Consider the following 57,671-nt stretch of genomic DNA (forward strand, 5'->3'; position numbering starts at 1 on the left):
ACGAAGTCGAGCACGTCTTTCTCGACGACTACGTCGACCGCATGCTGGGCAACTGCCGGCGGTGCCGGCTGGCGGACGGCAGCTGCTCGCTGGACGACCGCTACTCCGAGCTGCTGATCGACCACATCCTGCCCGCCGACGGCATCATCTTCGCGATGCCGCTGTACTTCTACGGCATGCCCGCCCGGCTGAAGACGGTGTTCGACAGGCTGTTCTGCTACACCGCGAACAGCTCGCCGCTGCAGGATCAAGTCGTCAGCGAGATCATGGACAAGCGCGTCGGCGTGCTGATCTCATGCGAGGAGAGTTACGTCGGTGCCACGCAGGGCGTCGTCGCGCAGTTTCAGGAGCTGACCCGATATCTGCGTCAGGATCTCGTCGGCGTCGTCGTCGGCAACGCGAACAGCCGCGGCGAAATCGTGCGCGACCCCAGCGATCCGCTGTCGTGCGCGCGCGATCTCGGCGCGCGGCTGTTCGATATCCGCGTCACCGACTACCGGCTGGACACCGCGCGGTCCAACCGCGTGTGGGACGAGCCAGCCTGACTCAGTCGAACGTCGGCGCCTCGGTGCGGGTGCGCTTGAGCTCCCAGAAGTGCGGGTAGGACGCGAACGTCACCGAGGCGTCCCAGAGCTTGCCGGCTTCCTCGCCGCGCGGGATCTTCGAAAGCACCGGGCCGAAGAACGCGACACCGTTGACGTGGATGGTGGGAGTGCCGACGTCCTCGCCCACGGCGTCCATGCCTTCGTGATGGCTCTTGCGCAGCGCCTCGTCGTACTTGTCGGTGCTCGCCGCCTCAGCCAGTTCGGCCGGCAGGCCGACCTCTTCGAGGGCCTCTTTGATCACGACGTCGAAATCCTTGTTGTCCTGATTGTGGATCCGCGTGCCCATCGCGGCGTACAGCGGCGCCAGGATCTCCGAGCCCTTGGCCTGTTCGGCTGCGATGGCCACCCGCACCGGCTTCCAGGCCTGCTTGAGGCCTTCGCGGTACTGCTCTGGCAGGTCCTCTTTGTTCTCGTTGAGCACAGCCAGGCTCATCACGTGGAAGTTGACCTCGATATCGCGGACCTTCTCGACCTCCAGGATCCAGCGCGACGTGATCCAGCACCACGGGCACAGCGGGTCGAACCAGAAATCCGCAACCGACTTTTCAGCCATGACTGTTTGGTCCTCTCGGTAGTTGGACAGAAATCCGTTCAGCACAACCCTGCAGCCAATCAACGTGTTCCCGCTGCCACCCGGTTCAACGACCAGCGCCACAATCGGCCCGCCGGCTTCTTCGGTGACGGGCCGATTGTGTCGGTCGAGTGGTCAGCACTCAATCGCACGGCGAACTCAGAAGTACGTCGTGGCCTTGGTGCTGGTGCCGTTGTCGCACGTGATGGTCACATTCCAGTTCCGGAACTGCGGGATGGCCGGAACGATTTTGAGGTTGTACGTCGAGTTGGCCGCCAACGCGAAGCTGCGGTTCACGTTGTCTGTCACGTACGTGCACTGCGAGGAGACACCGCTGCGGTCGGTGATGCGCGCCTGCAGGCCGCCCAGGATCGGATTGAAGGTGACGGTGGGTCCAAGCTTGGGCGGTGGTGGCTGGTTCGGTGGCGGCGGAGCGGCTTGCCCATTCGAACAACCCGACACGACGATGTGCGCGCCTTGCTGGTTCTGCAGTTTGTTGCGTGCACCTTGTTGGGCGACTTGAAGCGACGCGTCCGACGCCGCCTCGATTTCCCCGTAATCATTCGCCGCAGCGGCGGCGCACGCATTCTTCGCGCTGATCTCGAACACGCACTGACCCCCACCGTTGTCCACGCAGTTGGAAAGCGATGCGTGGGCGGCCTGATCGTTGTCCGGTCCGATTGACATGCCGCCAACCGTCTGGACAGGAGGAGCGTCGTTGAGGTACCCGACGGACAGCGCTACATAGGCGTCCGCCGCTGCGTTGGCCGGGGTCGCCGCGCCGAGCAGGCCGGCGACGGCTCCCGCGGTCGCGAGCATCACGCTCGATTTGATGCGCACTTGACGTCGTGAGGCTTTGCTGATGGTCATGATCGATTCCTTTGGCGGTCGTGCGGCCCGGTTGGCCGCATTCACCCGATAAGGGCCGCCAATGGGGCGAGAGGGGACGCTTTTTTGAAGGGTCCCTAGCTGCCACGCGACTCAAAGACTCGGCGCAAAGGACACGCATAGTGTGCAAACGGTGACCTAACCGTGTTGTCTATGTGACTGCTGTCAACCAGTGTTGTTTCCGTGAATAAAGCGAAACGATATTCGACCGTGACTTTGGTCGGGGTCGCGACGGCACTGAGCCTCGCGGCACCGGCGTCCGCCGACCCCGTCACCAACAACAACTTCCTCAGCGCGCTGACCGACGCCGGCATCGGCTACGGCGATCCAACCAACACCGAGCAACTCGGCCAGTCGATCTGCCCGATGCTGGTCGAGCCGGGTAAGAACATGGCTTCGATCTACTCGACCGTCTCCAACAACGGCATCAACCCCGCGATGGCGTCGTTCTTCACCGGAATCGCGATCTCGATGTACTGCCCGCAGATGATGTCCTCGATCGGCAACGGCACGTTCCTCAACTCGCTATCCGGGTTGCAGGGAATCCCTGGCCTGTCCGGAATACCGGGAATCTAGTCACACGTCGGCTCGGGCCGCCGCCAAGCCAGGGCGGCCACTAGGTTGGATGCGTGGCACTTCCTAATCTGACCCGCGAGCAGGCCGTCGAACGCGCCGCCCTCGTCACCGTCGACAGCTATCGGATCACCCTCGACCTCACCGACGGCGACGGGAAACCAGGCGAGCGGACGTTCCGCTCGGTGACGACGGTCGAGTTCGACGCGCTGGCCGGCGCCGACACCTACATCGACATCGCAGCCGACACGGTCCGCAGCGCCACCCTCAACGGGCGCAGCATCGACGTGTCGGGTTATGACGAGTCCACCGGCGTCCGACTGGAAGGGCTCGCCGAACGCAACGTGCTGGTGATCGACGCCGACTGCCGCTACTCGAACACCGGTGAGGGCCTGCACCGTTTCGTCGACCCGGTCGACGGCGAGGTGTATCTGTACTCCCAGTTCGAAACCGCCGACGCCAAGCGGATGTTCGCGTGCTTCGACCAGCCCGACTTGAAGGCCACGTTCGACGTCATGGTGACCGCGCCCAAGCATTGGCGAGTCATCTCGAACGGCGCCAGCGGACACGTTCATGGCGTGGGCGATGCGCACGAGCACACCTTCGTCACCACACCGCGAATGAGCACCTACCTCGTCGCGCTGATCGCCGGGCCCTACGCGCACTGGACCGACACCTACAGCGACGACCACGGCGACATTCCGCTCGGCCTGTACTGCCGCAAGTCGCTTGCCGAATTCATGGATGCCGACCGGCTTTTCAAGCAGACGAAGCTGGGTTTCGGCTTCTATCACAACAACTTCGGCGTTCCCTACGCATTCGGCAAGTATGACCAGCTGTTCGTGCCCGAATTCAACGCTGGCGCAATGGAAAACGCAGGCGCGGTCACGTTCCTGGAGGACTATGTCTTCCGCAGCAAGGTGACTCGCGCGTCATACGAGCGGCGCGCCGAGACCGTACTGCACGAGATGGCGCACATGTGGTTCGGCGACCTCGTCACGATGCAGTGGTGGGACGACCTGTGGCTCAACGAGTCTTTCGCGACGTTCGCCTCGGTGTTGTGCCAGGCCGAGGCCACCGAATTCACCGAGGCGTGGACGACTTTCGCGAATGTGGAGAAGTCGTGGGCCTACCGGCAGGACCAGCTGCCGTCGACGCATCCGGTGGCCGCCGACATCCCCGACCTGGCCGCGGTCGAGGTGAACTTCGACGGCATCACCTACGCCAAGGGCGCCAGCGTGCTCAAGCAGCTCGTCGCCTACGTCGGGCTGGAGGAGTTCCTGTCGGGTCTGCGGGACTACTTCCGCGACCACGCCTTCGCCAACGCGACATTCGGGGATCTGCTTGGCGCGCTGGAGAAGGCGTCGGGCCGGGACCTCTCCGGCTGGGGGCAGCAGTGGCTCAAGACCACCGGGCTCAACACGCTGCGGCCCGAGTTCGACCTCGACGCCGACGGGCGGTTCACCCGCTTTGCGATCACGCAGAGTGGGGCGCAACCGGGCGCCGGTGAGACCAGGGTGCACCGCCTCGCCGTCGGGATCTATGACGACGACGGCAGCGGCAAGCTGGTCCGTATCCACCGCGAAGAACTCGACGTCGAAGGCTCAGTGACCGATGTTCCTGCGCTGCAAGGAGTTTCACGCGGTAAGCTGATTCTGGTCAACGACGACGATCTGACGTACTGCTCGCTGCGTCTCGATCCGGAGTCGTTGCACACCGCACTCACCCGCATCGCCGACATCGCAGACCCGCTCCCCCGCACGCTGGCCTGGTCAGCGGCGTGGGAGATGACGCGCGAAGCCGAGCTCAAGGCTCGCGACTTCGTGGCGCTGGTGATCAGCGGCGTGCACGCCGAAACCGAAGTGGGCGTTGCCCAGCGGCTGCTGTTGCAGGCGCAGACGGCGCTGAGCGCCTACGCGGACCGGCAGTGGGCGACCGAAAACGGTTGGCCTGCATTCGGGGATGCACTGCTGGATCTGGCTCGCGAGGCGGCGCCGGGCTCCGATCATCAGCTGGCGTTCGTCAACGCGCTGTGCGCATCGGTGCTGTCGCCCAACCACGTCGCCGTGCTGTCGACACTGTTGGACAACGAGCCTGCGGCGGTGAACATGCCGGGTCTGGTGATCGACACGGATCTGCGCTGGCGCATCGTCACGGCGCTGGCCGCGGCGGGCGTCATCGACGCCGACGGCCGAGACACCCCGTTCATCGATGCAGAAGCCGAGCGCGACCCGACCGCGGCAGGCAGGCGGCATGCAGCGGCGGCAGTGGCGGCGCGGCCACAGGCTGCGGTGAAGGCCGCGGCGTGGGAGCAGGTGATCGAGGACGACACGTTGCCCAACATCACCGCGCGCGCGATCATCGGTGGTTTCGTCCGCCCCGGACAGGAAGAGGTGCTGAAGCCGTTCAGCGCCAAGTACTTCGATGCCATTTCCGGTGTGTGGGCGCGGCGGTCCAGCGAGGTCGCGCAGACGGTGGTGATCGGGTTGTATCCGGCGTGGGATGTCAGCCAAGGCGGTCTGGACGCCGCTACGCGGTTCTTGGACGACTCTGACGTGCCCCCGGCGCTGCGGCGCCTGGTGCTCGAAGGCCGCGCCGGTGTGGAGCGCGCACTGCGGGCCCGCGCGTTCGACGTCAGCTGACGCCCCCAACTACGGCGAGCGTGCGCGTCTGTACGCCGACACGCCGTGTCTGGCGTACATTTCGCGCACGCTCGTCACCCATACGCTTTATGAATGGCAGTCAGTCGCAGTCGTCGGGCCAGGGCTGCGCGCAAGCGGAAGCGTCGGCTCGGCGCCGTGGTCAACGATCTCACTGCCGACCAGTGGGCAGCAATCCAGGCCGCCTGGAACGGCTGCGCCTACTGCGGCGCGACCGACACTCCACTGCAACGCGACTGCGTCATGGCGATCTCGCGCGGCGGCCGGTACACGATCGACAACGTCGTACCTGCCTGCGCGTCCTGCAACACCAGCAAGTGCAATGAAGAAGTCACCACGTGGCTACGCCGCAAGCGCCTCGACGAGCGCATGTTCTTGACGCGCTACGTCGAAATCCGCACGGCGCTAACCGGGTGAACGTTCACCGCGAGCGACCGCGTTTGCACATCCACTCGCGGCGTTTCGCCGTACAGACACGGTCGCTCGGCCGAAAGGGTCAGGCCTTGGAGACGCCGGCGCTCAGCACGCGGACGGCGCTGATCAGGCCGTCCATCAGGTTGCCCTCTTTGAACGACGCAGCGGCCGCCGAGACGCCGAGCGGAGCGGACTCCTCGATGCCGCGACCCTGCACATCGGCGCCGTAGACCACCTCGATCGCACGCTGGTTCGGCGAAACGGCAAGCAGCACGGCGTTATTCGGTGTCGGCACCTTGGCGAGGATCTCGCGTGCCGTGGCTGCGGTGTCCGCGCCGAGATCGCCAAGGTAGACAGCGAAGCGTGCGCCGGCATAGCGCGAGCCGTACTGCAGCGCGTCGTCGAGAACGACCAAGTCCTTCACCGGGAAGGGGTAGCTCACCGACACCTCGCCGGGCTCGGTGACACCCGAGATCCGGCCGCTGGTGGTTACGACGTATCCGCGCGGCAGTTCTGCCGGAAGCGCAGAGTCGACGACCGCGACTTCACCACTTGCCACTTGCGCCGCCTCCTACCGTCAGGTGCGAGCCATGGCCACCGTGGCCGTGCTCGGCTGGCTCGTCGGACGCCCACAGAATCGGCTCGTGCGTCCACGTCTCAGTCAACTTGTAGGTCTCCGGGTGCGGACCCTTGCGCTTCTTGCCGACACCCCAGATGAGCGCGATCAACACCAGCAGTACAACCAGCGGAACGCCACCGAGCAGGGAATGAGTCAATGCGATGCTCACGTCGCAAACCGTACAACAACGAGCGACTAGGCCGCGCCCTCACCCAGGTATCGCACCCATGCCGGGTCGAGTTCCTTCACCGACGACAGCAACCGCCAGTGCTGACCCTTCGGCGGCACCGGCGTGGCGCGCAGCGTCCAGCCCAGCTCGGCGAGCAGCCGGTCGGCCTTGCGGTGGTTGCACGTCGAGCAGGCCGCCACGCAGTTCTCCCACGAGTGGTCGCCGCCGCGGCTGCGAGGCACCACGTGGTCGACGGTGTCGGCCTTGCCGCCGCAGTAGGCGCAGCGAAACCGGTCGCGGTGCATCAGCGCGGCCCGCGTCATCGGGATGCGCGCCCGGTACGGGACCCGGACGTAGGAATGCAGCCGGATCACCGACGGCACCACGATCGACCTGGTCGCCGAGTGGATCACCGGGCCGTTCGGGTCGTCGTGCACCACGCTGGCTTTGCCGCACATCAGCATGATGACCGCCCGCCGCATGGGCAGAGCGGTCAACGGTTCGTAGGTGGAATTCAGTAGTAGTACTCGCCGGCGGCCCCAGATCGAAGCCTCGTTCGTACTCGGTGGATGGGTGTCGACGCTGTGCAAGACGCGCGACTGCGCGTGGGCTATCGCGGGCCCGGATAAGCCCGCCGCGGCCGGGTGGTGCCGGTGGCCGCGACTCTTCTTGCGCTGCGCCATACGTCCTCCGAGAAGACAGTCCACCACGGATTGCGGACAATCGCACGACAATTCTGCCCGTGTTCGCTGGTCGCTCCAGTGAACAGTCGGTGACCTCACCCGTTGGCGGCCCGCAACCTGGGAACTGGACAATGGAGCGCGTGACCCAGGCTCAGCGCTCGTTCTACGACGAAGTCGGTGGCCACGACACCTTCCACAAGCTCGTGTCGCGGTTCTATCAGCTGGTCCGCGAGGACGAGATCCTGCTTCCGCTGTATCCCGCCGACGAGCTCGACGCCGCCGAGGTGCGGTTGCGGATGTTTCTCGAGCAATACTGGGGCGGCCCGCGGACGTACTCGGATCAGCGCGGCCATCCCCGGCTGCGGATGCGGCACGCCCCGTTCAAGATCGGCTACATTGAGCGCGACGCGTGGCTGCGCTGCATGCACACCGCCGTTGCGGAGATCGATTCACAGACGCTCGACGACGAGCATCGACAGGAACTGCTCAGCTACCTGGAAATGGCCGCGCATTCGATGGTGAACTCCCCCTTCTGATGACTGACCCGTCCCCAAGGCCGTGGTGGTCGCACGCGCTGTTCTATCAGGTGTATCCCCGGTCCTTTCAGGACAGCGACGGGGACGGCGTCGGCGACCTCGACGGCGTGACAGCCAGGCTGGACTACCTCAAGGCGCTGGGCGTCGACGCGATCTGGCTCAACCCGGTGATGGTCTCGCCGATGGCAGACAACGGCTACGACGTCGCGGACCCACGTGATGTCGACCCGCTGTTCGGCGGCATCGATGCGCTGGACCGGTTGACCGATGCCGCGCACCGGTTGGGCATCAAGGTGACGATGGACCTGGTGCCCAACCACACCAGTTCGGCGCATCCGTGGTTTCAGGCGGCGCTGGCCGCGAGTCCGGGCAGCGACCAACGCGAGCGCTACATCTTCCGCGACGGCACCGGGTCCGGCGGTGTTCATCCGCCGAACAACTGGGTGTCGATTTTCGGCGGCCCGGCATGGACGCGCGTGGTCGAAGCCGACGGTAATCCCGACCAGTGGTACCTGCATCTGTTCGACGCCGAGCAGCCGGACTTGAACTGGGACAACCCCGAGGTGTTCGACGACCTGGAGAAGACGCTGCGGTTCTGGCTGGAGCGCGGCATCGACGGTTTCCGCATCGACGTCGCACACGGCATGGCCAAGCCACCGGGCCTACCGGACATGGAGGTCATCAAGGCCGAGGTGCTGCTGGCCGACATGGACGACGACCCGCGGTTCAACAACGACGGCGTGCACGAGATCCACCGCCAGATCCGCCGGGTGTTCAACGACTATCCCGACGCCGTCGCGATCGGCGAGGTGTGGGTCTACGACAACGAGCAGTTCTCCCGATATGTACGCGAGGACGAGTTGCATCTCGGTTTCAACTTCCGGCTGTTGCGCGCAAAATACGAGGCAGCCGATATCCGCAGTGCGATCGAGAATTCGCTTGCCGCAGCGGCTTTGGCGGATGCGGTGCCGACCTGGACGCTGGCCAACCACGATGTCGACCGCGAGCCGACGCGCTACGGCGACGGTGAGATCGGCTTGGCCCGCGCGCGTGCGATGGCGCTGGTGATGCTCGCGCTGCCGGGGGCGGTGTTCATCTACAACGGCGAGGAACTCGGACTGCCGAACGTCGACCTGCCCGACGGGGCGCTGCGAGACCCGGTCTGGGAGCGGTCCGGACACACTCGTCGCGGCCGCGACGCCTCGCGGGTGCCGATGCCGTGGGACGGCGAGGTGCCACCGTTCGGCTTCTCGTCGAATGCCGACACGTGGCTGCCCCTTCCGGCGGCATGGGCCGCGTTGACGGTGGAGAAGCAGCTGCCCGACGAGGGCTCGACACTGTCGTTCTTCCGGCGGGCGATCGAATTGCGCCGCAGCCGAGCCGAATTCAACGGCACGGCCGTCGAGTCGCTGGACACCCCCGCCGACAGTGTGGCCTTCCGCAACAGCGGCGGGTTGGTCTGCGTCGTCAACACCGGCCGTCGGTTGATTCCACTGCCCGCTGGCAAACTGCTGCTCGCCAGCGGCCCGTTGACTGACGGGCTGCCGCCGAACACCGCCGCCTGGCTCGTCTAACTAACGCGAGCGTGCGCAAAATGTACGGGTTTAGCGGCGTGTCGACGTGCAGACACGCACGCTCGCGGCAGGGAAGTCAGCGCAATACCAACGCGGGGTCGCCGCGCCTGCGGTACACCGATCCGAAGCGGGCGTCGATGCGCAACCACGACGGCAACGTGCGCACCCGGACGATCTCGTCGGCGGCGACGGTACCCGGATCGAGTTGCTCTGCCGACTGTGGCAGGAAACCCATTGCGGTCAAGGCGAATACGCAGCGCATCGGAACTCCGACGCTCTCGTCGCCCGAACTGACCGCGACCACCTCCTGATCCAGCAGCGACGCCGGGGGTCCGTGCGAGCTCGAGTGTTCCTTCGCCAAGGCGACGCCTCGCTGCGCGAGGTCAAGCACCACGCGCGCCGGCACGTCGTCGAGATGGACGAAGCCGGTCTCTGGCGGGAGCACACCACGCCACGCTGAATCCATCGGAAACCCGGGATCGACGTAACCGTCGCGTTCCATCGCCGTCAAACCGCTGGCCAGCGCGTCGGCCCCGGCGCTCAGGTCGTTCGGCTTGAGCCGCCCATGCACGACACGGCTGGCCAACACGTCGAAACCCGTTGCCACCCAAGCGACCACCAGGCCCCCTGCCCGCTCCCGCAACCGGATCACGGCGGCATCGTCGAGGCGCAACGCCCGTTCGGTGAACGTCTGCAAATCCTCGCGGTGTGTGGCATCGTCGAGCCAGATTCCGCGTTCGGGTGAGCTCATCGAAGATAGCGCTGTAGATACTCGCGCTGCACGGGCGAAAGCCGTTCCAGTCGTTGCTCTTTGATGTGCACGGCGGCCAGCTGGGTCTCGGCGATCACCGCGGGTTTGGAGTCTGCGCCCTTCCGAACCGAGCGCACCTCGTAGCCGATCGTGAAGTCCACGGCGCGCACCCGCTTCGAAAACATCGTCACTTGCAGCGGCGAATCCCTGAGCCGAAGCTGACCCTTGTACAGGATCTTGACCTCGTGAATCAGCAGCCCGATTTCCTCGATCACAGCCTCGAACGGCTCACGCAGAAAAGGAATTCGGGCCTCTTCGAGGATGGTGACCATCGTGGCGTGGTTGATGTGCTGATACATGTCGATGTCCGACCACCGCACATGCACCGGCGCTACAAAACCATTCACCCAGCCCGTCCTGTTCCACTCGTCCTTGTCATGCTGCGCAGCTGGCGCGCAGCCACCGAAAGCGTCGCCAAATCGAGTTCGCCGCTTTCGTAGATCTCGGTCAGCGTGCGCTGAGCGCGGCTGACCCGGTTGCTGTTGGTGGCCTCCCACTCGACGATCTTCTCCTCGCCGGTCTCCCCCGGCTCACCCACTGCCAGCACATCGAAGCACAGTGCCCTGATCGAGCCGTAGATGTCGTCACGAATCGCCAAGCGAGCCAACGAATGCCAGCGATCGTCGCGCACCAGCCGGGAGACCGCGGTCAGCAGGCCGTCGGTGCCGAGACGCTCCATCAGCGCGAAATAGGTGTCGGCGACCTCTGCCGGATCGCGGTCGACGATGTCGGCGATGTCGATCACGTCGAGCAGGCTGTACTGGTACAGCCCCGTCGACACCATGTACGCCAGGTCGGCCGACACACCCTGCTCGTTGAACTCGCGCGCTTCCTTTTCGCAGATGATCTTGTCGTCGCCGCGCAGCCACTCCGACATCTGCGGTGTCAGCGCACGGACTTTCTCGGCGAACCGGTTGATCTCGGCACCAACCGCCAGCGGCTGGGGCCGGTAGTTGAGCAGCCAGCGGCCCGCGCGGTCGATGAGCCGACGCAGATCCAACGTCATCCGGTCGGTGACGGCGACCGACACTCCGCTTTCACCGGCAGCGCGGATCTGCCGCCACACCTCACCGACCTGGAAGATCGCATTCGTGGCCACATAGGACCGCACCGCGTCGACCGGCCCGACGCCGACGTCCTCGGAAATCCGGTAGGCGTAGCTGATTCCGCTGGTGTCGACGAGATCGTTGACCAGCATCGTGGTGACGATCTCCCGGCGCAGCTGATGTTGCCTGATTTCACTGGCGAACTTGTCGCGCAGGTTGGACGGAAAGTACCTCGGCAGCCGGGACGCGAACACCTCCTGATCAGGCAGGTCGCTCTTGAGGAGCTCGTCCTTCAGCGCCAGCTTGACGTGAGCCATCAGCGTCGCGAGTTCTGGTGAGGTCAGGCCGATTCCGGCTTCGGTGCGGCGGGCGATCTCCTTTTCCGACGGCAGCGCCTCGAGCTCCCGGTTGAGGCCGTGTTCGGCGACGAAGTCCTTGATCATCCGGGCGTGCACCGACAGCAGGCTGGCCGCGTTGGCGCGGCTGGTGCCCATCAGATCGTTCTGGTCCTCGTTGTCTGTCAGGACAAGCCGGCCCACTTCGTCCGTCATCGACACCAGCAATTGGGTGCGGTCCTCGGCGCGCACCTCGCCCGCAGTCACCAACGAGTCGACGAGGATCTTGATGTTGACCTCGTGGTCGGAGCAGTCGACGCCGGCCGAGTTGTCCAGCGCGTCCGTGTTGCAGCGGCCGCCGGCCAGGCAGAACTCGATGCGCCCGCGCGAGGTCACACCCAAGTTGCCGCCCTCGCCAATCACCTTGGCGCGCACCTGGCTTCCGTTGACCCGCACCGGATCGTTGGCGCGGTCGCCGACGTCGGCGTCAGACTCCGTCTCGGCTTTGATGTAGGTGCCGATGCCGCCGTTGAACAGCAGGTCGGCCGACGCCTTCAGGATCGTCTTCATCAGCGCGGGCGGTGTCAGTTCCTCGATGCCGTCGGCGATGCCGAGCGCGGCCCTGACTTGCGGGCTGATCGGGATGGACTTCTGCTCGCGGCTGTAGACACCGCCGCCTTCGCTGATCAGCGACGGGTTGTAGTCCTGCCACGAGGACCTGGGCAGGTCGAAGAGGCGCTTGCGCTCATCCCATGACGACGCGCTGTCGGGATTGGGGTCGAGGAAGATGTGCCGGTGATCGAACGCGGCCAGCAGCCGGATGTGCTTGGACAGCAGCATGCCGTTGCCGAACACGTCGCCGCTCATGTCCCCGATGCCGACGACGGTGAAGTCCTCGGTTTGGGTGTCGACGCCCATCTCCCGGAAGTGTCGCTTGACCGCCTCCCACGCGCCCTTGGCGGTGATGCCCATCGCCTTGTGGTCGTAGCCGACCGAACCGCCGGACGCGAATGCGTCGCCGAGCCAGAAGCCGTACGACGCGGCGACCTCGTTGGCGATGTCGGAGAACGTGGCCGTGCCCTTGTCGGCGGCCACCACGAGGTAAGCGTCGTCGCCGTCGCGACGCACCACATCGGTGGGGACGACGACATCGCCGGTGGCTTTGTCGACGTTGTCGGTCAGATCGAGCAGCCCGGCGATGAACAGCTTGTAACAGGCCACGCCCTCGTTGCGGAACGCGTCCCGATCGTCTGCAGGAGGCGGGTTCTTCACGACAAAGCCGCCCTTGGCTCCGACCGGCACGATGACGGCGTTCTTCACCGCCTGCGCCTTGACGAGGCCGAGGATCTCGGTGCGGAAGTCCTCCTTACGATCCGACCACCGCAGTCCGCCGCGGGCCACAAAGCCGAATCGCAGGTGCACACCCTCCACCCGCGGGGAGTACACGAAGATCTCGAACCGCGGCCGCGGCAGCGGCAGCTCGTCGATAAGGCCGGGGTTCAGCTTTACCGAGAGCACGTTCTGCTGTCTGGCCGAATCCGGCCTGCTGACAAAGTAATTCGTGCGCAGGGTGGCTTGAATCATCGACGCGAATGCGCGCAGCACGCGGTCGGTGTCGAGGCTGACCAGTGCGTCGATGTCGGCTGCCACAGCGGCTGCGGCCGTCTGCGCGTCGCGGCGCCGCGTCTCCTCCGACGGCTTCGGGTCGAACAGCGCCTCGAACAGCTGGACCAGCGACCGCGCGGTGCCCGCGTTGCCGTTGATCACGCCCTCGATGTGGGACTGGCTGTACGGAAAACCGGCCTGCCGCAGGTATTTCGCATAGGTGCGCAGCACCGCCACCTGCTGCCAGGTCAACCCCGCGCGCAGCACCAGCTCGTTGAAGCGGTCGATCTCGGCGCGGCCGTGCCAGATGGCGCTGACCGCGTCGGCGAACCGGTCGGCCATCGCAACGCGCTCCGGACCAGCAGGCGGCGTCGGGATGTCGGGGTGCGGTGAAATCTTGAACTGGTAGATCCACACGGGCAATCCGTCGGGCCGCGTCACCGTGAAGGGTCGCTCCTCGAGGACGACGACGCCCATCGACTGCAGCATCGGCAGCAGGTGGCTCAGTGACGCCGACCGGCCGCCGAGGTACCAGGTGAGCTGTGCGACGCCGTCCTGACCGCGGTCGCCGAGCACGAGCCTGACCGAATTGTCCTGCAGCCCTCCGATGATCGCGATGTCCTTGATCGCGTCGAGCGGCGCGACGGCCTGCTTGTAGACCTCGGGGAAGGCCGCCGAGTAGTGCTCGGCCATGGCCTGCGTGATCGAGCCGCCCTTCACCGCGCCCATCAACCGGTCGCCCCACGTCCTGGCGGCCTCGGTGAGCAGGTCCTGGATTCGCGATTCGTTGTCGAGCGAGACGTCGATGTCCTGCGGGCGACGGCCTTCGGGCAGCCGAACGGTGAAATGTACGACGGCCCAAGGAGATTCACTGACACGCGCGGCGTAGTCGATGCTGACGCCGCCGAGTTCGCGGACCAGGATGTCCTGCATCGTCAGCCGCACGGCGGTGGTGTATCGGTCGCGCGGCAGATACACCAGGCACGACACAAAGTGCGCGAGTTGGTCCGCACGTAGGAACAGCAGGGTGCGGCGCCGCGACCCGAGATCGACCACCGCCATCGCCATGTCGAGCAGTTCCCTGGCGGACAGCGCAAAGAGTTCCGAACGCGGGATGGTCTGGATGATGTCGAGCAGCAACTGGCCGGGATGGCTGGGGTCGCGGTGCGCCATTGCCAGCGCGTCGTTGACTCGCCGTGAAATCAGCGGTATTTCAAGCACATTGGCGTTCATCGCGGCGACGGTGAACAGCCCGACGAACCGGTGTTCGATTGCGCCTGCGGGTGCGTTCTCGCGGACCACGACGATGTAGGGGTAGGCACCGTAGCGCAGGAAACTCTGCATGGTGGCCTGCGCCAACACCAGCAGATCGTCGCTCGAACTGAGTTGCGGGAGCACGTCGGTGCGCAACCGAAGCACACCTAGACGACTGGCCGGATCGACCGCGGCCTGACCATTGCTGACCTGGCAGCGCTGGTAGCCAAGCAGCACGAAGTGACCGTCGGCCAGCCACCGCAGCAGCGCCGCGACGTCCTTGCGGTCGGAGCCCGGGAATCGGCCCTGGTAGTCGGAGTCCAGTTCGGCTGCCAGGCTGACCAGCATCGCCGCCATCGACGTCGAGTCCAGCGCCACCTGACGGGCGTCGGCCAGCACGCTCGGCAGCAGCCGCTTGACCTCGGCGACCGCCTTGGGGTCACACGATTCGGCCAGCTGGACGTGGATCCACGTCTCGTCGATTCCGTCGCCGAACGGGGCACCCGATGCCGGCTCGAGGGCCAGCAGATCGCCGTTCGGCCCCCGACGCGCGCGCAGCACCGGATTCATGATGGCCTTGTAGGCCACCCCGAGCCGATGCAGCAGCACGGTGACGGAGTCCATCAGCATCGACGCGTTGTCCGTGACGATCTGCAGCGCGGGGCCGAACCCGCCAGGGTCGTCCTCGGTGTAGACCGCGACCCGGGTGTCGCCGAACGCGCGGTGCGAACCGAGTCGGTAGTGCGCCTCGATCAGAGGCGGTGAAAGCAGCATCTTCACCGCACTGCGGTCGACAGGCGCGGTGACCGCGGAATCGGCACCCGGTGCGTCACCGTGCGGCCCGCGGTAGGTAGCCATGTAGGCCCGCGCGAGCCGGGTGATGTTGTCCTGGCTCAGCGGCGGCGCGGTCGATCCGCCGACGCCTGTGCCAGTCCCCGGATTGACCGTCATCGCCGCTCCTAGTTACATCCGCATACCGACGCTGGTACGCAAAACGACACTAGTCGCGCGTGAGCCGGCGGTGGGTCACCCTGTGCGGACGGGCCGCATCGATACCAAGTCGTTCCACCTTGTTTTCCTCGTACGCGGCGAAGTTGCCCTCGAACCAGAACCACTTGGCCTCGTTGTCGTCGTCGCCCTCCCACGCCAGGATGTGCGTGCAGGTGCGGTCGAGGAACCACCGGTCGTGAGAAATCACGACCGCGCAGCCGGGGAAGTTCTCCAGCGCGTTCTCCAACGAACTCAGTGTTTCGACGTCGAGGTCGTTGGTGGGCTCGTCGAGCAGGATCAGGTTGCCGCCCTCTTTGAGGGTGAGCGCCAGGTTCAGCCGGTTGCGTTCACCGCCGGACAGCACGCCCGCCGGCTTCTGCTGGTCGGGTCCTTTGAAGCCGAAGGCCGACACGTAGGCGCGCGACGGGATTTCGTTCTGACCGACCTCGATGTAGTCGAGCTTGTCGGAGACGACCTCCCAGACGGTCTTCTTCGGATCGATGCCGGCCCTGCTCTGATCGACGTAGGACAGCTTCACGGTGTCGCCGATTCGAACGGTGCCGCTGTCTGGCTGCTCAAGGCCGACGATGGTCTTGAACAGTGTCGTCTTACCGACACCGTTCGGGCCGATGACGCCGACGATGCCGTTGCGCGGCAGCGTGAAGGACAAGTCCTTGATCAGTTGCCTGCCCTCGAAGCCCTTGTCGAGATGCTCGACCTCGACCACGACATTGCCCAGCCGCGGACCGGTCGGAATCTGGATCTCCTCGAAGTCCAACTTCCGGGTCTTCTCGGCCTCTGCGGCCATCTCCTCATACCGCGACAGGCGCGCCTTGCTCTTGGCCTGCCGTGCCTTGACGCCGGAGCGGACCCACGCCAGTTCGTCCTTCAGCCGCTTCTGCAGTTTGGCGTCCTTGCGCCCCTGCACCGCGATGCGCTCGGCCTTCTTCTCCAGATACGTCGAGTAATTGCCCTCGTACGGGTAGGCACGTCCCCGGTCGAGTTCGAGGATCCATTCGGCGACGTTGTCCAGGAAGTACCGGTCGTGTGTCACGGCCAGGATCGCGCCCTTGTACTCGGCCAGGTGCTGCTCGAGCCACTGCACACTCTCCGCGTCCAGGTGGTTGGTCGGCTCGTCGAGCAGCAGCAGGTCGGGCTTGGACAGCAGCAGCTTGCAGAGCGCGACGCGGCGGCGTTCGCCACCGGACAGGTTGGTGACAGGCTCGTCGGGCGGCGGACAGCGCAGGGCATCCATCGCCTGCTCCAGCTGGGAGTCGAGGTCCCACGCGTCAGCGTGATCCAGGTCCTCCTGCAGCCGGCCCATCTCCTCCATCAGCTCGTCGGAGTAGTCGGTTGCCATCAGCTCGGCCACCTCGTTGAAGCGGTCGAGCTTGACCTTGATGTCGCCGAGGCCCTCCTCGACGTTGCCGCGCACGGTCTTCTCCTCGTTGAGCGGCGGCTCCTGCTGCAGGATGCCGACCGTTGCGCCCGGCGCCAGCAGCGCGTCGCCGTTGTTGGGAGTGTCCAGCCCGGCCATGATCCGCAAGACGCTCGACTTGCCGGCCCCGTTCGGGCCGACGACACCGATCTTCGCCCCTGGAAGGAAGTTCAGACTGACGTCGTCAAGGATCACCTTGTCGCCGTGCGCCTTGCGGACCTTCCGCATCGAATAGATGAATTCGGCCATTGCCGTTGTGTTGCCTTTCGTAATTCGCGATTACCCGGGCCCATCCTAGGCGTGGCCGAACCTGCTAAGCCGACAGAGGCAGCGCCTTGCCGTCAACGGCCGAGACTTCGGGATCATCGATCGGCTCGTCGGCGTCGGCGACAGCCGGCTCGGCCGCGTCGTCGCTGGTGGCGCTGGATTGTCTGCGGCTTTCGATGCGAGCGACGCACCGTGCCAGATCGGGACCCACCGAGGTGGCCCGCACTTCCACCGACGAGCGACGGTTGCCTTCTTTGTCGTCGTACTCGCTGGTGTACACATAGCCAACAACGACGACCGGGTCGCCCTTCCCGAGGGCCGCCCCGACACCGGTGACCAGCTTTCCCCAGCAGTTCACCGTCACGAAGAAGGAGTTCCCCGGCTCCCAGTTACCGTCGGCGCTGCGGCGCCGCGAGTTGCTGGCCACCCGGAACTTGATGAGCTCCTGCTCGCCGACTCGCCTGCGGTCCGGTTTGGTGACGATGTTGCCGACGACGGTGATGGGTGTCTCGAACATTGCTATTCCTCTCATTCATCTGGGTGCGACGCGCGTCGCACCCCCATTTCCCCTCCCAAGTCCGACAGCAGGGTCCGACCGAGTTCCTGAGTCGGTGGCCCTGTGGATGAGTCGCGCGCTGTGGATGAATCGGCCCTAGGTTGATCGGCATGACGGTGTGGATCACGCGTAGACCCGAGGCGGAGGTGGCGGCCGAGCTCGCACGAAGCCAAGGCCCGCTGGCGGGAGTACGGCTCGCAGTCAAGGACAACGTCGACGCCGCCGGGCTGCCCACGACCGCCGCCTGCCCGGAGTTCGCGTTTCAACCCGAACGCGATGCGGCTGCGGTCGCGGCGCTGCGGGCCGCGGGTGCGGTGGTCGTCGGCAAGACGAATCTCGACCAGTTCGCCACCGGTCTGGTCGGCACCCGTTCGCCGTATGGCGCGGTGCCCGACAGCCGCCGACCCGACTACATCAGCGGCGGTTCCAGTTCGGGATCGGCCGTCGCGGTCGCTACCGGCGAGGCCGACATCGCGATCGGCACCGACACCGCGGGCTCTGGCCGCGTGCCCGCCGGGTTGCAGGGCATCGTCGGAATCAAACCCACCCTGGGAGTGGTCTCCACCGATGGCGTCGTGCCGGCGTGCGAATCCTATGACTGCGTAACGATTTTCGCTGCAGATCTCGCTTTGGCGAACCGTGCGATGGGTGTGATGGCAGCTGCTGCCGGCCGGCCGTGGCCCGCCGACGTGCGGTTGGCGGCGCCGCCGAATCCTGTCGTCGCGGTCCCCGGCGAGTTGCCCCAGTTGGACGCCGAGTGGCGTGCCGCGTTCGATGCGGCCGTCGGCAGGCTGTCCGAAACCGGCGCGCGCGTCGTCACGGTGGACATCGCGCCGTTCCTGGCGGCGGCCAAGCTGCTGTACGACGGCGCGTTGGTCAGCGAAAGATATGCCGCTGTAGGCGAATTCATCGATGCGCAGCCCGAGGCCGCGTTGGATCCGACGGTGCGGCGCATCATCACGGCGGCGCGCGACATCCCCTCCCATCGACTGGTGCGCGACCGTCGCGAGGTCGACCGGTTGCGCGCGGTGGCGATGGCCGCACTGGACGGTGTCGACGCGCTGATGGTGCCCACTGCGCCTATGCATCCACGCATCGACGAGGTGGCCGCTGACCCCGTCGGCGTCAACTCCTCGATGGGCACCTACACGAACTTCTGCAATCTGTTCGACATGTGCGCAGTGGCCGTGCCTGCAGGTACAGCGGGGCAGGCACAGTTCGGTGTGACCGTGCTGGCGCGGGCATTCGAGGACGCGGTGGCACTGGATATCGCTGCGTTGGCGTCGGAAGACGAAGCACCAGTGGATGTTTGGCCGCTGAGCGCTGCGGACTCTGTCGAGTTGGTGGTGTTCGGCGCGCACCTTCGAGGCGGAGCGCTGGTGCACCAGCTGACGGACCTCGGCGCGCGGTGGGCCGGCGAACTGACGACGGCGCCGCGGTATCGGATGTCAGTGCTGCCGACTGTGCCTGCCAAGCCGGCGGTGACGCGGGTTCCCGACGGCGCATCCGGTGCTGCGCTCCTTGGGCATCGCTGGCTGTTGTCGCCCGCGGCATTGGGTCGGTTCCTCGCGGCGTTGCCTGCGCCCATGCAGCTCGGGAAGGTCGAATTCGACGACGGCACATGGCGAACCGCGTTCGGCTGTGACGGCGCCGCGGCGACTGGGCGCGATATCAGCGAGTACGGCAGCTGGCCGACGGCGATCGCGGCGGGCGCTGTCTAGCGCTTCTGCCACACGGAGACGTGCCGCGTGCTTTCGTGGGTGAACGGTCTGTGGTCCCAGTCCTCCCAGCGCTCGACGAGCGACAATCCGGCGATGCGCGCCATGAGATCCAGTTCGGCAGGCCAAACGTAGCGAAATGAGATCGACCGCAGCCGCGCCCTGCCGTCGATGTCGTCGACGTAGTTGGAGCTCATCTCCTGTGTGGCGCAGTCGTATAGGTCATAAGCCCAACATTGCTCGCCGACGTCGAACGGGACGGCGCGTTGACCTGGCGGCAGTGACCGTAGCGCAGGGACACTGACCTCGATGACGAAACTCCCGCCGGGCTGCAGGTGCTCGGCGGCGTTGATGAAACACGCGACCTGGGCGTCTTGCGTCGTCAGGTTGACGATCGTGTTGAACACGAGGTAAGTCAGCGTGAACGATCCCGGCACGCGCGCATCGGCGAAGTCGCCGATTGTCACGCCGATCTCCGCTCCACCCGGCTTCTCCCGCAGTCGAGCGACCATTGCTTTCGACATGTCGATGCCGTGCACCTCGACGCCACGCTGAGCCAGCGGAATGGCGATGCGGCCGGTACCGATACCGAACTCCAGCGCCCGGCCGTCACCGGCGAGGTCGGCGAGAACGTCCACGACGCAGTCGATCACGCTCTGGTCATGCATGCCAGAGGTCGCGGCGTCGTATGTAGCGGCGACCTCCTCGTCGAAGAATCCGTCGTCGGCGGTCACGACGGACGCGCGTCCCGCTTGGCCAGCTCGGCAAGCATCGCGTTGTACGCATTCAGATCCGCGTCGTCGTCGCGGTCGGCTGCCCTGTCGAGTCGTTTCGCATCCCGCTGATCGCTGCGCCGCCACTGGATCAGCAACGCGATCATCACCACCACGAGCGGGACTTCGCCTGCTGCCCAGGCAATTCCACCGCCCAGCCGCTGGTCGCCGAGTAAGTCGGTGTGCCAGCTGAGCGCCAGCGACCGGTAGAACGTCAACCCCAGAACCGTCTGCATGCCCATCAGCACGACACCGAAGAACGCGTGCAGTGGCAGCGACGCGAACACCATCGCGACCTTGCCCAGTTGCGGTATCGGCCGAGGTGTCGGATCGACGCCGATCACCACCCAGTAAAAGAGATAACCGCTGAGCAGGAAGTGCACGTTCATCAGCAGGTGCGCGGCATGGTTGCTCACCGCGGCGTCGAAAAGCCCGCCGAAATACAGGCCGTAGAAGCCCGCGACGAACACCACGGTGGCCACGATCGGATGGGTGAGAAACCGCGATACCCGCGAATGCAGCGCCGCCAGCAGCCATTCCCGCGGTCCTGGCGGCTCGGCCCGCCCCGCGGTCGGCAACGCCCGTAGCGCCAGCGTCACAGGCGCACCCAACACCAACAGGATCGGCACCAACATGGACAGCAACATGTGCGCCACCATGTGCATCGAAAACATCGCAGGCATATAGCGACCCAGACCTGACGACGTCGCGAACAACAGTGCCGCGCAACCACATAGCCACGCCGCCGTGCGGCCCACCGGCCACGCGTCGCCGCGACGGCGCAAGCGGCGCACCCCGAACACGTACAGCCCAGTCATGACGATCGCCGCTGTGCCGAAGATCAGGTCGAACCGCCAGTCGAACAGCACGCGCGCGACTGTCGGCGGTCCGTCGAAGCCGTAGCCGATCGCCACCTCGACGGGACTCGGCTCCGTCAGCAGCGGCGGCGGCGGTGTGCGACCCAACCCGACCGCGATGCCGAATGTCGCTGCGAAGACGGCCGCCTCGACCAGCGTCAGCCGCAACAGTGGCCCGCGCGCCTCCGGATCGGCCGCCAGCGCGACGAGCCCGCTGCGTCGCTGACGCCATCCGATGAGGCCGAGTACGCCAAGCGCAATGACCTTGCCGATCACCAACCAGCCGTACTCACTGCGGAACAGGTCCGACAGCTGGATCCGCACCAGTGCGTTGACGACGCCGCTGGCGGCCATCGCCACATAACACCACAGGGCCAGCGCGGAAAACCGTCGGGCCGCGAGGCCCGCATACTGCCCGGACCGCAACACGTGAGCCAGCAGTGCGAACAGTCCGCCCGCCCACAGCGCGCCCGCGATCAGGTGGATCAGCAGGCTGTTGGTCGCCAGATCGTGCGCACCGCCGGCCGACGAGTGACCCGTCAGCCCCAGCGGCACGAGGCTGGCCACCGCACCCGCCAGCAGCACCGGCGTCCAGCCCCACCGCAGCACCGGCAGGCTGGCCAGCGTCACGGCCGCGGCGATGAAGGCAGTCCAGCGCCAGGCTGTCGCGGTGTCGACGACGCTCGCCGCCGACCAGATGTCGAGCGGGTTGAGGTTCTCGCGCAACGGGTGGCCCGAGACGTCCGACACAGTGAGCGGCACCAGCAGCGCGGCACACACCGTCCACACCGCCGACGCCGCCGTCCCGAGCCGCAGCGCGCGGTAGCCGGCCGCGTCGAGCACGCCGTTGGACTGCGGCGGCACCAGAAACGCCGCGAACAGGAACGACCCCGCCGCCACCACCGCGGCGATCTCCCCCGCGGCCCGTAGGAACGGCAAGCCGTATGTGGTCGCAGGCCCCGGGTTGGGCAGCCCCGTGGCGGTCAGTGCGTCGGCCAGCGACAGCGCGCCGATGCCTGCGGCCACGACACCTGCCAGCGCGGCGACACCAAGCAGCACCGGCCACACAGCACTGTTGCGCACAGTCGGGGGCGCCGTGGTGGTCATACGACCAGCGTATGGCGTCGGGCTAGGCGCCCTCGCTGCGCAGTGCCCGCCGCTTCATCTCGCGAGCGTAGAACTGCTCGCGGGCGACCTGCTCGACCTTGTCCATGTCGCCGAGGATGCCCCGCAGTTCGTCGCGGAACGCGGTCCGCCGGTCGCTGAGGTCGGCGGCGGGTGCCAGCAGGCCCTGGTCGGCGATCACCTGCCGCGCGGTCGCGAACAGCAGCGCCGATACGGCTTCGTTGCTGCGCACCCGGTTCTGTGCGACGAACTGCCTGCCGACGCCAAGCGCCATCTTGGTCAGTTCCTTCTCGCCGATCTCGGCGGGGGCGTCGAGCAACACGTCGGCCACGATTTCGTACGCCTCGAAGAACGGCCGCAGCATCGCGCTGGCGATCAACGGCTTCTTCGCGCGCAACAGCACGTCGATCTCGGCGCCACCGGCGGCCACCTGGCTCTCCCATTCCTCATGCCAGGACATCTCCTCGGCCACATGTCCGCGGAATGCGGCGGAGTCCGCGAAGTAGAAGTCGAACTTCAGCAGATCGCGCAGCCGCATCGCCTGCGACCAAAACGCTTCCAGCCGATCGGATTCCGCGCGGGCCGCAAACACGAGCGCCAACTCGACGATCGACGTTTCGAGGAAAGCGTCGATGAGGGTGTTGCGGTAGAACGCTGCCTCATGCTCGTTCTCGGGCGCGATCCGCCACACCGGCTCCCTGCCGCCCTCGACACAGGTGACGGGGTGACCGTTGGACAAGGCGTCGAGGGCTGCGCGAACGCCGTCGGCCGTGCGAAGCCGCAACGCGCTGTTGGTCATTGGCGTCTGCTTGCGTTCCAGGTAGTCCAGCGAGTCCTGCAACGTGTGATGAAGCTGGTCCAGCGTCAGTGCCACCCCGCGGGTGGTCAGCAGCAGCGCCGACACCAGCGCCGTCGCGTTGACGGGGGTGGCGCGCAGAATCCGCCACGACACCTCAAACGCCATCTTTTGCAGCGCAAGGCGTTTGGCGGCTTCGTCGGTGGTCATCGGGCCGTGCGGTTCGCCGAGGTATTCACGCATCGACACTGCTTCGGGGAAGCGCACGTAGATCTTGCCGTAATTGCGCTCGCCCTGGGCCTTGATGAAGTTGTACATCCAGGACAGGCTTTCGGGCGTCTTCTCGCCACCACGGGCGTACGCGGCGTATTCAGCGGTCTCGTGTAACTGATCGAAACTGATCGACACCGGTTGCAACAGGATGTCCTCGCTGCGTCCGTCGAGGTAGGCATCGGCGACATATGCGAGCAGACCGAGCTTGGGCGGCAACATCTTTCCGGTGCGCGACCGGGTGCCCTCGATCGACCAGCTCAGGTTGAACCGCTTCTCGACGATGTAGCCGACGAATTGCCGCAGCACGTACTTGTACAGCGGATCGTCGAGTTTGCGCCGCAGGAAGATGACCCCGGAGTGGCGCATCAACGGGCCCATGAATCCGAACGACAGGTTGATGCCCGCGAAGGTGTGGACGGGTGGCAGCCGGTTCTCCTGCATCGCCACGGGCACGATCACACCGTCGAGGTAGGACCGGTGCGAGAACAGGAGCACCGCGGGATGATGTTCCAAACCGCGCCGCATTGCCTCGACTTCGGCGCGGTCGTAGTCGATGTTGGGATCGAAGCCGCGGCTGAAGATGGCGCGGCCCAGCGACGGAATCAGGTCAACCGAGAACCGACTCCATCCGGTGGACAGTTCGTCGAGCATCTCACCGGCTTTGTCGACTGTCGCACCGGGAATCTTTTCCAGACCCTCACGAAACCGTGCCGATGCCAGCAGTTCGGGCTTGATCAGCCGTGGCGACTTGTACTCGGGGCCGAGGAGGCGCAGCTCAACGCGCTCGATCGCCAGGATCGCCCGTCGGATGACGAATCGTGCGAATTCCCTTGGGTTTTCAGCGACGGTGGTCTCATGCCATTGCTGTCGCAACTCAGAGACCTTCGCGGGTTCACCGGCCACCACCCTGGCGCGCGAGGGATCCTTCCGCAGAATCCGCTTCTGCAGCATCTCCGGCGGTCGGTAGGTGTCACGACCGGAAAGGAACGCGACGACCTTGGATCGGGTGGGCAGGCCACCGGGCACCCAGAACACGCGCACCGGCACGACCGATCGATCCTCGTCGGTGTCCAACTCCTCGACCAGCGACGCCAGCGTTCCCGGCGGCGGGTCGTCGTCGGCCGGTAGCCGCAGCACGTCGACGTTGGAATCCGGGTGCTCGCGGCGCTGGCGTGCCAGCCAGTCGTTCAGTAGCGCCTCTTCGGCGGGCGATGACACCGAGGCGAGCACGAGCGCGTCGTCAGTCGCGGTGAACGCCGCGAACTCATCGGCGGAGATTTTCACGACCGGCCCTTTGCGGCAGCCTTTTTCGCCGTCTTCTTGGCGGGTGTTTTCTTCGCCGGTTTCTTTTCGGCGGCCTTGGTCGTCGCTTTCGTTGCCGCCGTCGTCGTCTTGGCCGGCGCCTTCTTGGCAGGTGCCTTCTTCGCCGCCGCCTTCTTGGCAGGTGCCTTCTTCGCCGCCGCCTTCTTGGCAGGCGCCTTCTTGCGCTTGTACAGCGGATGCGTCGGCACCTCGTCGTGCGGCCAGTCCTTCAAGGTGTCCAGGTACAGCTGACGCACCTCGGCGATGCGCTCGGAAAGGTTGTCGTGGGTCCAGTCGTCGACGGGGATCGGCGGGTAGACGACGACGTCGACGGTGCCGGGGTTGAACGTGCTCGAGTCGCGAGCGGCGATGACCTCGGCATTGCGGATCACGATGGGCACGACGGGTATCCCTGCCGACATCGCGATCCGAAACGGTCCCTTCTTGAATTGACCGACCTCGGTAGTGTCTAGGCGGGTGCCCTCAGGCGCGATCAGGATCGAAAGTCCTTTGCGCGCAAGCTCCTCGACCTTCTTGAGTCCCTCGACCGCCTTCTTCGGGTCGTCGCGATCGATGAACGCCGCGTCCATGATCTTGCCCATGGTGCCGACGATCGGATCGTTCTCCAGCTCCTTCTTTCCGACCGACGTGAAGTTGTCGCTGACCAGGGTTCCCGCGATCATCGGGTCGGCCTGGTTGCGGTGATTGAAGATGAACACCGCGGGCCGTTTGGCGGTCAGATTCTCCTTGCCAAGGACGTTGAGGTTGATGCCGGTGGCCGTGAGCAGTGTCCGGCCGAACGTCGAGGTGAAGAAGTTGACCCCCGTGCGCTTGTTGCGGGTCAGCAGACCCAGGCCGAGCGCGCCTGCCGCGATCGGCACCATCGATGCGATTCCCGCCGCAGTCCGCAACTGCGAAACCGGATTGGCGCCGCTGCGACTGGTGAACCGCAGCACTGGCCAGCCCCGCTTGGCGGCGACCGCGGCGAGCTTGCCCGCCGGGTTGGTCGGTCGCGGATTGCCGACGAGATACATCAGCGCGACGTCCTCGTCACCATCGGCGTAGAAGTAGCTCTTCGCCAGGTCGACGCCGTTCTTGGCAGCGAATGCCTGTACGGCCCTTGCCTTTCCGGGTCCCCAGATGATGGGCGTGAGCACTTCGCCGGTCAGGCAGCCGTTCTCGTCGACCTCGAATTTGTTGCTCAACACGTTCTCGATGCCGAGGAATCGCGCGACGGGCTCCACCTGGACCGTCAACGCCGAAGAGCTGAGCACGACGGTGTGGCCGCGGGCCATGTGGGCGCGGACGAGTTCACGCATCTCCGGGTAGATGCGACCGACGATCTTCTGCACGAAGAGTCGCTCGGCCAATTCGTCGATGTCCGCCAGCGAGTTTCCGCGCAACATGCGGGCGCCCTTGCCGATGAGATCCTCGAACTCGGAGCGACCGAGTTGATGGTTGAGGCCGGCCTGCACCATGCCGATGAACTCGCCGACTGACATCTGCCGCCTGCGCAGCCGATCCTGGGTCATGACGACGCCGGTGAACCCGGCTACCAGAGTGCCGTCAAGATCGAAGAACGCGCCGACCTCAGGGCCCGGCGGACTCGCCTCGATCTCGGCGACCGACCCGGGCAGCCGCATCGATCGGGGATTTGGCTGACCGTTGGCCGAAGTCATTGCGCCGCACTTCCGTTGGGTGACACTGGGGTGGGTTCTGGGGTCTCGACGGTGAACGTCGCTGGTACGGCCCGACCGTCGCCGCCCAGCGCGAGCACCTCGTCGAAGCCGGCCAGCAGGCAGCGGGCCCACAGGTCGGCGTCGTCGATCGATGCACGGTCGTAACGCGTGCTGATGGTGCAGTATCCGGCACGAGAGATCAGCACGACCATCATGGCGACACCGGGCAGGGGCCCAATGCCGTACTGGCGCAACACCTTCGCGCCCGCTATGAAGGTATCGCCCGCGTAGACCGGCACATTGCTGGCCTGCACGTCTGAGTTGACGATCGATCCCGCCATCGACTCGAGCACGGAATCGGGCATGAGCGTGAGCACCGGCGCGATGGCGCCGACCATGTCGATGGCACGCTCCTCACGCTTGCGGGTCATCTGCGACCGAATGTTCTTGATGCGCACTTCGGGGTCCTGCAGGCCGACCGGGGCGGCGAGGTTGACGCCCGCAAATCGGTTGCCGCCGGCAGGATCTGCCTCGGAGCGCAGGTTGACCGGCACCGCCATCGGCAGCGCGTCGATCGGCACGCCCTTGGCTTGGTGGTACAGGCGCAGGGCGCCGCACAGGCCTGCCAGATAGGCGTCGTTGATGGAGCCACCGGCGGCCTTGGAGGCCTTGTGCAGCGCGCCGAACTCGATGTCGATGGCATCGCTGCGCGACGAGAGACTGCGACGCCGCAGCACCGGTGACGGCGGGGCGACGGGTCCGACGACGCGGGCACCGGACATGGCGTACTCGACGACTCCGCCCATGTTGGCTATCGGATCGCGGACGACCCTGCCGACAACGTGCGCTGCGCCGAACAGCACGCCGCGCACCCGCCCCGCGATGGTGCCGGGAAGCCGGTTAATGCCTTGGCGCATCAGGTCATTGGGCGAAAGGTCCTGGGGAACCGGCAGCGGCGGAGGCGCCTGGGGTGGTGGATCGCGTTCGAGGTCGTAGAGGTTGGCGAACATCTCGACGCCGCCGACACCGTCGGTCACGGCGTGGCTGAGGTGTACCAACTGCGCGGCACGGCCGCCTTCGAGGCCCTCGACCAGGGTCGCGGTCCACAGCGGCCGGGAGATGTCGAGCGGCGACTGCGCGGCTATCTCGGCGAGGTCGAATACCTCACGCATGGTGCCCGGCTCGGGGACCCGCATGCGGCGCACGTGGAAATCGAGATTGAAGTCCGGGTCGATCACCCACCGCGGCGCCACAGTGGGCAGCGTCGGCATGACGACCTTCTGCCGCAGCCGCAGCACCTTGCGCGAGGCGTGGTCGAACCTTGCCCGATAAGCGGCCCAGTCCGGGGTAGTGTCGAGCAGTTCGATGGTCATGATGCCGGATCGAGTGCGCGGGTGGGCTTCACCGCGATGCAATATCTGGTCGAACGCGCTGAGTTCCTCCGGAAGTCCGTCAGCATCGAGTTCCGGCATGTCGCTCATGCTCGTCGCTCCCCTCCTTAACGCCTGAATGCTGCCACTACGCTAGTCCGCCGCCCGGCGGCACGCTGTGCCTTTATAGCGGTTGCGAGCCCAGGGTTCCCGGTGGCCGCGAGATACACTCACCGACGCTGCCCCCGTAGCTCAGCTGGATAGAGCAAGAGCCTTCTAATCTCTAGGTCGCACGTTCGAGTCGTGCCGGGGGCGCCACCGTCAGAGCCTCTCAGTGAGCATGCAGAAGGCGCGCCCTCGGACTGCCGGGCGCGCCTTCTGTGTCGCTGGGGCGATGAACCCTTACTTCGTGCTGGTGCTGGTCTTCGATGTCGGGAGCTTCGGTAGCGAAATCTTCGGCAACGAGATCTTGGGCACCTTGATCTTCGGTGCGCTGACCTTCGGCTTGGTGGTCTTCGGTGTCGTGCCGCTGGTCGCCGGGCTCGCGACCTTGGCTGTGCTGACGGTGTTGGGTGTGACTGCGTCGCTCAGCGAGCCGAGAATGCCGCCCTTGCCGTCCGTGCCGCCGAAGCCGACGCCACCTTTACCGAGCAGGATGCCGCCGTCACCGCCAACGCCGCCGTCGCCGCCGTCCCCGGTCAAAACCGCGTGCCCGCCCTGCTCACCAAATGTGTCGCCGCCATTGCCGAACACCACGCCGCTGTTGCCGCCGTTGCCGTCGAAGGAGTTACCGCCGCTGCCGACGAGCACAGCGCCGTTGCCGCCGTCACCCTCGAGAGACGAACCGCCGTTGCCGGCCACCACGCCGGCATGACCGCCGTCGCCGAAGAACGAGTCGCCGCCGTTGCCGAGTACCACGCCGCCACTGCCACCATTGCCGCCGACCGCGTCACCGCCCCTGCCGACCAGGCCGGCGTTGCCGCCGTTGCTCCCACCGCCGGGGCCGCCCGCGCCGATTGTGCCGGTGCTGTCGCCACCGTTGCCGAGCACCAGGCCGCCGTTGCCACCGGTACCTTCGACGGAATCACCGCCGTTGCCGAGCAGGCCCGCGCTTCCGCCTGTGCCCTCGTAGGTGCTGCCGCCATTTCCGAGCAGCAGGCCGCCGTGGCCGCCATTGCCACCCGTGGCAGCACCGCCGTTGCCGATCAGCAGCCCGGCGTTGCCGCCGTTACCGTCGTCGGTGGTCGCGTCGGAGCCGTTGCCGACCAGCACATGCACCACCGATCCGAGCATGCTGCCCAGGCTGGTCAGCTGGACGCCGCCGCCCTCGGACATGGCCGGTGCCGCGACGGGCGTCGACATGGCTGCTGTCAACGCGGCGGCTCCGCCACCGCCGGCCAGCACGCCGGCTGCCAGGTAGGTAGTGACCTGAAGCTTGCGGGAAGTCTTGCTTGTGCGCTTGCTGTGCGCGCCCATATCGGGGGTCCTTTCGTTGCCAAAGTGAGTCCACCCCCCCCGCTCAGCTAACACTAGCTAGCTGAGCAAGCAACATTTTGCCACTAACTTGATCTTGGAACGGCAAATTCTCAAACTCTCTACCAGTGGCGACGAAGCGACCGCCATAGCACAGAATCTCACCACAACGGATGAAACCTGCGTTAACAACGCACCTAGTCAAGGCGATTTCAGCGAGCTGGCAGCTGTTTCCCAGTCACGAAGTCCCGTCAGCTGAATTTTGGAAGAGAGTGTCACATTCCGCGCGGTTGGCAATCACGGCAATGAACTGGAATTGACAACAGAGCAAAATAGTACTGGAGGCACGGCAACATATCTTCCCTGCTTTGCATTCATTCGGTCGCTTGCTGCAGACGCCCACTACCCCGTCGGTATTGCCGAAACTTCTTGTAGCGCAGGCGAAGACGATCGAAGACCCCGCCGGCCAATGTCGACTCTTGGACTCGGAGCCTGAACAACTCGCCTGGCGCCCGCTCAACGAGATAGGTTGCTAGCGGAACCTTGGAGGGGACGCCGGGCTTGAATACACCTCGTACCAAAAGACTGAGCAGGCTTGCGACGACCGTCGCCGCACTCGGCGTCGCGACCACCGTGGCAGGCGTTGCTGCCACCCAGCCCGCGTCGATCTCGGCCCCGCTCGTCGACCTCGCGGCGCTGATCGTCGTCGGCAGCTCGACGCACCCCGACGGCAGCGGGAACGAAGACTTCTTCCAAGGGATGTTCAATCAGGCGCCCTTCAACACAGGCGACGACCTCGAACACGTCAACTTCTTCACGGGGCCGTTCGGCATCAATCAGGCCCTGCAAGCGCACACCGACGAGACCAACGCCGTGCTCTCCTCGGGGTGGGGCGCCGCGAACACCAGCCTGCTTCTGATGGCGCTGCAGGCCAGCCATGACCCGGTCCTTTCCAAGACGGTCTTCATCCTCGACAACAACGTGTCCCGGCCGAACGGCGGCTTCGGCACCCGCTACCCGTGGTTTGCGCTCATCGGGGTCAACCCCATCCCATCGCCGACCGACACGGACGCTCTCGGTCTGGTCGACGTCGGCTACGAATACGACTACAACTCCAATGCGCCCGCCGACGTGCTCAACCCAGTCGCCGCCGTCAACTCCCTTGTCGCCTATCTCTACCGCCACCTCAACCAGAACGACCTGGACCTCCCGGTGTACCCCGACGGATCGCCCGCCGTCAGCTGCGGTAGCGCCAATACATGCGGCATCACCGACAACGGCACCGTCCTCGAATGTCCCGACGCGCAATGCGGCGCGATACCGGACGGCGACCGGGTCGCCGCGTACGTCACTCAACGCGGGAAGACCACCTACGTCACCTACACCAGCAATGGCCTGCCGCTGACCAATCTGATTCGCCTTGTCCCTGTGGTCGGCAATGTCATCGCCGACGCCACCGAACCGGTGCTGACCGCTATCGTGAATTCCGCCTACCCCAACGGCAATCCGATCCCAGCAGACCCGAGCAAGTATCAGCCGGCGACGCCAGGCTCGTCACTGCCCCAGCTCGCGTCGACGCTCCCGGGCGCCTTGCAGACTGTGCCCTCTGTGTCGACGTTGAAGACGGAAACGACGACGGACCCCAAGCCGAACGACAAGAAGAAGCTCGCCACCGTCGACGCGGCCAAGCCGTTGACCAATGTGGTGCGCGACAGCGAGAAGGCTGAGCCGCAGGGCAAGGCGGACGACGACGCTCCCACTTCGGATCCTGTTGTGGCCGTGGACAAACCCACCAAGGACGACCCGAAGGACGCGACGCAGCCCAAGCACGACGAGAAGCCGAACACGGGTAAAGACGCCGAAGCGGGATAGTGACCAATCAAGCTGTAGCGCTTGGTGACCGAAATTTGTCGGACCCTTTTGTGATGATGTCGTTATGTCCTTAGCGGCGACCGCGATGATTCCGAAGGAGCGTCTTGAGGTGCTCTTTGAGGAGCTCGCGGAGTTGGCGGGGCAGCGCAACGCCATCGATGGGCGCGTGGTGGAGATCGTCGCCGAGATCGACCGCGACGGGTTGTGGGGTGCCACCGGGGCACGCTCGGTGGCGGGGTTGGTGGCCTGGCGACTGGGGTTGTCCTCGACCACCGCGAAGACCATTACGACGGTCGCGGGCCGGCTCGACGAGTTTCCGCGCTGCGCAGAAGCGATGCGCCAGGGCCGGTTGTCGCTGGATCAGGTCGGCGTCATCGCCGGCGCCGCGGGTGCGGGCTCTGATGAGCATTACGCGCAGTTGGCGACCGTGGCGACGGTCAACCAGTTGCGCACCGCAGTCAAACTCGAACCCCGACCCGACCCCAACCCCGAGCCTCCACCGGAGCCGAAGGTTTCGGTCACCAAGACCACTGATGAGCACTTCACCACGTGGCGCATCCGACTGCCCCACATCGAGTCGGCCAAGCTCGACGCCGCACTGGCCTCGCATCACGACGCCCTGTACACCGAGTGGAAACACGACCAGGGTGCAGACGATTCAGCGCAGCGGCCCCCGGCGCCGACCACGGGTGAGGCGTTCATGCGGCTGGTGGAGGCCGGCTGGGACGCCGAGGCCGCGCGCCGCCCGCACGCACAACACACCACCGTCGTCGCCCACCTCGACGTGGAGCAGCGCATGGCCGCCCTGCATCTGGGGCCGCTGCTCACCGATGCCGAGCGCCAATATCTGACCTGTGATGCCACCTGCGAAGTCTGGTTCCAACGCCACGGCCAACCGATCGGCGCCGGACGCACCACCCGCACGGTCAATCGGCGACTGCGCCGCGCGCTGGAACACCGCCACCCCACGTGTGCGGTACCCGGGTGTGGGGCCACCCGCGGACTGCACGCCCATCACCTGGTGCACTGGGAAAACGGCGGCCCCACCGACCTGGACAACCTCGTGCTGCTGTGCCCGTACCACCACCGGCTCCACCACCGCGGCGGGATCATCATCACCGGACCCGCCACCCACCTCGTCGTCACCGACAACACCGGCCAACCACTCGACACCAGATCACTGGCACGTCCACCCACCCAACCCCCGCCCGATGTCCCACCCTGGACCGGACCACTGGGCGAACGCGCCGACTGCTGGTGGTATGACCCCTACCAACCCCAACCACCACCAACCAACAACTAGGCTGACTGCATCAAAAGGGTTGGCGCGTAACGTAACTCACCGAGGAAACTTCGACACGATCTTGTCGGCGACGTCGGCCGCGGCGGTGATTGCGTTCTGCTGCTGGGGCTTACACGCCTGAATGTCCAGCACCACGTTCGCGGCAACTTGCAGCACGCGCTGACACGACCGGACCTGATCGCCGCTTGTCCTCGTGTACGGCAGCGCTAGCCGGTTGTCGGTTTTGGTGAGGTCGCCACTTCGCCAGCCCGGCAACACCTGGCCGTTGAGTTGGATATTCAGCGTGTGATTGCTGCACTTCGACCATCGGTCGGTCGACTCGGTGAGGAACTGCCGTGCCCCATCCGCGGTTCGGTAGGACACGACCGATTGCACGACGAGGAAGTTCCAGTTGTCGGTGTCGGGTACCCGAACCAGTTGTTGGCGCACCGATTTCCAGTGACTCGACTCGTAGATCGGCGCCTCGTTGACCTGCCAGACACCGAGGCAGTTGAGGTTGGGCAGCAGGTTGCGATGATCACCCATCTGCGAGACGGGCGTATGCGAGACCATTCCGCTGGTGCCCATGATCGCGTTCAGTTCGTCGGCGGTCGCGAGCGACGCGGTCAATGCGGAGTCAGGAACCAACTTCGGTTCCGACGCACCCGAAACCGCCCCACCGCAACCGGCAAGAACCGAGCTGAGCGCGAGCGCGCCAAAGACAAAGTGTTTCACCGAATTACGCGTGCGTCCCGGCGTTGGCGCAGGCCTGCTGAACCTGTTCGGCCTGGGCGTTCATCTCGGTGGCCGTGCTGTTGAGGCTGTCGCCGGGGATACGCAGTCCCATCTTCACAAGTAGCTTGCTCGCGCCGAGCGACCAAATCCGCATCGGGTTCGCGATCGACGGGTCCAGGCCCGGTGTCTGCGCCGCCTGCATGGCCACGGCGGCGGACTGTCTCAGCGCAGTCCGACCGGTGACATTGCTGGTGTCGACGGCCGGGTCGGCGTAGTCGGATCCCTCGAAGCTGTCGGCGAAGTCGCCGTAGTAACTCGAGGAGGTGTCCAGCACTTGGGCGAATGCGTCGCAGGCCTGCAGTGCGGCGGGATCGGCGTTGTCCGACGTGGGCCCTGCGGCGACCTGGATCGGACCAGCGCCCTGTCCATCGACGGTGTAGTCGTCGGCGAAAGCGGTTGGGGCGAGCGCCAGTCCGATGCCCAACGCGAGAACGGACGCGGCAACGCTTCGTTCACGGGCGTGGAATGCCTTCAATGTTCTCCTCCAAGGTTGTCGGTCTCGCAGCGTCGCTGAGTTTGCGTTGACCCGCTGGCACGCGTTGCACCGGCCAGCCAAACCCACGTCGACGAGCCCCGTCCAGTCTCGAGGGCAATAAGCAACGCGACCTACGGTCAATCGCCAAAGTGTCCAATTGGTGAACTACCGGCCAACGGCCGGTATCTAGTTGCGGTCCATCGGCTTTCGTGCGCCTGTGAGGAGGATTACATCTGTCTGTGGTCTGGACAAGAGTGCATGTCACAAGACGCCGATTCGATGGGAACCGGGCGCGAACTGTTTGCGGTGTGTTCACCGTTTGGAAACCCCACCATTAGAGGCTCCCTCGCGACACATCCGTTACAGATCCGTTGTGTTCAGACCACGAGAGGCGCTATCCCAACCATGTTGAATCGCTTTGCCATGTTGGCATCCGTCTGCGTCGCGATACCCGTCGCGGCCGTCGCGCCCCTCGCGCAGGCCGACCCTCCTCCGCCGTCGGATCCGGCCGTGCCCGTGAATGCCACCAACCCGCTGCCGCCGGAGGGCGCCGTTCCGTCAGGTCCTCCCGGAGTGCTCGACACGCCGGACGGCTGGCACCTCGAGGTGGTCGGCAGCAATGAGACGCAGCTGCCCGTCGCTCCATTGACCACCGCGATCTCGTCGCGCGAGTACCTGATCGCAGGCACCTTCGTCGGCAAGATCACCGGCGGCGGCAAGACGAAGCTGACCGGCGGCTCGATGGAGGCCGGCGAGCAGATCGGTTGCGGCATCATCTCCGACGAGACGGAGATCAACCCCGGCGCCAGCTTCACGCCGAGCATCAACCTGCCGTTCACCAAGGCGTCCGGCGCCTTCGGCATCAGCCTGCAGGGCAAGGTGTACCTGAAGCCCGGCACCGTCACCACCGTCGCGATCGACAAGAAGTCGTTCAAGGGCACGACGACCCGCATCACGATCACGGGCGTCCGGATCAAGACCGACCAGTGCGCCGGCCAGTCCTTCATCCGCTCGTACGCGACGCTGACGAGCTCGACCGACAACACCGACGACGTCATCACCTACCTCGGCGTCACCAAGGCCGTTTAACCCCAGTCGAACTCGAACGAAAGAAAATAATGGTGAATCGCTTTGCTGCACTGGCTGCCTGCTCGCTGATCCCGCTCGGGACGGCGCCGATCGCTTCGGCGGACCCCGGCGACGACGGACCGCCACCGGACAACGGCGTGGTCGCGTCGGCCGAACCGGGTGTGGTGACGTCTCCCGACGGTTGGGTGCTGACCGTGGTCGCCAAGGACGAGACGCAGTTGCCCGTCGCACCACTGACCACTGCGGTGTCGTCGCGCGAATACCTCGTCGGCGGCACCTTCACGGGAACGGTTACGGGCAGCGGTAAGACGAGCCTGAACGGTGGCACGCTCGAGGCCGGTTACCAGATCGGTTGCGGCATCGAGCTCGGCCAGGTGCGTCTGATCGGCCAGGTCGGTATCGGTACCTCGGGCTCGTCGATCCCCGGTGCGAACCTGCTGCCCACCGGTTTGTCGTTCCCGATCTCGGGCACCATCGAGATCCACGCCAAGCCCGGCACCGTCTCGACCGTCACCGTCGACAAGAAGACGTTCAAGGCCGCGCCCGTCCGCGTAACGCTGAAGGACACCCACATCAAGGTCGACGGTTGCGTCGGTCAGTCCTTCCTGCGGTCCTACGCGACGCTGACGAGTTCGACCACCGACACCGACGACGTGGTGGCCTACTACGGCGTGACCAAAGCCGTCTGACGTCGGGCATGGATTCGAGCCGAAAGAGATTGGCAGTCGCGAACATCGCGGCCGCCGGATTGATCACGGTCGGTGCGGCGGTCGCCTTCTCGGCGACCGCCGCTGCCGACCCGCCACTGCCACCGGATCCGGCACTGCCGGTGCCCGGCGCACCCGAGCCTCCGCCTCCCCCTGGCCCGCCGGTGCCGGTGTTGGGTGCGCCGCTGGGCCCGCAGGGGCTCGACGTGTTGGCGCAGAACGGGCAGGACCAGAACCCGGCTGCACTGGGCGCCCCGCCGATTACCGGTCTGGACCAGACCACGGTTCTCGGCCAGAACGCGGTGCCGTCGGCGCCGGGTGCGGGCCCGGGCGTGGTGCCGAACCTGAACCCGTTCAACAACGCATACGGGCCGCAGCAGTGCATGGTGCCCTCGGCACCGGGCAAGTGCGAGCAGTTCGACGTCGCTCCAGGCGATGAGAACAACGACGTCACCCGTCGCGAGTGGCTGGGCCGCTACATCGACATGTACCGCGCAGGCATGCTCAAGGGCGGACTGCTTGGGCAGGTGCCGCAGGAGCAACTCGGCGAACCGCTGCCGGGTACCGCGCCACCGCCGGGAACCAACATCCCGCCGGGCTTGGTGCAGTTCCAGCCTGACCCGCCGCCACCGCCCGGCGCGCCGCCGCTGGTGCCTCCGCCGCCGGGCTGAGTGACTGCCGTGTCCGTTTTCCGCCAGCGTCGGAGACCTTCACGTTCATAGCGTCGGTGCCATGCAAACCGACGTCATCTCCGAACCCCGCGCACCCGTCCTCTCGACACCAGTCGTTTGGTTCATGGCGCTGGCGGCCGCACTTGGCACCGCAAGCATCTATCCGCTGCAACCCGCCATCGCCGATGTCGCGGGGTCAATGCATACGTCGCTGGCCACAGTCGGCATCGCGTTGGCATGCGGACCGCTCGGCTACCTGATCGGCCTCGCCCTGCTGGTTCCGCTGGTCGACCGGTTCTCGCCAAGGCACGTGTTGTCAACGCAATTCGGCGCGCTGGCCATCGCGCTCGGCATCAACGCCGTCGTCGGCACACCGTGGCTTCTAGCCCTTGTTGTCGGAGTGATAGGTGCCGGATCGTCCGTCGGGGCCCAATTGAGTTCCGTTGCAGGACGTTTCGCAAATCCGCTGCGGCGGGCCACGGTTCTGGGCATCGTCACCGCTGGGATCTCGGCAGGCATCCTCCTGGGACGGATCGTCGGCGGCTGGCTGAATGACGAGATCGGCTGGCGCGCAATGTTTCTCGTCTTCGCCTCGGCCTGCGCCATCGTTTCGGTCGCTGCGCGCTTCGTGCTGCCCGATGCAGCAGGCAGCGTAACCGCGGGATACCTCGCATCCCTTCGCAAACTGCCCGGCCTGTACGTCCGTGTGGCAGCGCTTCGGCTCGCCGCCTGCCGCGGTGCCTTGTGGTTCTTCGCGTTCTGCTCGGTGTGGGCGGGCCTTGCGGTCGCACTGTCCCAGCCGCCGTTTTCGTATTCTTCGGAGCGCATCGGCGTTTACGCCTTCGCGGGACTGCTCGGCATCGTCGCGACCCGAGTGTCTGGCGCCTGGACCGACAGGGTCGGCGCACGACGGGTGATACTCGTCGGGCTCGTCATCGCATTGGCCGCCACCGTGACGCTGGCTGTGTGCCTGTCGAATGCAACCGTGACGCTGGCCTGCCTCGCCCTGTTCGACGCCGGCCTGTTCGCCGCCCAGGTCGCCAACCAGAGCACGGTGCTGGCGATCGATCCCACGGCACCGGCCCGGTTCAACAGCGCCTACATGCTCGTCTACTTCGTCGGCGGCACGCTGGGCACCGCATTCGGCGCGGCGGCAGTCGGATGCTTCGGCTGGCCCGCCGCCACGGCCGTCGCCGCCTGCGCCATCTCGCTGGCGATGACGATCACCGTCGACGCTCGCCCGAAAAGGCGGTCATTAGGCTGAGGTCCGTGTCCGATCCAGTACTGGTCCACGTCGACGAGCACGTCGCCGTCATCACGGTCAACGACCCCGAGCGCCGCAACGCCGTCACTGCGGAGATCTCGGCGGCCCTGCGCGCGGCGGTCGACGCCGCAGAAGCCAACCCCGACGTGCACGCCCTCATCGTCACCGGGGCAGGCAAGGCGTTCTGTGCAGGCGCCGACCTGACAGCGCTCGGTGCCGCAACCGAGGACGGTCTGCGCGTCATCTACGACGGATTCCTCGCCGTGGCCAACTGCGCGCTGCCGACGATCGCAGCGGTCAACGGCGCGGCCGTCGGCGCGGGTTTGAATCTGGCGCTGGCCGCTGACGTTCGAATCGCCGGTCCCGCAGCGCTTTTCGATCCGCGCTTCCAGAAGCTCGGCATCCATCCCGGCGGCGGCGCCACCTGGATGCTGCAGCGCGCCGTCGGTCCGCAAGTCGCCCGTGCCTCACTGCTTTTCGGCATGCGCTTCGATGCCGAGGCCGCGGTGCGGTATGGATTGGCGCTCGAGGTCGCCGACGATCCCGTTGCGGCCGCAAGGAAACTCGCCGCCGGACCGGCGGCCGCACCCCGGGACGTCGTCATCGCAACGAAAGCCTCCATGCGCGCGACTGCCAACCCCGGTGTCGTGGACACCGAGCAACACCGCATCGCCGTCGACACCGAGTTGGGGCCGCAGGCCACCTCGATCACATCCCCGGAGTTCGCCAAGAGGTTGGCCGCCGCGCAGCGAAAATGACCCAACCGTTAGAAAAGCCGCCTACGCTGCTATCGGGCCGGGTCACCAAAGGAGCGGGAAATGAAGAAGCTGGCAGCTGTGCTGTTCACAGCAATGGGGATGGCTGTGGTGCCGGTGGTGGTCGCACCGGCGGCCGACGCCGACATCTGCGCCGGTGCACACGGACGCCATGTCGGGGTGGGCGGCTGCACCAACATCGCCGGTGACGTGGCGACCGGGGTCGCCATCGCGGCGGCCACCGATCCGTACATCCCCGGCGAGATACCGTGCTACACGGTCGAGGGCGTGCCGTATTACACGCCTCCTGGCGACCCCTGCTGATCAGAGGTCAAGCAGCGCGAGTTCCGGCGCCTCGATGAGCTCGCGTAGCTCGCCGAGGAACGCCGCCACCGCTGCGCCGTCGACGATTCGATGGTCGAATGCGCATGTCACTGACATCGTCGGGCGCACAACGACTTCGCCCTCCACAGCGACGGGTCGTGGCTTCAGCGATCCCATCCCCAGGATCGCCGCCTCCGGATAATTGATCACAGGAACGCCCTCATCCAACCCGAGTGCGCCGAAGTTCGACACCGTGAACGTCGAGCCCTGTAACTCCGCCGGTTTCAGCGTGCCTGCCCGCGCCTCGCGGATGAGTCGCGCGACCGTCGTCGCCAACTCCCGGGTGGTCTTGTCCTGCGCATCGCTGACGACGGGCACCAGCAGTCCTCGCGGCGCGGCCACGCCGAACCCCAGGTGCACAGCGGAATGCAAATGGAGCTGCGGACCATCAGTGGTGTCGACCCATGTCGAATTCAGGTGGGAGTGATGCTGCAGCGCGATCGTCAACAACCGCAAAGTCAACACGAACGGCGTGATCGGCGACGTCTCGTCTGTGCTGTCACGCAGCCGGTCGCGCAGTCCGATCAGACGCGAACAGTCGACCTGTACACCGGCGTGCGCGTCAGGTATCTGACTGCGCGACAACGTCATCCGGTGTGCCATCTCGGCCTGTACACCGCGCACCGCGACCATCTCCGGGGTCGGCGCCGATCTGCCCGCAGCGGCGAGCACATCCTCGCGCGTGATCACTCCATCCGGCCCGCTGCCGGCCACAGTCGAAAGGTCGACGTTCAGTTCGGCCGCCAGCTTGCGCACCGGCGGCTTGGCCCGTGGCCGTTCCCCGACGGATCCGCGTCTGCTGCTGTCCATCTCGTCGTCGGCGCCGTAGCCGACCAGCACCGGTTTGCGCTTCGGCCTGTCGTTCTGCGGCGCCGCTGCCGCCGGTGCGTCGGTGGCGATACGGACCAGCATCGTGCCGACGTTCAAGGTGTCACCCTCGGCGCCGCCGAGTTCGACGACCCTGCCGGCATACGGACTGGGAATCTCGACCTCGGCCTTGTTGGTCTCGACGGTGCACAGCGTCTGATTCAGTTCGACGTCGTCGCCGACCGCGATGCTCCACCCGGTGATGGTCGCGTCTTCGAGACCTTCGCCCAAGTCGGGGACGAGAAATTCCTTGACCTGCGTTGAAAACTCTTCGCGCGAGCGCTCATCGCCGCTCATGGCTGCCTCATCGCCCGCTCCACACAGTCCAGCAGCCGATCCGGGCCCGGCAGCCACAGCTTCTCCAGCCTGGCCGGCGGATAGGGCGTGTCAAACCCGGTGGCGCGCAACACCGGTGCCTCCAGGTCGTAGAACAGCTCTTCCTGAATGCGGGCGGCCAATTCGGCGCCGAAGCCCAGAGTGCGCGGACCTTCGTGCATCACGATCGCGCGACCGGTCTTGCGCACCGAGTCGGCTACGGTGTCGAAGTCCAGCGGGTTCAGCGACCGCAGATCAACGACCTCGAGGCTCCAACCGTGCTGCTCGGCAAGTTCGGCCGCACTGAGCGCGGTGGCGACCAACGGCCCGTACGTCGCCACCGTGGCATCCGACCCGACGCGACGCACCGCCGCACGTCCGATCGGCAATGCGGGCGTGTGCGTGTCGACGACCTCTCGTGTCCAGTACCGCCGTTTCGGCTCGAGGTAGATCACCGGATCGCGGCTCACGATCGCCTGCCGCAGTAGCCAGTACGCATCCGACGGCGTCGACGGCACCACGACCTTCAGTCCCGCAGTGTGCAGCCAGTAACTCTCGGTGGATTCCGAATGATGCTCCACCGCGCCGATCCCGCCGAACGACGGAATGCGGATGGTCACCGGCATGTCGACGTCACCGTGGGTGCGCATGCGGTACTTGGCCAGATGGCTGACCATCTGGTCGAACGCAGGCGCCGCGAACCCGTCGAACTGGATTTCGGGGACGGGCAAGAAACCACGGATCGCCAATCCGATCGCGATCCCGACGATGCCCGACTCTGCTAACGGAGTGTCGAAACACCGTTGGTCACCGAAGGTTTCGGTCAGCCCTTCGGTCACGCGGAACACGCCGCCCAGAGTGGCGACGTCTTCGCCGAACACCAGCACCCGGTCGTCGGCCGCCATCGCGTCGTGCAGGGCCCGGTTGATCGCTTGGGCCATCGTCAGCGTCGGCGCGGTAGGCACCGTGGTCAGCATCGGTCCCCGCGGTTCGGGTACGTCGTCGCCGTGCATCGGGGGCCGCTCGATGATCTGAGTCATGTCAGGCCTCCTTCGCCAACTCGTCGCGCAGTTGTTCGCGTTGTCGAACCAGGTCTGGGGTGATGTCGTGATACACCGTGTCGAACATCTCGCCGACGTCGAAATCGTCTGCGCCGACGACGGATTCGCGGAGTTCGGTTCGCACCCGCTTCGTCCTGGCTGCGACACGCTCCTCCAGCCGTTCCGTCCACACGCCGATGCTCTGCAGATAGGTGCGGTACCGGTCGATCGGATCCAGCGCAGCCCAGTGCGCGACTTCCACCTCGGAGCGGTAGCGCGTCGGGTCGTCCGACGTGGTGTGCGGACCCATCCGATACGTGATGGCTTCGATCAGCGTCGGGCCGCCACCGTCGCGGGCCCGCTTGGCGGCCGCTGCGACCACTGCGTAGCAGGCCAGTACGTCGTTGCCGTCGACGCGAATGCCCGGCATCCCGTAGCCGATCGCCCTGTGCGCGATCGATGGCGCCGCCATCTGGTGACTGACGGGCACCGAGATCGCCCAACCATTGTTTTGGACGAAGAACACACACGGCGCGTTGAAGACCGCCGCGAAGTTCAGCGCCTCGTGCGCGTCGCCCTCGCTGGTGGCGCCGTCGCCGAGGAACGCCAGCGTCACGGAGTCCTCGCCCAGCCGCTGGGCGCCCATCGCAGCCCCTACCGCGTGCAGGCCGTGGGTGCCGATGGGGATGGAGATCGGCGCGCAGCAGCGCTCGGTGAAGCCGAGTCCGCCGTGCCACTTGCCCCGCCACACGGCGCCCATCTGCGCCGGCGTGATGCCGCGCAACAGGAACGCACCGATCTCGCGGTATTGGGGGAACAACCAGTCGGTCTTGCGCAGGCATGCTGCGGCGCCTATTTGCGCGGCCTCCTGGCCACGGCAGGAGGCGAACAGCGCCAGTTCGCCCTGGCGTTGCAGGTTGACGAATTCGCTGTCGAGGCCGCGTGTGACGACCATCAGCTCGTAGAGCCAACTCAGTGTTTCGGGTGGCAAATCGCGGCTGTAGCGATCCTCGGCTGTGGGTGACCCGTCGGGGTCCACCAGCCGGATCGGCGCGAGCTCGACGCTCGCAGCATCCGCAGCCGGCTGCACAAAAGGGAGAGCCATAACGCCTCCTTCAGGTCTCAGTCGCGGCATGTTTCGCCGTTAGACCGTGAGGTGCTCAGCGCCAAGACGATCAGAGCAAACCCCTGGTGAGGGGCCGTCTGTCAGCTACCGGGGTGTGGAGCTGGTCAGACCGTGCGCTCTGCTCGCCCCAACACTGGGGCAATTTCCATTATGCGCTCGAACATCCGTCGCGCCCGCTGAACAGCCACCGCCTGCGGGACGTGTCGCCCTCAGTACTGCCGGTCTACCGCTGACCCGGTGCCAGCGCGACGATCCGTTCCGCGCGCCGCAGCACGGGGGCGTCGACCATCAACCCGTCGTGCTGGAAGACGCCGCGCTCGTCGGCCACCCGCGCAAGGACGGCCCGAGCCCATTCGACCTGCTCGGGCGTGGGCGCATAACCGGCGCGGATGACGGCCACCTGTGACGGGTGGATCGCAACCTTGGCATCGAATCCGACGGCCACCGCATCGTCGACCTCCGCCGCAAGGCCGTCGAGATTCTTGATGTCGAGGTACACCGAATCCAGCGCCATTCGACCGTATGCCTTGGCCGCAAGGAGGGTTTGCGAGCGGACATGTCGCGCCACCTCGCGATAGCTGCCGTCGGGATACCGGTTGGCGGTGCCACCGAGCACCGCGAAGAGGTCTTCAGCGCCCCACATCAATGCCAGCGAGTTGTCCATCCGCGCCAACTCGTTGACCGCCAGCGCGCCCAAGGGCGTTTCGATCAAAACCACCACATCCAGCGGTGCGAGGTCGCGAATCTGTTGCGGGTCTTCGGTTTTCGCGAGCATGACGGTCGTGTAGGCCGTGCTCTTCAGCGCTTCGAGATCGAGCTGGTGGTCCGGGGTGGCGCTGGGGTTTATGCGCACGACGGTGCGCTCGGGATCAAGGGGCGTCTCGATCAGCGCCTTGCGGGCCGCTTCGCGGTCCTTGGCCGCGACGCCGTCCTCGAGGTCGAGTATCACCACATCGGCTGCCGCGGCGGCCTTTTCGAATCGCTCGGGGCGATCGGCCGGGCAGAACAACCACCCCGGTCCGGTGTGCGTGAGCGCCATCATTCCTCCGGCTTCTTGCGCACCATGGTTTTGCGTGATGCAGTCGCCACGATATCGCCGTGCTGATTGCGTCCGGTGTGCGCGAACGTCACGATGCCTTCGCCCGGGCGGCTCTTGGACTCCCGCTTGTCGGTGACCTCGGTCTCGGCGTACAGCGTGTCGCCGTGGAACAGCGGCTTGGGGAAGGCGACCTCGCCGAACCCGAGATTGCCGACGATCGTGCCCTGCGTCAGTTGCGCCACCGACAAGCCGACCAGCGTCGACAGGGTGAACATCGAGTTCACCAGCCGCTGATGAAACGGCGGCAGCGCGTCAGAGAACGCGGCGTCGAGGTGCAGCGCCTGGGTGTTCATCGTCAGCGTGGTGAACAGGACGTTGTCGGCCTCTGTGATCGTGCGGCCGGGCCGGTGCTGATAGAGCACCCCTGTCTCGAACTCCTCGAACCACAGCCCGCGCTGAACAACTATGCGCTTGTCGCTCACAGTCCCGCCTCGCGCGCGATCAGCATCAGCTGCACTTCCGTTGTCCCCTCACCGATCTCGAGGATCTTGCTGTCGCGGTAGTGGCGCGCGACTGTGTACTCGTTCATGAAACCGTAGCCGCCGAACACCTGGGTGGCGTCGCGGGCATTGTCCATCGCAGCCTCGCTGGCCACCAGCTTGGCGATCGCCGCTGCCTTCTTGAACGGCTTGCCCGCCAACATGAGTGCGGCCGCGTCGTAGTAAGCCGTGCGGGCGGCGTGGGCCCGCGCCTCCATCCGCGCAATCTTGAACGCAATGGCCTGGTAGGTGCCGATCGCAGCACCGAACGCCTCGCGCTCCTTGGCGTATTTCACGCACTCATCGACACAGCCCTGCGCGGCGCCAACAGACAACGCCGCGATGGCGATGCGGCCCTCGTCGAGGATGCGCAGGAAGTTGGCGTACCCGCGGCCGCGTTCGCCGAGCAGGTTCTCGGCGGGCACCCGGACGTCGTCGAACGACAAGGGATGGGTGTCCGATGCATTCCAGCCCACCTTGTTGTACGCGGGCTCGGCGGTGAACCCCTCGGTGGGCACCGGCACCAGAATCGACGAAATCTCCTTGCGGTCACCGGCATCGCCGGTCACCGCGGTGACCGTAACCAGCTTGGTGATGTCGGTGCCCGAGTTCGTGATGAACTGCTTGGAGCCGTTGATGACCCAGTGTCCGTCGTCCAGCTTGGCCGTGGTCTTGGTGGCGCCCGCATCGGTGCCGCCGCCGGCCTCGGTCAGTCCGAACGCGCCGAGCGCCTTGCCACTTGCCAAGAGCGGCAACCATTCCTGCTTCTGCTCTTCATTGCCGAACCGGTAAACGGGCATCGCGCCCAGCGACACACCCGCCTCCAGCGTGATCGCCACGCTCTGGTCGACCTTGCCGAGTTCCTCGAGTGCCAGGCACAGCGCGAAGTAGTCGCCACCCATGCCGCCGTACTCCTCGGGGAACGGCAGACCGAACAGCCCCATGTCGGCCATCCCCGACACCACTTCGTACGGGAACGAGTGCTCCTCGTCGTGTTTGGCGGCGACGGGAGCCACCACACTGTTCGCGAAGTCGCGCACGGTCTTGGCGAGTTGTTCGTAGTGATCCGGCAGCAACCCGGTAGCCAGAAAATCAGACATCAGCTTCTTCTTTCGTATCTGCGGTGATCCTTGCCAGCGGCTGGCCCACCTTGACCTGGTCGCCGACGGCGACGAGTAGTTCGACGGCGCCGTCGACCGGCGCGGACAATGCGTGCTCCATCTTCATGGCCTCCACGGTGACGACGACCGTGCCTGCCGCCACGCTCTGGCCGTCCTCGACACCAACGGCCACAACGGATCCGGGCATCGGGCTGGTCAACTCGGCATCACCGCTGAGCTCGTCGTCCGGCCGCACGGGTGCTTCGCGGACTTCCTCGAGCATCGCGGTGTGCCCGCCACCCGACAGCCAGATCTGGCCGTCCGTCACCGCCACGAGGTACCCGGTGCGCAGACCGTCGAGCGTAACGGTCAACCGGTCGCCATCCAGAGATGTTGTGAGCGAGCGTTTTTCGCCACCCTCCACCTGCGCGGTGGCCGCTGCCGGGGTGCCGGTCAGATACACGTGATCGGTACGCTCGCCGGCGTGCAGCCGAACTATCGTTGGCGCGCGCTGACCCACGCGCCAGCCCGACGGCACCTCCCACAGATCGCCGACGTGCGCAGGCCACAATCTCAGCCACTTGTAGGCCGCAGCGGCGATCAGCTCGTCGTCGCCAGGCTCGAACGCGACGTAGTCCGGGGTGCGACGGTCCAGCAACCCCGTGTCGAGGCGGCCTGCCGCGACATCGGCGTCGGCGAGCAGGAAGCGCAGGAAGTCGATGTTGGTGGTGACGCCGAGGACCGCGGTATCCATCAGCGCGCGGTCCAACGCACGCAGAGCGGCGGGCCGGTCGGCTGCGTGCGCAATGACCTTGGCCAGCATCGGGTCGTATTCGCTGCCGATGACCATGCCGGCCGCAAGGCCGGAATCCACCCGCACACCAGGCCCCTCGGGCTCGGCGAGGTCCAGCACATCGCCGCCGGTGGGCAGGAAGCCGCGCGCGGGATCCTCCGCGTATACCCGCGCCTCGATGGCATGGCCGTGCATCGCGATGTCGTCCTGCGCAACCGGCAGCTTCTCCCCTGCCGCGATGCGCACCTGTAGCTCGACCAGGTCGACGCCGGTGACCATCTCGGTGACCGGGTGCTCGACCTGAAGGCGGGTGTTCATCTCCATGAAGAAGAACTCGTCGGGCCGGTCGGCGGAGACGATGAATTCGACTGTGCCCGCACCGGTGTAGTCGACACTGCGGGCGGTGTCGCACGCGGCCGCCCCGATTCGCGCCCGGGTCGCGGGGTCGAGCAGCGGCGATGGCGCCTCCTCGATGACCTTCTGATGCCGCCGCTGCAGGCTGCACTCGCGCTCACCGAAGTGCACGACGTTGCCGTACCCATCGGCGAGCACCTGTACCTCGATGTGCCTGGGATTCAACACAAACCGTTCGAGAAATAACGTGTCGTCGCCGAATGCCGACGCGGCCTCGCGACGCGCACTGGCCAGAGCGGCGGCTAACTCCGTGGCCTCGTGCACCACTCGCATGCCCTTGCCGCCACCTCCGGCCGACGGCTTGACCAACACCGGATACCCGACTTCGTCGGCGCCCGCTATCAAGTCGGCGTCGGTCAGCCCCGGGCGGGACACACCAGGGACGACCGGCACGCCGAACGCGGAAACCGCGGCCTTCGCGGCGATCTTGTCGCCCATCGTCTGGATCGCCGCGGCGGGCGGTCCGATGAATACAATGCCTGCCGCTTGTAGTGCCGTGGCGAATTGTGCGTTCTCCGAGAGGAATCCGTATCCGGGATGGACGGCCTGCGCGCCGGTGCGCTTCGCGGCGTCGACAACGGCCTCGATGTCGAGGTAGCTCTGGCGGGCGGGCGCGGGCCCGATGTTCACCGCGACATCCGCCTCGGCGACGTGGCGGGCGCCGGCGTCGGCATCGCTGAACACCGCGACCGAACGGATCCCCAGCGCGCGCAAGGTGCGAATGACTCGCACCGCGATCTCGCCACGGTTGGCTACCAATACTGTGTCAAAGCTCATCAGTCACATCCTGAACACGCCGTAGGAGACCGACTCGAGCGGCGCCTGTCCTACGATCGAAAGCGCAAGCCCCAGCACTGTTCTGGTGTCGGCGGGGTCGATGACTCCGTCATCCCACAACCTTGCTGTCGAGTAGTAGGGGTTGCCCTGGTCTTCGTACTGCTGGCGGATGGGCGCCTTGAACTTCTCTTCTTCTTCTGCGGTCATCTCACCGCGCACCGTCGCCAACACCGACGCGGCCTGCTCACCACCCATCACCGAGATTCGCGCGTTGGGCCACATCCACAGGAAGCGAGGAGAATACGCCCGCCCACACATCGAATAATTCCCCGCGCCGTACGAGCCGCCGATCACGACGGTCAGCTTCGGCACGCGTGCACAGGCCACCGCGGTCACCATCTTGGCGCCGTGTTTGGCGATGCCGCCTGCCTCGTAGTCACGGCCGACCATGAAGCCGGAGATGTTCTGCAGAAACAGCAGCGGCGTGTTGCGCTTGTCGCACAATTCGATGAAATGTGCACCCTTGAGCGCGGATTCGCCGAACAGCACGCCGTTGTTGGCCACAATGCCGACAGGATGACCGTGGATGTGCGCGAAGCCGGTGACCAGCGTGCTGCCGTACTCGGCCTTGAATTCGGCGAACTCACCGCCGTCGACGATCCGAGTGATGACCTCGTGCACGTCGTACGGCACGCGGGGATCGACGGGCACGACGTCGTAGAGTTCGGTCTGGTCGGCGACGGCATCGACGGTCGCCCGGACGTCCCACGGCAACTCGGTCCGCGGCCCGAGGGTGCCGACGATGCGCCGCACGATCCTCAGCGCGTCGCGATCGTCGTGCGCCAAATGGTCTGTCACACCAGAGGTCTTGGAGTGCAGATCGCCGCCACCGAGTTCCTCGGCCGTCACTACCTCGCCGGTGGCGGCCTTCACCAGCGGCGGGCCGCCCAAGAAGATGGTGCCCTGGTTGCGCACGATGACGGCTTCGTCGCTCATGGCGGGCACATACGCTCCGCCCGCGGTGCACGACCCGAGCACGGCCGCGATCTGGGGGATCCCTTGTGCGCTCAAGTTCGCCTGGTTGTAGAAGATGCGGCCGAAGTGCTCGCGGTCGGGAAACACCTCGTCCTGGCGTGGCAGAAATGCGCCGCCCGAGTCGACGAGATAGATGCACGGCAGCCGGTTCTGGCCTGCGATCTCCTGTGCGCGCAGATGCTTTTTGACGGTGATCGGGTAGTACGTCCCACCCTTCACCGTTGCGTCGTTGGCGACGATCATGCATTCGCGACCGGAGACTCGGCCGATACCCGCGATCATTCCGGCACCGGGGCATTCGTCGTCGTACATGCCGTCAGCGGCCAGCGGCGCCAATTCCAGGAATGCGCTGCCGGCATCGAGTAGGCCGTCCACCCTTTCGCGCGGCAGCAGCTTGCCTCGGCTCACGTGGCGCTCGCGGGAGCGCTGCGGGCCACCCAACGCCGCGGTAGCCAGCTTTGTGCGCAACTGGTTCACCAGCGCGAGGTGTTCGTCGCGGTGAGTACCCTGCGATGTCCTCATTCAGGACCCGTTCGTTTTGAGTTAATGACGACTAACTCGTGGTATGTTAGTCACGATTAACCGAATTGTCTACAGGGGGTCCAGATGGCGGCACCTGCGACCACGCGGCGCGGCCGGGCGAAGTCCGACCGGCGCAGCCAATTGATCGCCGCGGCCGAACGCCTCGTCGCTGAACGGGGTTATCTGGCTGTGCGCCTCGAAGACATCGGCGCCGCCGCGGGGGTGAGCGGCCCGGCGATCTACCGGCACTTCCCCAACAAGGAGGCGCTGCTGGTCGAGTTGTTGGTCGGGATCAGCACGCGGCTGCTGGCCGGCGCCACGGCGGTCGTCGAGAAGGCGGGCGATGCCGCGGATGCGTTGGACGGCCTCATCGACTTCCACTTGGACTTCGCGCTCGGAGAGTCAGATCTGATCCGCATTCAGGATCGCGATTTAGGCCACTTGCCACCGTCGGCCAAGCGGCAGGTTCGCAAGGCGCAGCGGCAGTATGTCGAGATTTGGGTTGACGTGCTCCGGCGCTTGGACGACACGCTTACCGACGCCGACGCCCGCTTGATGGCGCATGCGACGTTCGGGTTGTTGAACTCGACACCACACAGCGTGAAACCCGGTGGCGCAAAAGCGGCCGAGGCCAGCTCGCGTGCCGTCTTGAGGGCAATGACGGTCGCCGCGCTGACCTCGGCCGCTAGTGCCGAGCGTTAATACCAGACTCTCCTACCGCCGACCGGCCGTCCGACGGATCCGAGGATCCAGAACACCGCGCCGATGACGATCAGCACGACGCCGATGTACGTGAGAACCGAGATGCCGAAAAGCAGCCCGAGGATGAGCAGAATAGCTCCCAGGACAATCATGGCTTACTCCATTTCTTTGAATTGTTAACTGCCAGTTGACTACTGGCTGGGCTCGGGAAGGTTGCAGTTCGTCACCTTTGGGTTGACCCCTGCATAGTTCAAGGGACCGACGACGACCGTGAGCGCGATGGTCCCCGCTGTCGCGCAATTGTTTTCAGAATCTCTGAAGTAATCGCGTTGGTAAGCGGCGAGCACCCCGATCAACAACCAGACGAGCACGATGACGCCGAGAATTCCGCCACCTCGCATGCTTCGCCTCCATCCGTGTAGTGCGCCACCCTGGCGCGCAGCACGGTTTACCCGGCAGACAATTTGTCCAAACCTTTGGCCAGCTACGGATTGATCACGAAATCCGGGCAGGCGCGAACGCCGCAGTGAGCCAGTCGTTCATTGCGCTGACCAGCACAGAACGGTTCTCGCGCCGGACGATTTCGTGGCCGTCGTCGTCGAACACGAGGAGTTCGACCTTGCGGCCCAGCGCACGCAACGCGTCGTACATTTGCTGCGATTCGGTTGGCGGCACATTGGTGTCGTTCAGGCCGTGCACCAGCAGCAGTGGCGCGGTCAACGCGTGCGCGCGCAGCAGCGGTGACAACCGGTCGAGCAACTCGCGGTCGCCGACCGGATGGCCGTACTTGGGATGAGCCGCCGCCGCAATCCACGGTTCGGTGGTGCGGTACCAGGTATTCAAGTCGCTCATCCCGCAGATGCTGATTCCCGCCGCGAACAGATCGGGATGAAAGGCGAGCGCCGCCTGGGTCAGGTACCCGCCGTACGACCAGCCGCAGCACGCGATGCGATCGGCAGGGGCGACACCGGATTCGACGAGATAGCGCGTCGCGTCGGCCACGTCGTCGATGGCGGCGAACCGGCGCTCCTTGTCGTCGGCGTGCATGAACGTCCGGCCGAATCCACCGGAACCGCGCACGTTCGGAAGAAACACTGCGATGCCCGATTCCAAGAGGGGCGGAAAGAATTCGTTGTAGCCGGGTCTGCCCTGGCCTTCGGGGCCACCGTGCAGGAAGATCATCGCGCCGATCGGTTGGATGCCCTCCGGCGGACGGAACAACCAGCCGCTGAACTCGAGGCCGTCTCGGGCGGTCATGATCTCGAGCGTCGGGTCGGCGGCGACGGGGCCGCTGCTCGGCTCCCTGTCCACGGGTTCCCATTCGCGGGTGCGGGGGTCGACCAGCTCAACCGTCGGCGGCATCGACGGACCCTCCACCGTCATTGCGAGCATGGAGCCGCCCGCACTGATGCTCAACTCACTGGCCACCATGCCCGGCAGTGGGATCGGCTCGTGCAGAGTGTTGTCCGCCAGTTCAAGAATTTGTAACTCGCTGGCGCCGTTGATGTTCCACAACATCGCAACCGTTGACAGATCGTCACTGACGGTGAACTCGTCGAGCTCATGGCCGGACCGCTCGGCAAGCACCTGATAGGTCACCCCGTCGGGGGTGGCGGTGACCTCCAGCAGACGGGCGTGCTCGGCACCGTTCTCACTGCGGATCAGGGCACGCACATACCCTTCCGTGCTGTTGACGCCGTAGGTCTTCGCCGGATGGTAGAGCTCGGTGAGTTCACCCTCCAGTCCCGCCCGCAGCCGTCGTGGGCTGTGGTCGTCGAGGATGATGCCCGCATCGGTGGTCGACCCGGGATCGTATGGCAGCAAAGCGATTTCGGTCAGACCGCGCAGCATGATCAGATCGCGGTAGCCGCGCGGGCCGACCCGCACCAGCGTCGCTCCGGCCCACGCGTCGACCAGCCTGCCGCCCGAGCGGCGGTCGAGCACCACAGTGCTGCCGTCGGAAGGGTCGATCAGGCATGAGCTGCCGATGCCGTCCTCACCGGTGAGGATAGCGGCGACTTGTGTTCCGTCCCAAGCGATCAGCTCGGCGGTGCCTTCCTGCACTCCGACGGGCCAACGATCGATCCGACGGGCGTCACGGTCGTCGGGATCGGTTGTCACGACCCAGATCTGGCTTCGGGTAGCACCCTCGGGCGCGACCTCGCACGCCAGCCAGTGGCCGTCGGCGGAATGCAGGACTCGGGTGACGGCGCCCTCGACGGGCAGCTCGACGTCGCGTGATGAACTAGCTCGCCAACCGCGCAGGAACCGCTGCACCGCACGCGGGAAGCCGCCGTCGTCGACGAGGTGGGCGAACGCGGTCGCGTCCGGCGACATCGACGCGCCGTAGACCCGACGAACCTGCGTTCCCACCGCATCGATTCTGCCTGCTTCAGCCGCCCGAGTCGGACCGACACCGGCTAGGCCGAGGTGAGACCTGTCTGCGGCGCCCTGAGCGGCTGCACAGGTACCCTGCAGCCATGAGGTGGGAATGACCGATTCACCACGCCGCGACGGGCCCGAACCCTTCGGCGACAGCTATCCCGGATACACCGATCCGGCATATGCGAGCCAGGCGCCCTACGGCCCCACCTATCAGGCACCGGGCGCGCCCCCGCCCACCGAGCGGCTGTCCGCCTATCCCCCGTATGGCTACGACGCCTACGCAACCGGCCAGTACGGCCCACCGGGAGGCCCGCCACAGCCACCTGAGCCCGAGGGGCCGAAGTCCCCGCGCTGGTTGTGGATAGTCGCGGCCGTCGCGGTCCTGACTGTGATCGGGCTGGTCATCGCGCTGGTGATCGTGAACAGCTCCAAGCAGGAAACCGTGGTCGCGCCGCTGCCCTCGGTGCCCGAACCGACCTCGACCCGGCCCATCCCGACAACGACGCGGCCGACCATCCCCGTCTTTCCGCTACCGACGCCGCCCAGCACGCCGTCGACAACGGGTCCGTCGACGACAGGCACCCCTGGCGCAACCGAGACCGTCGTCTACGACGTGTCCGGCGACGGCCGGGCGATCAACATCACCTACGTGGACACCGGCGGCGTGTTGCAGACGGAGTTCAACGTAATGCTGCCATGGAGCAAGGAGGTCCAGTTGGCCCAGTCGGCCAAGGACTCCGCAAGCGTCAGCATCATCAACGTCGGCCGCGAAGTGAGCTGCTCGATCTCGGTCAACGGCGCGCAGGTGCAGCAGCGCACCGGCTCAGGCCTGACGATCTGCACCGCGGTCGGCTAGACGGTGACCGCCGGTCGCGGCACCTGCACGGCGACCATCGCGAGAAAGCCCGCGGCCAACATCAGCATCAGACCGGCGATCCCGGCGCGATCGGCCCCGAAGATCGCGACGAATGTGGAGAACAGGAACGGCGCGAGCGGCGCGACCGCGCGGCCGGTCATGGTGTAGAGGCCGAACGCGACGCCTTCCTTGCCTTGGAGAGTCATCCGCAGCAGCAGCGTGCGCGCCGAGGCCTGTGTCGGTCCGATGAACAAACACAGCAGCAGCCCGCACACCCAGAATGCCGCGACGCCGGACAAGGACATCAGCGTGATGCCGACGACGATCATCGCCGCCAGCGACCCGAGGATCACGGTCTTGGAGCCGACGCGATCGTCGAGCAGGCCGCCGAGCACCGCCCCGGCCGCGGCCACCACATTGGCGGCGATGCCGAACAGCAGCACGTCGGCCGACGAGACGCCGTAGACGTTGACCCCGAGCACGGCGCCGAAGGTGAATACGCCAGCCAGGCCGTCGCGGAAGACCGCGCTCGCGAGCAGGTAGTAGACGACGTTGCGGTCGCGCCGCCACTCCGCGCGCAGGTCCGACCACAACTTGCGGTACGCGCCGAAGACACCGGTCGCGGACCGGGTTTGCGGTTCGAGGTCGGCGGGCGGCGGCGCGATCAGCACGGGAAGTGCGAACACGGCCATCCAGGCCGCGGTGAGCAGCATGGCCGCAGGCACGTTTTGACTACCGCCGGACATGAAGCAGGCGTACACGATGACCAGCAGCGCCATGGTGCCGATATACCCTGCGGCCCAACCGAATCCGGATACCTTTCCGTAGGTCGCCGGTGTCGTCAGCTGTCGTAGCATCGCGTTGTACGGAACGCTGGCCAAGTCGTTGCACGCAGCGGTGAACCCAAGCAGTAGCAAGCCGATAGACAGGTAGCGGGCGTCGTCGCGGATCAGGCTCATCGCCGCTGTCAACGCCACCACCATCGCGGTGAGCACGCCGAGCGTCTTTCGTCGCCGGTGCGGCGCGTCGACCCAGACCCCGGTGATGGGCGCGAGCACGGCGACTGTCGCGCCGGAGAGAAACAGCGCCCAGCCGAGCAAGCTCGCCGGGGTGGTGCCGCCTGGCAGGTCGTCGCCGACGGAGCGGGTCAGGTAGACGGAGAACACGAAGGTCACGACGATGGCGCCGACGCCGGTGGAGCCGCAGTCCCACAGTGCCCACGCCAGCACGCGCAACCGGCTCATGAGGGCCCACGATATAGTCCGGCGCATGCCAGTCCCCGCTCCCAGTGCGGATGCCCGTGCCGTCGTCACCGGCGCCTCGCAGAACATCGGCGAAGCGCTGGCCACCGAGCTTGCCGCCCGTGGCCACCATCTGATCATCACCGCGCGCCGCGAGGACGTGCTGCGAACGTTGGCCGATCGGCTCACTCAGCAGTACGGGGTGACCGTCGAGGTGCGTCCGGTTGACCTGGCCGACCCTGCCGAGCGCGCCAAACTGTGCGACGAGCTTGCGACGCGCAACATTTCGATTCTGTGTGCGAACGCCGGGACCGCGACGTTCGGCCCGGTCGCTTCGCTGGATGCCGAGGCGGAGAAGGCTCAGGTACAGCTGAATGTCCTTGGCGTACATGACCTTGCGCTCGCCGTGCTGCCCGGTATGGTTTCGCGGAAGTCAGGCGGAATCCTGATTTCCGGTTCGGCGGCCGGCAATTCGCCGATTCCGAACAACGCGACCTACGCCGCGACCAAGGCGTTCGCCAACACGTTCAGCGAGTCGCTGCGCGGCGAGCTCAAGAAGGTCGGCGTCCACGTCACGCTGCTCGCGCCGGGCCCGGTCCGCGAGACGCTGCCCGCCGAGACCGAGCAGTCGCTTGTCGAGAAGCTGATCCCCGACTTCCTGTGGATCTCGACGGAGTACACCGCGAAGATTTCGCTGGATGGCTTGGAGCGCAACAAGATGCGCGTCGTGCCGGGCGTGACGTCAAAGGCGATGTCGGTGGCGTCGGGCTACACGCCGCGGGCGATCGTGACGCCGATTGTGGGCGCGGTCTACAAGAAACTCGGCGGCGGCTAGTTCCCGTTAGCGGCGGCGACGGCCGGTGCCGAAGATGCTGCGGGTGATCTCGCGGCCGATGACTGTGCCGGCCGATCGCATGGCGCTCTTGAACGCCGGGCTGGCCATCATCTTCTCCAGCACGCCTGGCTCGGCGCCATCGCGCGACTTGACCTCGCCCTCGGCGCTGGCCGGAGCGGGCGGCTCCCCCACGGGTGGCGGTGGCGGCGCGGGGGCATCGGCAGGCGGCGGTGCGACCTTGTTCTGCAGAATCTCGTAGGCCGACTGCGGGTCGATTGTCTGGCCGTACTTTCCTTGCAGCACACTGGCTTTCGCGGCCGCGGCAATCGCATCGTTGCCGATGGCGCCCATCAGCGAACGCGGCGAACGCATCCTGGTCCACGCAACGGGCGTCGGCGCGCCCTTCTCCGAGAGCACTGTCACAATCGCCTCGCCGATCCCCAGCGACGTCAGCGCGTTCTCGAGGTCGTAGACGTCGGTCTTCGGATAGGTGCGCACCGTCTTGGTGAGCGCCTTCTGATCGTCGGGGGTGAACGCGCGCAACGCATGCTGGATGCGCGCGCCGAGTTGGCTGAGCACGTCGTTGGGCACGTCGGTTGGCAGCTGCGTGCAGAAGAACACGCCGACGCCCTTCGACCGGATCAGTTTCACCGTCTGCTCGACCTGCTCGAGGAATGCCTTCGAGGCGTCGGTGAACAGCAGGTGCGCCTCGTCGAACATGAAGACCAGCTTGGGCTTGTCGATGTCGCCGACCTCGGGCAGTGCGGTGAACAGATCGGCGAGCACCCACATCAGGAAGGTCGAGAACATCACCGGGCGGGTGGCCTGATCGCCCAGTTCCAGCAGAGTGATGACGCCGCGGCCCTGCGCGTCGGTGCGCATCAGATCGCTGGGCTCCAGCTCCGGCTCGCCGAAGAAGGTGTCCGCACCCTCGGCTTCCAGGTTGATCAGCGCCCGCAGGATGACGCCTGCCGTGGCCGCCGAGACGGCGCCGATCGCCTTGAGCTGTTCCTTACCTTCGTCGCTGGTGAGGAACTGGATGACGGCGCGCAGATCCTTGAGGTCGAGCAGCGGCAACCCCTTCTGGTCGGCCCAATGGAAGATCAGCCCGAGCGTCGACTCTTGAGTTGGGTTGAGCCCCAATACTTTTGACAGCAGGATCGGGCCGAAGCTGGTCATCGTCGCGCGCACGGGAACGCCGATGCCCGAGGTGCCGAGGGAAAGAAACTCCACGGGGAACGCTGTGGGAGCCCACGAATCGCCGGTGTCCTTGCTGCGCTGCTCGATCTTCTCGCCTGCTTCGCCGGGCCGCGACAGCCCGGACAGATCGCCCTTGATGTCGGCCATCACGACGGGCACGCCGGCCGCGGACAGCTGTTCGGCGATCACCTGCAGCGACTTCGTCTTGCCGGTGCCGGTGGCGCCCGCGACGAGGCCGTGGCGGTTGACGGTGGCCAGCGGGATCCGCACCTGCGCCGTCGGGTCACAAACCCCGTCGACGACGACGGCACCCAATTCCAATGCGGGCCCTTGGGTGGCATAACCTGCGGCGATCTGCTGGGCGGGGGCGGCTGTCGACTCCGTGGTCATGGCCGGAACATTACTGGGACGCGCGCTCGCCGGGTGGGTGTCGGGCGCCGCTTGTCGGCCGACGGCTTAATGTTGCCCCTGTGCGTGACGAACTGGTGTGGATCGACTGTGAGATGACAGGCCTTGACCTCAAGGCCGACCGGCTCATCGAGATCGCGGTGCTGGTCACCGACGCCGAGCTGAACATTCTTGGCGACGGCATCGACGTGGTGATCCACGCCGACGACGCCGCGTTGTCGTCGATGATCCCGATCGTCACCGACATGCACACCCGCTCGGGCCTGATCGAGGAGGTGCGCGCGTCGACTGTGGACCTCGCCACGGCCGAGGAGCAGGTGCTCGACTACATCCGTAGCCACGTCAAGCAGGCCAAGACCGCTCCGCTGGCCGGCAACTCGATCGCCACCGACCGCGGCTTCATCGCCCGTGACATGCCCAAGCTCGACGACTTTCTGCACTACCGGATGATCGATGTCAGCTCGATCAAGGAGTTGTGCAGGCGCTGGTATCCGCGCATCTACTTCGGCCAGCCGGAGAAGGGGCTGGCACACCGGGCGCTGGCCGACATCCACGAGTCGATCCGCGAGCTGCAGTATTACCGTCGCACCGCGTTCGTACCGGCGCCGGGGCCGTCGACCAGCGAAATCGCGGAGATCGCAGCTGAGCTCGGTCCCCCGAACGGCGGCTCCGGCGATATGGATTCGGCTGTGGAGCGCCCTAGCGGCTAATATCAACGACGCCGCACGTGCGTGACGCGGCAATGGTGGCTGTAGTTCAGTTGGTAGAGCACCAGGTTGTGATCCTGGCTGTCGCGGGTTCGAGTCCCGTCAGCCACCCGAGTGGAGCGGGCAACGTCAGATGCTGGCGTTGCCCGCTTTCCATTGCTCCCACGGAATGTTCCAGTCGCCAAGGCCATCGGTGCCGGGCAACGTCGAACCGACCGTGTTGATCACCTCGACGATGTCGCCGCGCTTGGTGTTGTCGTAGAACCAGACGGCATTGCTCGGGCTGACGTTGAGGCACCCGTGGCTGGTGTTGGTGTAGCCCTGGCTGCCCACCGACCACGGTGCAGAGTGCACGAAGATGCCGCTGTAGCTGATCTGGGTCGCCCAGTCCACGTCGGTGCGATAGCCGTTGGGCGAATTGACCGGCACGCCATACGTCGACGAATCCATGACGATGTGGGTGAACCGGGCACCGACGATGTAGACGCCGTTGTTGGTGGGCGTGCTGTCCTTGCCCATCGACGTCGGCATCGTCTTGATGACTTCACCGTTGCGCCGAACCGTCACGATCTTCGTGTTGTCATCGGCGGTCGCGATCACCTCATCGCCGATCGTGAAGCGGGTATGGACGTTCTCCTGGCCGAACAGTCCGTCACCCAGATCGGCGCCGTAAATGTTGACAGCGACATCGACCGTCGTGCCAGGCTTCCAGTATTGCGCTGGGCGCCAACGGACTTCGCGGTTGTTCAGCCAGTAGAAGGCACCCTCGACGGGTGGGTTGGTTGTGATTTTGATCGCCTTCTGCGCAGCCAACCGGTCGGTGATGTTCTCGTCGAACTGCACCGCGACTGGTTGACCGACACCAACCACCTCGCCGTCGTTGGGCAGCACGTAGGCCATGGTGAGGTTTTCTGGCGAATGCGTCTGGAACGTCATCTGCTGGCTCGTGGCGCCGCCGAGGCCCAGCGCCTGCGCGTTCAGCGTGTAGCGCTCGTTGTAGCCAAGCGGATCGGTCGTGGACCACACCAGGCCGTCGGGGCTGAGGTGCCCGGCCACCGGCGTGCCGTCATCGGCGTTGACCATCGTGACGGCGCCAAGCACACCGTCCTCGGCGCTGACCGTTACGGGCGACTCGACGCTGACGCCGACGGCGCCGTCCTTGACCGACGCGGAGAGCTTGGGCACCAGCAGGTCGCCGTAGGGCGTGCCCTTGTCTGTGATGACCTGAGGCGCCTGCGGTGGAGCCGGCTTACTGCTGCACGCACTGAGGCCGAGCACGAGCCCGGGAATCAGCGCCGCGGCGACCAGCCAGGCACGTTTCCGGCGCGGACGGGCCACCCGCTTGACCTGCCCCATACTTTGCTCCACTTCGACACCATGACCGACACACTGAGGATTCTTGGCAATAGTCTAAGGGCAAATTTAGCTGGGGGCGCAACGTCGGCGTCGCTCCCAGCGGCGGCGAGCGGTCGTGATTTCACCCTTGCCGCGAGGCCTGTTATTGTCGCACACGCAG

General features: G+C 66.0%; 50 protein-coding genes, 3 tRNA genes and 2 pseudogenes (2 of these 55 cut by a window edge). 22 read left to right on the forward strand and 33 right to left on the reverse strand.

Annotated features, from left to right (window positions below):
• On the forward strand, positions 1-545 hold the 3' portion of the coding sequence (locus tag GGC64_RS16040) for a flavodoxin family protein (protein ID WP_192723469.1). Its footprint begins 94 nt before the window's first position; 545 of the gene's 639 nt are visible here — the last part of the coding sequence; its start codon lies beyond the left edge, outside the window; its stop codon occupies positions 543-545.
• Position 546: 1 nt separating this feature from the next.
• Here GGC64_RS16040 and GGC64_RS16045 read toward each other — a convergent pair whose 3' ends face one another.
• Positions 547-1,158 carry a DsbA family protein gene (locus tag GGC64_RS16045; RefSeq protein ID WP_192723470.1) on the reverse strand — a complete coding sequence of 204 codons (612 nt, stop codon included), beginning with the start codon at positions 1,156-1,158 and terminating at the stop codon, positions 547-549.
• 177 nt (positions 1,159-1,335) lie between these two features.
• Complete coding sequence (locus GGC64_RS16050; protein ID WP_192723471.1) at positions 1,336-2,046, reverse strand: DUF4189 domain-containing protein; 711 nt, start codon at positions 2,044-2,046, stop codon at positions 1,336-1,338.
• A gap of 228 nt (positions 2,047-2,274) precedes the next feature.
• On the opposite strand from GGC64_RS16050, the gene GGC64_RS16055 reads away from it, so the two are divergent.
• The 3 genes from GGC64_RS16055 (at position 2,275) to GGC64_RS16065 (ending at position 5,714) form a co-directional block, all read left to right on the forward strand.
• Positions 2,275-2,640, forward strand: a complete 366-nt coding sequence (locus GGC64_RS16055) for a DUF732 domain-containing protein (RefSeq protein WP_192723472.1) — start codon at positions 2,275-2,277, stop codon at positions 2,638-2,640.
• 53 nt (positions 2,641-2,693) lie between these two features.
• The gene (pepN, locus tag GGC64_RS16060) at positions 2,694-5,279 is read left to right on the forward strand and encodes an aminopeptidase N (RefSeq protein ID WP_192723473.1); all 2,586 of its coding nucleotides are present in this window, start codon (positions 2,694-2,696) and stop codon (positions 5,277-5,279) included.
• Positions 5,280-5,372: 93 nt separating this feature from the next.
• Positions 5,373-5,714 (forward strand): HNH endonuclease, encoded by a 342-nt coding sequence (locus GGC64_RS16065; RefSeq protein WP_192723474.1) that lies wholly within the window; start codon positions 5,373-5,375, stop codon positions 5,712-5,714.
• Positions 5,715-5,793: 79 nt separating this feature from the next.
• Here GGC64_RS16065 and GGC64_RS16070 read toward each other — a convergent pair whose 3' ends face one another.
• The 3 genes from GGC64_RS16070 to GGC64_RS16080 are packed head-to-tail and all read right to left on the reverse strand — an operon-like array spanning position 5,794 to position 7,182.
• Positions 5,794-6,270 carry a DUF5130 domain-containing protein gene (locus GGC64_RS16070; protein WP_192723475.1) on the reverse strand — a complete coding sequence of 159 codons (477 nt, stop codon included), beginning with the start codon at positions 6,268-6,270 and terminating at the stop codon, positions 5,794-5,796.
• Complete coding sequence (locus GGC64_RS16075; RefSeq protein WP_192723476.1) at positions 6,257-6,499, reverse strand: hypothetical protein; 243 nt, start codon at positions 6,497-6,499, stop codon at positions 6,257-6,259. Before GGC64_RS16075 ends, GGC64_RS16070 begins: the two co-directional genes overlap by 14 nt.
• Before the next feature lie 26 nt (positions 6,500-6,525).
• Positions 6,526-7,182, reverse strand: coding sequence for an HNH endonuclease (locus tag GGC64_RS16080; RefSeq protein WP_192723477.1), 657 nt, complete (start codon positions 7,180-7,182; stop codon positions 6,526-6,528).
• 131 nt (positions 7,183-7,313) lie between these two features.
• Here GGC64_RS16080 and GGC64_RS16085 point away from each other — a divergent pair, with 131 nt between their 5' ends.
• Positions 7,314-7,718, forward strand: a complete 405-nt coding sequence (locus GGC64_RS16085; RefSeq protein WP_192723478.1) for a globin — start codon at positions 7,314-7,316, stop codon at positions 7,716-7,718.
• Positions 7,718-9,292, forward strand: coding sequence for an alpha-amylase family glycosyl hydrolase (locus GGC64_RS16090; protein ID WP_192723479.1), 1,575 nt, complete (start codon positions 7,718-7,720; stop codon positions 9,290-9,292). The genes GGC64_RS16085 and GGC64_RS16090 overlap by 1 nt, the downstream gene beginning before the upstream one ends.
• A 76-nt stretch (positions 9,293-9,368) precedes the next feature.
• Here the strand turns inward: GGC64_RS16090 and GGC64_RS16095 are convergent, their stop codons facing one another.
• From GGC64_RS16095 to GGC64_RS16115, 5 genes are all read right to left on the reverse strand, one after another.
• A complete protein-coding gene (locus GGC64_RS16095; protein ID WP_192723480.1) occupies positions 9,369-10,043 on the reverse strand; it encodes a hypothetical protein in 675 nt (224 codons plus the stop codon).
• The gene (locus GGC64_RS16100) at positions 10,040-10,402 is read right to left on the reverse strand and encodes a thioesterase family protein (RefSeq protein WP_225952003.1); all 363 of its coding nucleotides are present in this window, start codon (positions 10,400-10,402) and stop codon (positions 10,040-10,042) included. The genes GGC64_RS16095 and GGC64_RS16100 overlap by 4 nt, the downstream gene beginning before the upstream one ends.
• Before the next feature lie 44 nt (positions 10,403-10,446).
• On the reverse strand, positions 10,447-15,294 hold the full coding sequence (locus GGC64_RS16105; protein WP_192723482.1) for an NAD-glutamate dehydrogenase: 4,848 nt from the start codon (positions 15,292-15,294) through the stop codon (positions 10,447-10,449).
• 49 nt (positions 15,295-15,343) lie between these two features.
• Positions 15,344-17,020, reverse strand: coding sequence for an energy-dependent translational throttle protein EttA (gene ettA, locus GGC64_RS16110; protein ID WP_192723483.1), 1,677 nt, complete (start codon positions 17,018-17,020; stop codon positions 15,344-15,346).
• Between the two features lie 64 nt (positions 17,021-17,084).
• Positions 17,085-17,555 (reverse strand): single-stranded DNA-binding protein, encoded by a 471-nt coding sequence (locus GGC64_RS16115; RefSeq protein WP_192723484.1) that lies wholly within the window; start codon positions 17,553-17,555, stop codon positions 17,085-17,087.
• Positions 17,556-17,704: 149 nt separating this feature from the next.
• Here GGC64_RS16115 and atzF point away from each other — a divergent pair, with 149 nt between their 5' ends.
• Entirely contained in the window at positions 17,705-19,315 is a 1,611-nt protein-coding gene (gene atzF / locus GGC64_RS16120; RefSeq protein WP_192723485.1) for an allophanate hydrolase, read from the forward strand.
• Here the strand turns inward: atzF and GGC64_RS16125 are convergent.
• From GGC64_RS16125 to GGC64_RS16145, 6 genes and pseudogenes are all read right to left on the reverse strand, one after another.
• Positions 19,312-20,046, reverse strand: a complete 735-nt coding sequence (locus tag GGC64_RS16125; RefSeq protein WP_192723486.1) for a class I SAM-dependent methyltransferase — start codon at positions 20,044-20,046, stop codon at positions 19,312-19,314. The genes atzF and GGC64_RS16125 overlap by 4 nt on opposite strands.
• Positions 20,043-22,049, reverse strand: coding sequence for a cytochrome c oxidase assembly protein (locus GGC64_RS16130; RefSeq protein WP_192723487.1), 2,007 nt, complete (start codon positions 22,047-22,049; stop codon positions 20,043-20,045). Before GGC64_RS16130 ends, GGC64_RS16125 begins: the two co-directional genes overlap by 4 nt.
• Before the next feature lie 22 nt (positions 22,050-22,071).
• On the reverse strand, positions 22,072-24,420 hold the full coding sequence (locus tag GGC64_RS16135) for a glycerol-3-phosphate 1-O-acyltransferase (protein ID WP_192723488.1): 2,349 nt from the start codon (positions 24,418-24,420) through the stop codon (positions 22,072-22,074).
• Between the two features lie 100 nt (positions 24,421-24,520).
• Positions 24,521-24,680, reverse strand: a pseudogene (locus tag GGC64_RS35315) (hypothetical protein); the annotation flags it as partial.
• A 204-nt stretch (positions 24,681-24,884) separates the two neighbouring features.
• A pseudogene (locus tag GGC64_RS35170) lies at positions 24,885-26,117 on the reverse strand (HAD-IB family hydrolase/lysophospholipid acyltransferase family protein); the annotation flags it as partial.
• Positions 26,114-27,598 (reverse strand): wax ester/triacylglycerol synthase family O-acyltransferase, encoded by a 1,485-nt coding sequence (locus GGC64_RS16145; protein WP_192723490.1) that lies wholly within the window; start codon positions 27,596-27,598, stop codon positions 26,114-26,116. The pseudogene GGC64_RS35170 and the gene GGC64_RS16145, both read right to left, overlap by 4 nt.
• 130 nt (positions 27,599-27,728) lie before the next feature.
• On the opposite strand from GGC64_RS16145, the gene GGC64_RS16150 reads away from it, so the two are divergent.
• Positions 27,729-27,805, forward strand: a tRNA-Arg gene (locus tag GGC64_RS16150).
• An 84-nt stretch (positions 27,806-27,889) separates the two neighbouring features.
• On the opposite strand, the gene GGC64_RS35175 is transcribed toward GGC64_RS16150, so the two are convergent.
• On the reverse strand, positions 27,890-28,963 hold the full coding sequence (locus tag GGC64_RS35175; RefSeq protein WP_192723491.1) for a hypothetical protein: 1,074 nt from the start codon (positions 28,961-28,963) through the stop codon (positions 27,890-27,892).
• A gap of 558 nt (positions 28,964-29,521) precedes the next feature.
• Between GGC64_RS35175 and GGC64_RS16160 the strand changes: the two genes are divergently transcribed.
• Both GGC64_RS16160 and GGC64_RS16165 read left to right on the forward strand, forming a co-directional pair.
• Positions 29,522-30,832: a PE-PPE domain-containing protein gene (locus tag GGC64_RS16160; protein ID WP_192723492.1), complete on the forward strand. Its 1,311-nt coding sequence runs from the start codon at positions 29,522-29,524 to the stop codon at positions 30,830-30,832.
• A gap of 64 nt (positions 30,833-30,896) precedes the next feature.
• Positions 30,897-32,135 (forward strand): HNH endonuclease signature motif containing protein, encoded by a 1,239-nt coding sequence (locus tag GGC64_RS16165; protein WP_192723493.1) that lies wholly within the window; start codon positions 30,897-30,899, stop codon positions 32,133-32,135.
• A gap of 36 nt (positions 32,136-32,171) precedes the next feature.
• On the opposite strand, the gene GGC64_RS16170 is transcribed toward GGC64_RS16165, so the two are convergent.
• Positions 32,172-32,849: a sensor domain-containing protein gene (locus GGC64_RS16170; RefSeq protein ID WP_192723494.1), complete on the reverse strand. Its 678-nt coding sequence runs from the start codon at positions 32,847-32,849 to the stop codon at positions 32,172-32,174.
• A 4-nt stretch (positions 32,850-32,853) separates the two neighbouring features.
• A complete protein-coding gene (locus tag GGC64_RS16175; protein ID WP_192723495.1) occupies positions 32,854-33,384 on the reverse strand; it encodes a hypothetical protein in 531 nt (176 codons plus the stop codon).
• A gap of 405 nt (positions 33,385-33,789) precedes the next feature.
• Here GGC64_RS16175 and GGC64_RS16180 point away from each other — a divergent pair, with 405 nt between their 5' ends.
• The 6 genes from GGC64_RS16180 (at position 33,790) to GGC64_RS16205 (ending at position 38,194) form a co-directional block, all read left to right on the forward strand.
• Positions 33,790-34,473, forward strand: a complete 684-nt coding sequence (locus tag GGC64_RS16180) for an MspA family porin (RefSeq protein ID WP_192723496.1) — start codon at positions 33,790-33,792, stop codon at positions 34,471-34,473.
• Positions 34,474-34,502: 29 nt separating this feature from the next.
• Positions 34,503-35,162: an MspA family porin gene (locus GGC64_RS16185; RefSeq protein WP_225951759.1), complete on the forward strand. Its 660-nt coding sequence runs from the start codon at positions 34,503-34,505 to the stop codon at positions 35,160-35,162.
• 8 nt (positions 35,163-35,170) lie between these two features.
• A complete protein-coding gene (locus tag GGC64_RS16190) occupies positions 35,171-35,851 on the forward strand; it encodes a hypothetical protein (RefSeq protein ID WP_192723497.1) in 681 nt (226 codons plus the stop codon).
• Between the two features lie 61 nt (positions 35,852-35,912).
• Entirely contained in the window at positions 35,913-37,115 is a 1,203-nt protein-coding gene (locus GGC64_RS16195; protein WP_225951760.1) for an MFS transporter, read from the forward strand.
• A 5-nt stretch (positions 37,116-37,120) separates the two neighbouring features.
• Positions 37,121-37,873, forward strand: coding sequence for an enoyl-CoA hydratase (locus tag GGC64_RS16200; protein ID WP_192723498.1), 753 nt, complete (start codon positions 37,121-37,123; stop codon positions 37,871-37,873).
• A 60-nt stretch (positions 37,874-37,933) separates the two neighbouring features.
• The gene (locus GGC64_RS16205; protein ID WP_192723499.1) at positions 37,934-38,194 is read left to right on the forward strand and encodes a hypothetical protein; all 261 of its coding nucleotides are present in this window, start codon (positions 37,934-37,936) and stop codon (positions 38,192-38,194) included.
• On the opposite strand, the gene GGC64_RS16210 is transcribed toward GGC64_RS16205, so the two are convergent.
• The 8 genes from GGC64_RS16210 to GGC64_RS16245 form a co-directional block, all read right to left on the reverse strand.
• Entirely contained in the window at positions 38,195-39,418 is a 1,224-nt protein-coding gene (locus GGC64_RS16210) for a dihydrolipoamide acetyltransferase family protein (RefSeq protein ID WP_192723500.1), read from the reverse strand.
• Entirely contained in the window at positions 39,415-40,413 is a 999-nt protein-coding gene (locus GGC64_RS16215) for an alpha-ketoacid dehydrogenase subunit beta (protein ID WP_225952007.1), read from the reverse strand. Before GGC64_RS16215 ends, GGC64_RS16210 begins: the two co-directional genes overlap by 4 nt.
• A gap of 64 nt (positions 40,414-40,477) precedes the next feature.
• Entirely contained in the window at positions 40,478-41,581 is a 1,104-nt protein-coding gene (gene pdhA / locus GGC64_RS16220; protein ID WP_192723502.1) for a pyruvate dehydrogenase (acetyl-transferring) E1 component subunit alpha, read from the reverse strand.
• 244 nt (positions 41,582-41,825) lie between these two features.
• On the reverse strand, positions 41,826-42,641 hold the full coding sequence (locus tag GGC64_RS16225) for a CoA ester lyase (RefSeq protein ID WP_192723503.1): 816 nt from the start codon (positions 42,639-42,641) through the stop codon (positions 41,826-41,828).
• A complete protein-coding gene (locus GGC64_RS16230; RefSeq protein WP_192723504.1) occupies positions 42,641-43,123 on the reverse strand; it encodes a MaoC family dehydratase in 483 nt (160 codons plus the stop codon). Before GGC64_RS16230 ends, GGC64_RS16225 begins: the two co-directional genes overlap by 1 nt.
• A complete protein-coding gene (locus GGC64_RS16235) occupies positions 43,120-44,280 on the reverse strand; it encodes an acyl-CoA dehydrogenase family protein (RefSeq protein ID WP_192723505.1) in 1,161 nt (386 codons plus the stop codon). Before GGC64_RS16235 ends, GGC64_RS16230 begins: the two co-directional genes overlap by 4 nt.
• On the reverse strand, positions 44,273-46,264 hold the full coding sequence (locus GGC64_RS16240) for an acetyl-CoA carboxylase biotin carboxylase subunit (protein WP_304611099.1): 1,992 nt from the start codon (positions 46,262-46,264) through the stop codon (positions 44,273-44,275). Before GGC64_RS16240 ends, GGC64_RS16235 begins: the two co-directional genes overlap by 8 nt.
• Positions 46,265-46,267: 3 nt before the next feature.
• A complete protein-coding gene (locus GGC64_RS16245) occupies positions 46,268-47,821 on the reverse strand; it encodes a carboxyl transferase domain-containing protein (protein ID WP_192723506.1) in 1,554 nt (517 codons plus the stop codon).
• Between the two features lie 84 nt (positions 47,822-47,905).
• On the opposite strand from GGC64_RS16245, the gene GGC64_RS16250 reads away from it, so the two are divergent.
• Positions 47,906-48,523, forward strand: coding sequence for a TetR/AcrR family transcriptional regulator (locus tag GGC64_RS16250; RefSeq protein ID WP_192723507.1), 618 nt, complete (start codon positions 47,906-47,908; stop codon positions 48,521-48,523).
• On the opposite strand, the gene GGC64_RS16255 is transcribed toward GGC64_RS16250, so the two are convergent.
• From GGC64_RS16255 to GGC64_RS16265, 3 genes are all read right to left on the reverse strand, one after another.
• On the reverse strand, positions 48,520-48,675 hold the full coding sequence (locus GGC64_RS16255) for a hypothetical protein (protein ID WP_192723508.1): 156 nt from the start codon (positions 48,673-48,675) through the stop codon (positions 48,520-48,522). The two genes, GGC64_RS16250 and GGC64_RS16255, sit on opposite strands and share 4 nt — an antisense overlap.
• A 39-nt stretch (positions 48,676-48,714) precedes the next feature.
• Positions 48,715-48,924: a hypothetical protein gene (locus GGC64_RS16260; protein WP_192723509.1), complete on the reverse strand. Its 210-nt coding sequence runs from the start codon at positions 48,922-48,924 to the stop codon at positions 48,715-48,717.
• A 94-nt stretch (positions 48,925-49,018) separates the two neighbouring features.
• Complete coding sequence (locus GGC64_RS16265) at positions 49,019-50,860, reverse strand: alpha/beta fold hydrolase (RefSeq protein ID WP_192723915.1); 1,842 nt, start codon at positions 50,858-50,860, stop codon at positions 49,019-49,021.
• A 154-nt stretch (positions 50,861-51,014) separates the two neighbouring features.
• On the opposite strand from GGC64_RS16265, the gene GGC64_RS16270 reads away from it, so the two are divergent.
• Entirely contained in the window at positions 51,015-51,764 is a 750-nt protein-coding gene (locus GGC64_RS16270) for an MmpS family transport accessory protein (RefSeq protein WP_192723510.1), read from the forward strand.
• Here the strand turns inward: GGC64_RS16270 and GGC64_RS16275 are convergent.
• Entirely contained in the window at positions 51,761-53,008 is a 1,248-nt protein-coding gene (locus tag GGC64_RS16275) for an MFS transporter (RefSeq protein ID WP_192723511.1), read from the reverse strand. The two genes, GGC64_RS16270 and GGC64_RS16275, sit on opposite strands and share 4 nt — an antisense overlap.
• A 25-nt stretch (positions 53,009-53,033) precedes the next feature.
• Here GGC64_RS16275 and cmrA point away from each other — a divergent pair, with 25 nt between their 5' ends.
• Positions 53,034-53,840 (forward strand): mycolate reductase, encoded by an 807-nt coding sequence (gene cmrA / locus GGC64_RS16280; protein ID WP_192723512.1) that lies wholly within the window; start codon positions 53,034-53,036, stop codon positions 53,838-53,840.
• Between the two features lie 6 nt (positions 53,841-53,846).
• Here cmrA and GGC64_RS16285 read toward each other — a convergent pair whose 3' ends face one another.
• Positions 53,847-55,430 carry a helicase HerA-like domain-containing protein gene (locus GGC64_RS16285; protein ID WP_192723513.1) on the reverse strand — a complete coding sequence of 528 codons (1,584 nt, stop codon included), beginning with the start codon at positions 55,428-55,430 and terminating at the stop codon, positions 53,847-53,849.
• An 80-nt stretch (positions 55,431-55,510) separates the two neighbouring features.
• Between GGC64_RS16285 and orn the strand changes: the two genes are divergently transcribed.
• Positions 55,511-56,158: an oligoribonuclease gene (orn, locus tag GGC64_RS16290; protein ID WP_192723514.1), complete on the forward strand. Its 648-nt coding sequence runs from the start codon at positions 55,511-55,513 to the stop codon at positions 56,156-56,158.
• Positions 56,159-56,193: 35 nt separating this feature from the next.
• Positions 56,194-56,266, forward strand: a tRNA-His gene (locus GGC64_RS16295).
• Between the two features lie 18 nt (positions 56,267-56,284).
• On the opposite strand, the gene GGC64_RS16300 is transcribed toward GGC64_RS16295, so the two are convergent.
• The gene (locus GGC64_RS16300; RefSeq protein ID WP_192723916.1) at positions 56,285-57,511 is read right to left on the reverse strand and encodes an Ig-like domain-containing protein; all 1,227 of its coding nucleotides are present in this window, start codon (positions 57,509-57,511) and stop codon (positions 56,285-56,287) included.
• 159 nt (positions 57,512-57,670) lie between these two features.
• Between GGC64_RS16300 and GGC64_RS16305 the strand changes: the two genes are divergently transcribed.
• Position 57,671: transfer RNA gene (locus tag GGC64_RS16305), tRNA-Lys, on the forward strand; it runs 72 nt beyond the window's last position.

The organism is Mycobacterium sp. OAS707 (assembly GCF_014873705.1).
Classification (GTDB): domain Bacteria; phylum Actinomycetota; class Actinomycetes; order Mycobacteriales; family Mycobacteriaceae; genus Mycobacterium.

Excerpts from the sequence above, each read along its gene's own strand:
- GGC64_RS16045 (WP_192723470.1), bottom strand. The coding sequence starts at position 1,158 with ATGGCTGAAAAGTCGGTTGCGGATTTCTGGTTCGACCCGCTGTGCCCG.
- GGC64_RS16050 (WP_192723471.1), bottom strand. The coding sequence starts at position 2,046 with ATGACCATCAGCAAAGCCTCACGACGTCAAGTGCGCATCAAATCGAGC.
- GGC64_RS16065 (WP_192723474.1), top strand. The coding sequence starts at position 5,373 with ATGGCAGTCAGTCGCAGTCGTCGGGCCAGGGCTGCGCGCAAGCGGAAG.
- GGC64_RS16080 (WP_192723477.1), bottom strand. The coding sequence starts at position 7,182 with ATGGCGCAGCGCAAGAAGAGTCGCGGCCACCGGCACCACCCGGCCGCG.
- GGC64_RS16085 (WP_192723478.1), top strand. The coding sequence starts at position 7,314 with ATGGAGCGCGTGACCCAGGCTCAGCGCTCGTTCTACGACGAAGTCGGT.
- GGC64_RS16090 (WP_192723479.1), top strand. The coding sequence starts at position 7,718 with ATGACTGACCCGTCCCCAAGGCCGTGGTGGTCGCACGCGCTGTTCTAT.
- GGC64_RS16095 (WP_192723480.1), bottom strand. The coding sequence starts at position 10,043 with ATGAGCTCACCCGAACGCGGAATCTGGCTCGACGATGCCACACACCGC.
- GGC64_RS16100 (WP_225952003.1), bottom strand. The coding sequence starts at position 10,402 with ATGTATCAGCACATCAACCACGCCACGATGGTCACCATCCTCGAAGAG.
- GGC64_RS16105 (WP_192723482.1), bottom strand. The coding sequence starts at position 15,294 with ATGACGGTCAATCCGGGGACTGGCACAGGCGTCGGCGGATCGACCGCG.
- ettA (WP_192723483.1), bottom strand. The coding sequence starts at position 17,020 with ATGGCCGAATTCATCTATTCGATGCGGAAGGTCCGCAAGGCGCACGGC.
- GGC64_RS16115 (WP_192723484.1), bottom strand. The coding sequence starts at position 17,555 with ATGTTCGAGACACCCATCACCGTCGTCGGCAACATCGTCACCAAACCG.
- atzF (WP_192723485.1), top strand. The coding sequence starts at position 17,705 with ATGACGGTGTGGATCACGCGTAGACCCGAGGCGGAGGTGGCGGCCGAG.
- GGC64_RS16130 (WP_192723487.1), bottom strand. The coding sequence starts at position 22,049 with ATGACCACCACGGCGCCCCCGACTGTGCGCAACAGTGCTGTGTGGCCG.
- GGC64_RS16145 (WP_192723490.1), bottom strand. The coding sequence starts at position 27,598 with ATGAGCGACATGCCGGAACTCGATGCTGACGGACTTCCGGAGGAACTC.
- GGC64_RS35175 (WP_192723491.1), bottom strand. The coding sequence starts at position 28,963 with ATGGGCGCGCACAGCAAGCGCACAAGCAAGACTTCCCGCAAGCTTCAG.
- GGC64_RS16165 (WP_192723493.1), top strand. The coding sequence starts at position 30,897 with ATGTCCTTAGCGGCGACCGCGATGATTCCGAAGGAGCGTCTTGAGGTG.
- GGC64_RS16180 (WP_192723496.1), top strand. The coding sequence starts at position 33,790 with ATGTTGAATCGCTTTGCCATGTTGGCATCCGTCTGCGTCGCGATACCC.
- GGC64_RS16185 (WP_225951759.1), top strand. The coding sequence starts at position 34,503 with ATGGTGAATCGCTTTGCTGCACTGGCTGCCTGCTCGCTGATCCCGCTC.
- GGC64_RS16190 (WP_192723497.1), top strand. The coding sequence starts at position 35,171 with ATGGATTCGAGCCGAAAGAGATTGGCAGTCGCGAACATCGCGGCCGCC.
- GGC64_RS16195 (WP_225951760.1), top strand. The coding sequence starts at position 35,913 with ATGCAAACCGACGTCATCTCCGAACCCCGCGCACCCGTCCTCTCGACA.
- GGC64_RS16205 (WP_192723499.1), top strand. The coding sequence starts at position 37,934 with ATGAAGAAGCTGGCAGCTGTGCTGTTCACAGCAATGGGGATGGCTGTG.
- GGC64_RS16210 (WP_192723500.1), bottom strand. The coding sequence starts at position 39,418 with ATGAGCGGCGATGAGCGCTCGCGCGAAGAGTTTTCAACGCAGGTCAAG.
- GGC64_RS16215 (WP_225952007.1), bottom strand. The coding sequence starts at position 40,413 with ATGCTGACCACGGTGCCTACCGCGCCGACGCTGACGATGGCCCAAGCG.
- pdhA (WP_192723502.1), bottom strand. The coding sequence starts at position 41,581 with ATGGCTCTCCCTTTTGTGCAGCCGGCTGCGGATGCTGCGAGCGTCGAG.
- GGC64_RS16225 (WP_192723503.1), bottom strand. The coding sequence starts at position 42,641 with ATGGCGCTCACGCACACCGGACCGGGGTGGTTGTTCTGCCCGGCCGAT.
- GGC64_RS16235 (WP_192723505.1), bottom strand. The coding sequence starts at position 44,280 with ATGTCTGATTTTCTGGCTACCGGGTTGCTGCCGGATCACTACGAACAA.
- GGC64_RS16240 (WP_304611099.1), bottom strand. The coding sequence starts at position 46,264 with ATGAGCTTTGACACAGTATTGGTAGCCAACCGTGGCGAGATCGCGGTG.
- GGC64_RS16245 (WP_192723506.1), bottom strand. The coding sequence starts at position 47,821 with ATGAGGACATCGCAGGGTACTCACCGCGACGAACACCTCGCGCTGGTG.
- GGC64_RS16250 (WP_192723507.1), top strand. The coding sequence starts at position 47,906 with ATGGCGGCACCTGCGACCACGCGGCGCGGCCGGGCGAAGTCCGACCGG.
- GGC64_RS16255 (WP_192723508.1), bottom strand. The coding sequence starts at position 48,675 with ATGATTGTCCTGGGAGCTATTCTGCTCATCCTCGGGCTGCTTTTCGGC.
- GGC64_RS16260 (WP_192723509.1), bottom strand. The coding sequence starts at position 48,924 with ATGCGAGGTGGCGGAATTCTCGGCGTCATCGTGCTCGTCTGGTTGTTG.
- GGC64_RS16265 (WP_192723915.1), bottom strand. The coding sequence starts at position 50,860 with ATGTCGCCGGACGCGACCGCGTTCGCCCACCTCGTCGACGACGGCGGC.
- GGC64_RS16270 (WP_192723510.1), top strand. The coding sequence starts at position 51,015 with ATGACCGATTCACCACGCCGCGACGGGCCCGAACCCTTCGGCGACAGC.
- GGC64_RS16275 (WP_192723511.1), bottom strand. The coding sequence starts at position 53,008 with ATGAGCCGGTTGCGCGTGCTGGCGTGGGCACTGTGGGACTGCGGCTCC.
- cmrA (WP_192723512.1), top strand. The coding sequence starts at position 53,034 with ATGCCAGTCCCCGCTCCCAGTGCGGATGCCCGTGCCGTCGTCACCGGC.
- GGC64_RS16285 (WP_192723513.1), bottom strand. The coding sequence starts at position 55,430 with ATGACCACGGAGTCGACAGCCGCCCCCGCCCAGCAGATCGCCGCAGGT.
- GGC64_RS16300 (WP_192723916.1), bottom strand. The coding sequence starts at position 57,511 with ATGGGGCAGGTCAAGCGGGTGGCCCGTCCGCGCCGGAAACGTGCCTGG.